Raw genomic sequence first — 56,489 nt, 5'->3', positions numbered from 1 at the left:
GGCAAGGCGTGAGCGTTAATTCACTGCGGGTGTTATTGATAGTTGACATCACTCTGTCCCGGAGAGATTCCCTGGTGACGCGCAGCAGGCTCCTCTGAGCGCCTGATAAAAAGCATAAATGCCCTCGAAGGGCATTTATGCTTTAGCGGTAATGTGCGAGGGTCAGTATTTACTTAACCATTATTCCTGCGGGGCCGGAAAATAGTCAGTGCACAAATAGCGCGATTAAAATAATGATAGGAATTGGCACACCCAGAAAGAAAAGCAATATTGAACGCATAGGTTCCTCCCGTATAATGAGTATTAGACGTTATAAATCACGCTGACGGCCGCCATAGGTGGCACAGAGACTGGCAACAAAAGCGCCAATTAACAGAGAAATAAATGACCACAGAGTGACGTAGCTGGTGGTTTTTCTGGCGGCGTCTGCGGCCTGCTGCGCTTTATCTTTTGCCTCTTTCAAATTAGCCTGGGCTTTATCATAAACCGCCTGCACCCGCTGCTCGGCCTCTTGCTGACTGATGCCGGTATTCTGAGAAACCAGCTGCGCCACATAGGTCAGATCATCCTTGGGAAGCGCGCCAGAATAAATACTGTTAGCAAAAATGCCCGTCACCTCGGCTAATTGAGCGGGTGACTCCGCCTTTGGCGGCACCGGTTGATTCATGGCCATGCCATCATTGCCTGATGCGTTGCTGTTACCTGCCGGAGTGGAGCCGCTAGCCCTGAACAGCGAGCGGGTAAAATATTCCATCGATGACTTCGATAACATCGATGATCCCTCCCCCGCGTTATTCACGGCGGTTGCCGTCGCGCCCCCGGCAACGGAACCAACGACTTTTGCGCTGCCGCCGATGAGTGAACTGATGGTAGTGGTTAAAAGAACGGCTGATACCAGCAGCGCCACCGCCCATGTCAGAAAGCCATGCGCCGTATCGCGGAAATAGATTTCATTGGTATGCGTATCAACCCATTTCGTCCGAAGCCGTCCGGCCAGATATCCCCCCATTCCTGACGCCACAATTTGGGTAAACGTCAGCCAGGCGATGGCGGCAATACCTACGGTACCCGCCGCAAGGCCTTGATTTTCCCAGGGAGAGATTGAGGTGAGGCCTAATCCGGCGCCAAGCATGAGCAGCATAAGCGCCAGCGAGGCGGCAGCGGCGGCGCCTGCAAATATCGCCCTCCATGAAACCGCGCTCGCGCTGTTTACAGCAGCCGCAGGCAAGTGCCTGGCCGCTTCCTGACTGCTTATATTGGTAGAGTCGTAGATATTCGTCATTTACGTTGTCCTTTGAAATAACTCAATTAGCCCGGTGTCGTTTTACACAAACGTCCAGAGCAGGAATTTACCTGCCAGACCTAGGGCAATATCGAGCGGGATAATTATCGTCAGCAGCTATCACCCGCTGCTTAAATTTTGGGCATTCGACACAAAGCCAATTATCTAAATTAATACGAACGAGCAGTGTATGAATTTAATCAACAATTTGATTTTAGTAGATGATTTTATTTTAACCATTTTTTATCGCCAAAAATATTGCCGCACAGCTGTAACTACTTGTTAGCAATGAATTTCCAGGTGCAGGGGGTTGTGTGGCGGAAATATGTACTACGGATACAGATTGGCCAGCTCAGATAGAATTATCTTATTTTTGTAGTGGTAATTAACTGAATAGCCTTGTTTATTAAAAGTGGCGTTAGTTTTTTATTTGCATTATCTGCTATTTCATATACCCGCCGGCAACGTAAATAATCACCCGCTGCTGATGTCGCAGCAGATGAACAGATTGAGAGGGGCACGGGGAAGCGGTCACTCCCACCTCATGGCGATCGCGATGGCTCCCCCGGCATCCCTGCTTCGTGCCCGTTCCGCCCCGGACTCATTGGCCCCTTTGATTAATTAGCGGGCAGACAACGCAAAACGCTGCTCAAGTACATGCGCAATTTCATCGTCTTCCAGCCGCTGCTTTTCTACCCGATCCGCGGTAATGCTCTTGAGCGTATTGCCCAGCAGAATAAAGCGCCCCTCGGGCTGATGCTGTATAACCAGCAGCTTTTGTACAAAGACCGCGTCGGGGTGCGTGGAGTTAAGGAAATTGGCCGGAGCAAAATCAATCCATTCCTGAGGTGACAGGTCAAAACCATATTGATTGGCCCAGCTTCCCTCAACTTTTGCCTGCAGCAGATAGTCGCCGTGCGCATCGCGGCTAAGCCGGAACGTATCGAAATCCTGGATAATGTCCGTATCAAGTTCATCCAGGGCCAGCGGCGCGCGAATACCGTAGCTCCCAAAGCCAAGGTCGCAAAGCCACTGACGGCCCTCGACTTCCGCGACGACCGCCATATGGGTTTTAGGCCGGCGCGCGGGATAGAACATGGGCCGCGCCGCGACAAACCGCCAGGCAATGCCCAGCGCTTCCAGCGCCATGGTAAACAGCCCGTTGAGTTCATAACAGTAGCCGCCCCGTCTCTGCCGTAAGAGCTTGTTGGCAATATCATCGGGCTCCATCGACACGATTTTACCTGCCTGTACGTCCAGATTTTCGAAGGGGATGGCAAAGAGCTGGTGACGCATGAGCGCGTGTAGCGTTGCGGTATCCGCTGCCGCAGTCCCGCTATAGCCTATGCGGCGGAAGTAAAGTGAAAGGTCAAAACTGTCGCTGTGCATATGATTTCCCCGGCTGGTTGGTGTGGAACACACTATAGATGGCGCCCCGCTTCGCCTGTATAGTCAGATTTATCAAAAAGCAGACTATACAGATGACGATGTCCGAAATATCCCCGCCGACGCCCCGCTACCGCCGTATAGCCGATATGCTGCGGCTGACGCTTGCTTCAGGCGCTTTACGGGCTGGCGATCGCATTATCTCCGCGCGTAAACTGGCCGAACGCGAACAGGTCAGCCTCCCCACGGCCCTGGAAGCGCTGCGTTATCTTGAGGCGGAGGGCCTGATTATCGCGCGACCGCGTTCAGGCTATTTTGTCCGCCAGCCAGCCGCCTCCGGAAACGAACAGCGCGCTGCCTCTTTGCCCGGGCCGGTGCCGGTGACAATGTCCGCCATTGCCCGGTCGCTGTTCGGTAGCGCTGAAGCGCGTCTGGTGCCGCTTGGCGCCGCGCTACCCGATCCCGCCTGGCTTCCCGTGGATGCACTACAGCGGGCGCTGCACACCGCCGGTCGTCGGCTTGATGCGCGCGGGCAGAGCTACAGCCTGCCCCCGGGAAGAGCGGACCTGCGCAGAAAGATTGCCGCACGCGCTGCGCAGTGGGGCGCTCTTTTTGGCGCGGATGACCTTATCATTACGGCAGGCGCAACCCAGGCGCTACGTCTGGCGCTCCGCGCGGTATGCCAGCCGGGTGATGCTGTCGCGATTGAGCAGCCCGCCTACTTCGGCACGCTTCTGCTGCTGGAAGATCTGGGTCTGAAGGCGTTACAGATCCCCACAGACCCGATTGAAGGCTTATTGTTGGCGCCCCTTGAAGAGGCTGTCCAGCGCCACCGCCCTGCGGCCGTGCTCGCCTCACCCACGGTGCAAAATCCGCTGGGTGCCAGCATGCCCGTGGCGCGCAAACAGGCGCTGGTGGCGCTGCTAGCCGATAAGGGCATCCCGCTCATTGAGGACGATGTGTATGGCGATCTTGCCGGTGGCGCGCAGCGTCCGCCCGCGTGTAAAGCCTTCGACAGGGACGGAAATGTGATTTATTGCAGTTCGCTGTCGAAAACCCTGGCGCCGGGCTGGCGAATTGGCTGGATTGCTGCCGGACGCTATCACTCCGCGGTATTGCAGGCCCGCATGGCCGGAGAATGGGCAGGCGCGCCGCTGATTGAAGCCGCGGCAAACGAGATCCTCGCCAGCGGCGATTACGACAGGCACCTGCGGCATCTGAAGCTGCGGATTGCGGAAGGTATGCGCGCTATCATCACCCGAGTTGAAGCCTGCTTCCCACCGGGCACGCGCGTCGCGGCTCCGGAAGCCGGCTTTTTGATTTGGGTTCAACTCCCCTCCAGGATAGATGCGCTGGAGGTACATCGTCGCGCACTCGCCCTGGGCATTGGCGTCAGTCCGGGGCCGCTGTTTTCCCCGGGCGCGGCGGAACTGCAAAACTACCTGCGCCTGAACGGTGCGAATGAACCCACCCCCGCGCTTTTGCATGCCGTTGAACAGCTCGGTATCGTATGCTACGAATTGGCCAGGGAACATTGACAGCGGCTATTGCCCGGGGCCGGTCAATTGGAGATAAAACCAGGATAGGGTAACCAATCGGGACGGGCAACGTGTCGGCCGCCTCCTCGGGGTGAACCGCGCGCTTTTTTCAAGCGCGCGGACACAGGCAGTCTGAACCAGCTCTTCGACAACCAGAACCAGCCCATAGCGCCACAGGCGTGTCAGATATGCAGCAAGATGCTGACGGACGCCGCTGGTCGTAATTTTTTTATCCTCATACTCTTATTCAGGACTCAGGATGACCGTCGATCGCTGCCTGAAGATCCCGGTACTCCTCGCAGCTATGGCCGCACAGCGTGGCGATAGTTTTCAATTGCTCTTTTGCCAGGTCAGGACGGCCTTTCGCCAGCCATGCTTCACCAAGGTATTCACGTACTTTGGCATAGGTCGGATCGAGCGCGATTGAACGCTGATAGTAGCCGATGCCCTCATCGGTACGGCCCAGCTTACGCGTGGCATAGCCCCGGTAATTCCAGGCTTCCGCGGTATCGCCATTTTTCAGGGTGTTGAGCAGGTCCAGGGCCGCCTGGTACTCCCCTTTTTTGGCCAGATGATAGGCATAACGCGTTTTGTCTTCATCGCTGAGCTGGCTTGTTTTTTCAGGGACGCACTGTTTTTTCGTGCTGTCATACACCTGTCCGCTGGGGCAGTCCGGCGTTTTGCTATTGGTACTATTGTCACCTGCGGCCAAAACCGGCGTGGTCAGCAGAGCAAACACCACGGGCAGCAGCAGACGTTGATTAATGGCGGAATGTAAAAACGACAACGTGTTCATAGTGAACTCCGGGTTAACGAAAAGAACGGCAAGGCAGCATACGACGCGGTATGCTGTCCCGTAGCAGATAGTGAGGGAAAAGCGCGCAGCAAATATGACCGGCCCGCCGCTTTTTTTCAGGGGCGTTCCCCGCTCCAGCGGCTCCCGGATATGTGCGCTTGCAAACAGGAAAATGACATTGGCTGCGGTGACCCAATGCCGTGCCAGGGTAAAACTATCGCGGCACTGTTGTGTTAGCGGTTGCGTTGTTGCAGTCATAAATGATGACTCCATCAGTACGTTGATGATGAGTTAACGCCACAACCTTTTAATCTATTCGATAAAAAATACGTTTTTTCGTTTTTTATCGCCGGGCTCAGGTACGATCCTTCTTCGCGCCCTCGTATGAGTATATATCCCCGTTTATTCCTTCACATTTCTGGCGACGCAGCGAAGAGGAGTATCTTGTCGCCAAATATCAGTGATAGCCAGCGCCGGGCTGACGCTGACGGAACGGCCCGGCATGCCCCTGGCCTCTGACGCGGTAAAACGGAGGCTTAAAAACCTAACGGGAATGTCACTCAGCTAAAAAACCACCATCAATGGGATAAACGCCTCCGGTACAGAACGCTGATTTATCTGACAACAAAAACAATATGAAGTCTGCGATTTCCTGCATTTTTGCCATCCTTTTCATAGGGTGGCTATTTGCGAAACTGCGTACGATATTTTCAGGGAATTCGCTTATTCGTGGGGTTTGGACATAGCCCGGAGCGACGGCATTGATGCGAATGCCTTGACATGCAAACTCCAGCGCTGCGGTTTGGGTTAAACCAATTATACCATGCTTAGCGGCGGTGTAAGGCGCCAGCCCAGGAATGCCAACCAGACCATTTACTGCAGATAAATTAACGATAGCGCCCCCCATCTTCATCATCTGAGGTATCTCGTATTTTAGGCAGTAAAAAACGCTGCTCAATGAGGTGGCAATGACCTTATCCCAGTTTTCAACTGTCTGCTCTGTTATCTTTTTACCATGCTCACCTGTTATGCCTGCATTATTGACAGCATAATCAAGCCTGCCAAAATAGTTGATAACGTCATCTATCATTTGCCGTACTTGTTCGGGCTGTGACACATCGCATCCGATCCCCATTGCTGGTTGTCCCTGTGAAGACAATTGTTTCGCTTTTTGTTTCGCCTCCTCTGACGAGCGGGATACAATGACGACCTTCGCGCCATGTTTGTGTAACTGCTCTGCGACTGCCTCGCCTATACCTGCAGTGCTGCCGGTGATAACAGCCACTTTATTTTGAAAATTCATAATCCCCCCTATGACGTAGCATTGAGTCTTACATCTGAGGAAGTATACAAATTCGCAGTGACAGTTTTTGTCAGTACTCTTTCTCCGGGCCGATCCCCTCTTTCATTCTCCATTTATTCAATAAAACTAACCTGCTTTCACTATACCTGGAATCCAGCGGCACAATGCCTTGTATTTTGTCCGTTCTAAAATGACGGAAATCCTTTCTCATTTCACACCATGCAACCAAAAGCCAGCATGACTCCATATATACCAATGCGATGGGCCATATGACTCGAGAAGAGTTAACATTGCTCTTATCACAATACTTTATTTTGATCCTCTTTCGTTTTTTAATCGCATTACGCAAGTCTTCAAAAAACACCTCATTCTTTTCTGTGGGACCGGTCAGATAGGATTGACTCTCAATAAGATTTTTTAATTCGCCGGGAATAACGGCATGTATTTTGGCAAGCGCATTCCTTGCGTTTTTTTTGAAATCATTATCCGTATTATGAGAAACCCAATTAAGCCCAAGTATAATAGCATTGATTTCTTCATGAGAAAGATTTAAGGGCGGTAAATGAAAGTCAGACTTAACGATATAACCAATTCCAGCCCCCCCTTCAATGCACACGCCTTGCTGCTGTAGCGTTTTTATATCTCTGTAAAGGGAACGCACGCTTATTTCTAATCTTTCTGAGAGAGCGGATGCCGTGATCGGATATCTTTGCGCCCTTAATATCTGTAGTAATTCGAGAAGCCTTTCTGTTCTGGTCATGCTGATAAATCCATCTTGATCCTGAGACGATATCTTAACGCCTCTGTTGGATAAATATCTTAGTATAAAGCAAACGTACATGCTTAAGCTGAGTGGTTCCCCGTTGTTTAATACACCGCGACAGGACATAGGGTGAGTTTGGTAGGCAGTGCTTTGTGCCAGAAGCGGACATTATCGCTGGATAATATCCAGAAACCGGCTTCAAACGTTCACTATGCTACACTTTCGCCCTGAATCAGATAAACAAACGGGTAGTCACGTTGGATAACGGATCTCAAATACGATGAAAGTGATATGGGTGAGGCACGCAGAAACCGAGTGGAATCATAGAGGGATTATTCAGGGGCATCGCGACAGCTTCGTAACCCACCGCGGTATGCAAGAAACAGCGGCGTTACTGACAGCGCTGACGAAAGAGGCATATCCGATAGAATGTGTTTACAGCTCCCCGCTTGGGCGCGCCTTGCACATGGGGCTGAAGCTGTCTGAAGGTCTTGGCTGCCCGTTAAAAGTTGAAGAATCTCTTAAGGAACAGTCGTTTGGTTGCTTTGAAGGGATATCTTTTGAGCACTTCAGGCGAGACAATCCGCGTGATGCAGATGCGTTGCTCGCCCTTGATGCAGCCTATTGTCCCCCGGAGGGAGAGTCGTTAGCCCAGGCGACTCGACGCGTGATAAATTTCTTACAACACCTGCAAAATACCAATGCACATCAGATCGTCGGTGTTGTTTCTCACGGGCATGTCAGTCAGGGCGTGCTGGCGTTACTTAAAGAGGGGACTCTCGATAACTTCTCTCGCTATGCGCACCCCAATGCGAGTTACTCTGTTTTCGATTTTACGGACCGCAAATGCGCCGCGCTCAGATGGGGGATGGCTACCCATCTCATTCAACTTCAACGATAAACGCCCATTAAGACCCCGGGGGTTCTGTGCGCCCGAGCGGGTATTAAATGCTGATACCTTTTTCATCAGTGCCTCACGCCATGGCGTGAGGCATCGGCTGGCCCCGCTCTCACTCACGCTTTTTTACCTGGCGGGAAAAGCGCAGATTGCTTCAAAAAAATTACCGTATTTGGTATATTGTTGTTTATTGCTTACTCACCTCTGCGGTGCCAAAAAGAACAAGATTCACCGCTACCCAGGATAAGAAAATGTTAGATTACCGCTTCCCGACAGCTTTGCAGATGGTTCTCAGCGTAGCAATGGCGGAGCAGTTGGGTGAACGTTCGACGAGCGCGATTCTGGCCTACGGCCTGGAAGCGAACCCGAGCTTTATCCGCAAACTCATGGTTCCTCTCACCCGTGACGGCATTATTGTCTCAACGCTTGGCCGCAACGGCTCTATTCATCTCGGCCGCCCGGCGGAAGAGATCACCCTGCGCGATATCTACGTCTCCGTTATCGAAGATAAAAAACTGTGGGCGTCGCGCCCTGACGTCCCCGCCCGCTGCGTGGTCAGCGCGAACGCGTGCTGGTACTTCAAATCTATCGCCGATGAAGCGGAGCAGGCTTCGCTACAGGTACTGGCACGCCACACCGTGGCAAGCGCGCTGGAAGAAGTGAAAAAAGCCGATACCAGCGGGTGCGATCCGGTGCCTGAACTTATCGCCAAATATAAAGAAGCCCATTAATTTTCCTTGAGCGCCAAAAAACCGCCTTCACAGTGAAGGCGGTTTTTTGTTATCTGCCGCACCCTACGCCGGCGAAACGTCCTCAGCAGGTTTACCGCGCGTCACGAATTTACGCAGCGTCACGTAAAACACCGGGGTCAGGAACAGACCAAACAGCGTCACCCCCAGCATCCCGGAGAACACCGTGATCCCGGTAACGCCGCGCACTTCCGCGCCCGCGCCGTGACCGAGGATCAGCGGGATGGTCCCGGCAATAAAGGCGATAGAGGTCATCACAATCGGGCGTAAACGCAGGCGACACGCCTCCAGCGCCGCTTCCATGATCCCTTTCCCCTGGATTTCCAGCTCGCGGGCAAACTCCACGATCAGAATCGCGTTTTTACAAGCCAGCCCCATCAGCACCACCAGCCCCACCTGTACGAACACGTTGTTATCGCCGCCGGTCAGCCAGACGCCAAACAGCGCGGAGAGCATCGTCATCGGCACGATAAGAATCACCGCCAGCGGCAGCGTCCAGCTTTCATACAGCGCCGCCAGCACCAGGAACGCCAGCAGCACCGCCACCGGGAAGACGATCAGCGCCGTATTGCCCTGCGTGGCCTGCTGGAAGCTCAGATCCGTCCATTCGATATTCATCCCGTTCGGCAATATCTGGCCGGACATCTTCTCCAGCTGCGTCATCGCCTGCGAGGAAGAGAGTACGCGCGGATCGGCATCGCCAATCAAATCCGCCGCCGGATAGCCATTGTAGCGAATCACCGGGTCCGGCCCGTAGGTGGTGCTGATATTCACCATACTGCCGATTGGCACCATTTCGCCCTGATTATTCCGCGTGCGCAAATTGGCAATATCCTCCACGCTTTCGCGGAACGGGCCGTCAGCCTGCGCCATCACGCGCCAGGTCCGCCCGAACTGGTTAAAATCATTGACGTAAGACGATCCCAGATAGGTTTGCAGCGTACCAAACAGATCGGTGAGCGACACGCCCTGCGCTTTCGCCTTATCACGATCGACCTGGACATCCAGCTGCGGCACGTTCGCCTGGTAGGTGGAGATCGGGAAGTGCATCCCCGGCGTCTGCATAATGGTACCGGACATCGCGTTTACCGCGCTTTGCAGCGCACCATAGCCAAGACCTGCCCGGTCCTGAATATAGAGCGAATAGCCGGAACCCTGGCCGAGCCCTAAAATCGGCGGAGGCAAAATAGAGAAGCCAAAGCCCTGCTGGATTTGCGCGATTTTCGCGTTGATCTCAGCGTTAATTTCCGCCGCCGAATGTTTACGCTGGTCGAACGGCTTCAGGCCAAAGAAGACCGTTCCGGTATTCGGCGTATTGGTGAACTGCAGCGCGTTAAGCCCCGGAAACGCGACCGCGTAATCCACGCCTTCGGTATTCATCCCGATTTCGCTCATTTTGCGGATCACCGCATCGGTGCGCGCCAGCGAAGAACCTTCCGGCATTTTCACGCCGCCGATTAAATACAGTTTATCCTGCGTCGGTATAAATCCGCCGGGTACCGCTTTAAACATGACGCCCGCCGCGCAGAGCAGCAGCACATAGACCACAAACACCGCCCCGCGTCGTCCGAGCGTTTTTCCCACCAGCCCCTGATAGCCGTTCGAGCTGCGGTGGAAAAAGCGGTTAAACGGACGGAAAATCCAGCCGAAAAGACGGTCGATAAGCCGGGTCGGGAAGTCTTTCGGCGCGCCGTGCGGTTTTAGCAGCAGCGCGGCCAGCGCCGGAGAGAGCGTCAGCGAGTTGATGGCGGAGATCACCGTGGAGATGGCGATCGTCACCGCAAACTGCTTGTAGAACTGGCCGGTTACGCCCGAGAGAAACGCCATCGGCACAAACACCGCGCACAGCACCAGCGCAATGGCGATAATCGGGCCGGACACCTCACGCATCGCCTGATGCGCCGCGGCGAGCGGAGCCAGCCCTTCCTCGATATTTCGCTCGACGTTTTCCACCACCACGATGGCGTCATCCACCACGATGCCGATGGCCAGCACCAGCCCGAACAAGCTCAGGGTATTCAGCGAGAAGCCCAGCAGGTAGAGAATGCTGAAGGTACCCACAACCGAAACCGGCACCGCGATCAGCGGAATAATCGACGCGCGCCAGGTTTGCAGGAACAGGATCACCACCAGCACAACCAGCACCACCGCTTCCAGCAGCGTTTGCACTACCGCGCGAATGGAATCGCGAACAAATACCGTCGGATCGTAAGGCGCCGCCCATTTCATATCCTGCGGGAAACGCTTCGACAGCTCGTCCATTTTGGCGCGCACCGCGTTAGACAAATCGATGGCGTTCGCCCCCGGCGACTGGAAGATACCAATCCCGACCGCGTCTTTATTGTTCAGCTGGGAACGCAGCGCATAGCTGCCGGAGCCCATTTCGATACGCGCCACGTCGCGCAGGCGGACGACCGTACCGTCCTGCGTTGTTTTCAGGACAATATTGCCAAACTCTTCTTCGGTATGCAGGCGCCCCTGGGCGTTAATGGAGATCAGGAAGTCGCTCTCTTTCGGCAGCGGCTCGGCGCCAAGCTGCCCGGCGGAAACCTGGACGTTCTGCTCCTGCATCGCCGTGACCACATCCGACGCGGTCAACCCGCGCGCCGCCACCTTGTTGGGATCGAGCCAGACGCGCATCGCGTATTCGCCCGAGCCGAAGATCTGAATTTGGCCGACGCCGGGCAGGCGCGCCAGTTCATCCTTCACCTTCAGCGTGGCGTAGTTACGCATGTACAGGGAGTCGTATTTACCGTTTGGCGAAAACAGATGCACCACCAGCGTCAGCGTCGGCGACTGCTTCTGGGTGGTGATCCCCAAACGCCGCACATCTTCCGGCAGACGCGCTTCGGCCTGCGATACCCGGTTTTGCACCTGAACCTGCGCCTGATCGGGATCGGTACCCGGACGGAAGGTTACGGTGGTCACCAGTACGCCGTCAGAACCGGCGACGGATTTCATGTACATCATATTTTCAACGCCGTTGATCGCCTCTTCCAGCGGCGTCGCCACGGTCTCGGCAATCACTTTCGGGTTGGCGCCCGGATACTCCGCGCGCACCTGCACGCTGGGCGGTACGACGTCAGGATATTCGCTCACCGGCAGCAGCGGGATGGCGATTAATCCGGTGATAAAAATCAGAATCGACAGAACGGCGGCAAAAATCGGCCTGTCGATGAAAAAACGGGAAAAGTCCATGGGTTGGATTCTCAGGTCAAGGGATCAGTTGAGGGCGGTGCTGGCGGTCATGGCCACGGTTTTCGCGTTAACCGGCATGCCCGGCATAAACACTTTCTGTAGACCATCGACGATGACTCTGTCGCCCGGCTTCAGCCCCTGCTGCACGATGCGCAAACCGTCCGCCAGACGCCCCGGCGTAATATCACGGCGCTGCGCTTTACCCTCTTTATCAACGACATAAACATATTTGCGATCCTGATCGGTCAACACCGCTTTATCATCGATAAGCGTGGCGTTGAATTCCGCGCTGCCCGGCAGGCGGACGCGGGCAAAGAGACCCGGCGTGAACTGACGCTGCGCGTTATCCAGCAGCGCGCGCATCCGGATCGTGCCGGTGCTCGGCGTTAACTGATTATCCAGAAAATCCACTTTGCCCTGATGGGGGTAGCCCTCTTCGCCAACCAGGCCAATCTCCACCGGCAGCGCCAGGTGATTGCTGGACGCGCCCTGCCCGCTGCGGGCGAGATTTTGATAATGGAGGTAGGTCGACTCGTCCACGTCAAAGTAGACGTAAACCGTCTTCTGCGACACCAGCGTGGTGAGCACGCTGGCGCTGTCGCCGGCGGTGACGAGGTTACCGCTGGTGATCAACGCCCGGCTGGCGCGGCCATCGATAGGCGCTGTCACTTTGGTGAAGTCCAGGTTAAGCTGCGCGGCGTCGACTGCCGCCTGGGCGGCGCGAATGTCGGCCTGCGCCTGGGTGGCCGCGGCGCGACGCTGCTCCCACTCTTCGCGGGAGACCAGGTTGGTATTGACTAATTTATCGGTACGGTTAGCCTCGCTTCGCGCCAGGCTGGCCTGCGTTTTGGCTCGCGCCAGCGTCGCCTGCGCCTGTTCCAGCGCGGCGCGATAGGTTCTGTCATCGATAGTGAACAGCACCTCCCCCTTTCTCACCTCCTGGCCGTCGGTGTAATTCACTTTATCAATGTAGCCGGAGACGCGGGGTCGCAGCTGGACGCTTTCCACCGCTTCAATCCGACCGTTAAAGCTGTCCCACTGACTAATGGATTTGACGACCACATCAGCGGCGCTGACGGCGGGCGCCTGCGGCGCGGCGTTTTGCGCGACGCCCTCATCGCATCCAACGAGGAGCGCGGAGAGCAGCATCACGCCCGGCACAGTCAGATGAAAGTTACCCCAGTATTTTTGCAGGCTCATTATTTTTATTCCGGTATTGGTAGCCGCCGGGCAAGACGCTGCGGGAGACGCCGCGCCACTTCCTTTGTCCGGTAGCTGGCTTAAGGCCATTTGTGTCGTTCATCGCCACAAAACTGTAACAGTTGCGAATACACTATCGCGGCGATTGTAGGAAGGCGCTTAATTAAGTGCAAGAATAATTGTTGCACTTAATGTGCTATTCCTGGCGCCTAAAAATGGCGCGTTTCCGGCATGGATTTAAATGCAACAATAAAACTTGCAATTAGTGCAAAAACGGGCCACCTTTAAATGCAACAGATAAAGATGCTTTTTTAGACGCTGCGTAGAGGTACATCAGATGAACACTGGCGCATTCATTCACGATTTACTCGACTGGATCGACAACAATCTTGATAGCCGTCTGGATATTGGCACCGTCGCCAGGCGAGCAGGCTATTCGAAATGGCATCTGCAGCGGCTATTTAAGGAGCATACCGGTTATCCTCTTGCCGAGTATATTCGCGCGCAAAAGCTACAAAAATCGGTCGAGCGCTTAGCCCACAGCGACGAACCGATTTTGAACGTGGCGATCGCCCTGGGCTTTGACTCCCAGCAGTCCTTCAACCGCAGCTTCAAGCGTCAGTTCGGCCAGGCCCCCGGCGCATGGCGCCGCAGCATCGGCAACCCGGATACGACGGGATTACGCCAGCCGACCCCGCCCTTCTCTGACTAAATTTTGCGCTCGCCGCGGCGCTGTGGCCGCGGCGGATATTAAGCGCCTCACTCCGCATCCAGCCTGCGCGCCGCTCAGGGATCTGCCGTTCTTCGACCGGCAAAATAGTGCGCGGGGGTGCTCCCCATCGTTTTTCTGAACATGGTGATAAACGCGTTGACCGACTCATACCCCAGATTAGCCGCCACGTTTTGCACCGATACCCCGCTTGCCAGCTCCCGCAGGGCAATAATCAAATGCAGCTGCTGACGCCATCGCCCGAAGGTCAGGCCGGTTTCGCGCAGCATCAGGCGTGCTAATGAGCGCTCGCTGAGCGCCAGCCGTTTCGCCCAAACTTTAAAGGTGCTGCGATCCTCCGGGTGGCTGACCAGCGCATCCGCCATGGCGCGGATCTTAGGATGCGCCGAAACCGGCAGACTCAGCTTCTGCTGCGGCATGGTGGCCAGCTCATCGAGCGTCACTCTGGTCAGCCTGCCGACATGGCTCTCCGCGGCGTAATCGACGTCCGCATTCGTTAAGCGGTCAACTAACGCTTTAATCAGCGGCGAAATCGCCAGCGTGCAGCATTTCTCCGGCAGCGCGGCGGCGCCGGGTTCAATAAACAAATAGTTGAGATGCGCATTCCAGGTCGCTTTGGCGCTGTGCGGGATCCCGCCGGGGATCCACACCGCGCAGTCTGGCGGCACTATCCAGATATCGTTTTCCGCACGACAAATCACCGCCCCATAGAGGGCAACGATCAGTTGTCCCTTGCGGTGGGTATGAACCGGCACTTCTGCCGCGTAATCAACGAAATCAATATGCCGCGCGACGGCAGGGCTCGGCGTGCTATCGGGATCAAACAGGGTATGGGCAAGTCTGGATGGCATCTCATTGGCAACATTTAGGTATTTTTTGACAGAATAGAGTATTTAAGGAGACGCGCAAAGCGGGAATAATTCCCGGCATGAGCACATTAACTTCCCATCACAGCCGTTTTTTACACGCGATAAGCCGTTGGTCAGGCCGCATAGCCTCTCCCTCGCTGCTGAGCGACGCCCATGCCCTGCTCTATTCCGTCAGGAGTTTTGCCGCCGCGATGCTCGCCTATTACGTTGCCCTGGCGATTGGCCTTGAACGGCCCTCATGGGCCATCATCACCGTCTACATCGTGTCGCAAACCTCGGTGGGCGCGTCCCTGAGCAGAAGCCTTTATCGCCTGGCCGGTACCGTGGCCGGCGCGGGGGCCACGGTATTGATTGTGCCGACGTTTGTGAATACGCCAATTCTATGTAGCGTGATTCTGGCAGGCTGGATCACCTTCTGCCTCTATTTATCCCTGCTTGAACGCACGCCCCGCGCCTATGCCTTTGTGCTGGCCGGTTATACCGCAAGCCTGATTGGTTTTCCCGCCGTCGCCGATCCCGGCACGGTGTTTAACATCGCCCTCATCCGGGTACAGGAAATCGCGATCGGTATCGTCTGCGCCGCGCTGATTCACCGCTACATTTTACCTGCCCGGATATCAGGGCTGTTCAACAGCAAATTAGCCCAGACGCTGCACGCCGCGCGCCAGCGGATTGCCGACACCCTGGCAGGCAAGGCCGACGCGCAGTCAGAGCCGCTGCATCTGGCGCTGGCGCTACAGTTTCTGCAGGGTATCAGCCACCATATCCCGTATGATTTTGCCCTTTCGGTTCCGGCCCGCCAGGCCAGGAAAGCGCTCCATGACAGGCTGGCGCGGTTAGTGATTGTCAACGGCGAAGTGCGCGATCGTTTGCAGATCATCGCCGAGATGCCCGCCGCGATGCAGGCTCTACTCAATGACGTGCAGGTCTGGCTGACCTGCGACGATACCGGCCAACGCAAAAACGCCGCAGAAGCGCTGCACCAGCGCAGCGCGCAGTTAGCGCAGCGGCTCGCGGCGCAGGCGCTGACCTATGAAGATGCGCTGCGGGTAAATTTCTTACGCTACATCGCTGAGTTGATTACCCTACTGCAACAGTGTGAGCGGCTTTCGGAGGCCATTCATCACGCCAGGCCTGCGCCAGCGCAGGCGGAAGATCGTGCGGCGACAGGATACGTTTTCCATCGCGATCCCCTCAGCGCCGCCCGCACGGCGTTGGGCGCTTTTGTCATCATTCTGAGCGGCTGTCTGCTATGGATTTACTCTGCCTGGCCCGATGGCGGCACGGCGGTGTCAATTCTTGGTGTTTGCTGCACGCTGTTTGGCAGTTTCGACACGCCGGCCCCGCATATTGTGAAATATATTATCGGCTCTGTCTGGGGCGTAGTGATAAGCCTTATCTATAGCTTCGCCCTGCTTCCTCCGCTCAGCGATTTCCCCGTGCTGGTGGCGGTGCTTGCCCCGGTCTATCTGCTTGCCGGATCGCTGCAGGCGCGGCCCCCCACGACCTTTATGGCCATGGGGATCACCCTGACGCTGCCGGTACTGTGCGAGCTGGGCGCGCGCTACAGCGGCGACTTCGCCGACGCGGCCAACACCGCGATCGCCCTGTTTTTCGCGACCGGCTTTGCGGTTATCGGCATGAGTCTGCTGCAAACCGTACAGGCGGACGCGGCGATAAAGCGTCTGCTGAAACTGTGCCAACGCGATATTCGCCGCAGCGTGAGCGGCGTATTTAAAGGCGATGAAACGCACTGGACCAATCTGATGATCGACCGGGCCGCCCTGCTGCTACCACGCTTGCCGCGCAGCGGGCAGTCCTCCGCCCGGGCGCTCGATCGCCTGGTGCACTTTCTGCGCATAGGCCTCTGCGTGATGCGCCTGCGCCGTTGCGAAACGCCTGCCGGCAGCGATATCCACGAGGTGCTTTCTCGTCTTACCCACACAACGGAGGCCGAAGCCTTACGCGAGCGCATTGCCGCCATGGCGAACCGCTGCTTGCCCGCGAGGGAGGAACAATCATGCCAGTTTGTCGACCGACTGGTCGATCTGCACTGCGCGTTACGGACGCAGAACGAGGAACCCACCCATGATAAATGACATCAATATCGGGGGCGTTTTTATCCCCGGACTGCTGCTGACCGCGCTCATTGCCCTGGTCTGTACGCTGCTACTCGTACCGCTTTTCTCCTGCAGCAGGCTTTACCGCCGCTTGCCCTTACGCCCGCTGCTTGATGTTTCAACCTATATCGTGACCTTTTTCCTGCTTTTGCAGGGCCTGACCACACTGGGGTTATTCGCATGAAATCTTTTTTCTCTTTGCTGGGCCGTTACGCGCTGACGTTAATCGCAGTAGCGGTAGCGGCCTGCGTGGCGTTTATTTTCTGGAAACAGTATGCGCAGACGCCCTGGACGCGCGATGGCCGGGTTCGGGCAGATGTGGTGCAGATTGCGCCGGATGTTTCCGGGCCGGTGAGCAGCGTGGCAGTGCGGGATAATCAGTGGGTTAACCGCGGCGATGTGCTTTATGCCATCGACCCGCGCTGGCTGAAGCTGGCGGTGCTCAGCGCGCAGGCCGACGTCGAAGCAAAACGTCATGAAATGCTGATGCGCCAGGATGCCGCCCGGCGACGCGCGCTCATCAAAGGGGTCATTTCCGGCGAGGATATCCAGCAAACAGGCAGCGCAGCGCGCGTCGCGGCGGCCAATTATCAGGGGGCGCTGGCTGCGCTGGAACTGGCGCAGCTGAATTTATCCCATGCAACGGTGCGCGCCCCGGTTACCGGCTACGTGACGCATCTTCGGCTCCGCCCCGGCGACTACGCCGCGGCGGGAGAGACAAAGATCGCCGTGATCGATGCGCACAGTTTCTGGGTGGTGGGCTATTTTGAAGAGACTAAGCTGCGTCATATTCGCGTCGGAAGCGCCGCACACATTTCTCTGATGGGGTTTGACCCGCTCATCACCGGGCACGTGGAGAGTATCGGCCGGGGGATCGATGATAGCAATGACGAGACGGGCGGACTGGGGCTGCCGGATGTCAATCCCACCTTCAGCTGGGTGCGACTTGCGCAGCGAGTCCCCGTTCGTATTCAGTTAGATAAGATACCGGAAGGGATTGAACTGGTGGCGGGACTATCCGCCAGCGTTTCCATCCTGCCTGAAAACCCTGACGGCGGGCGTAGCGGAGGATCGGGCTACGTGGCTCAGGCTATCCACCCATAGTGGACCCGAGACTCAATGAGGAAACGACGCTTCCTGCAAAAATATCTGGCCCGAATATACCGAACTCGATATTCTGTAATGCTTTGTATTTTTTGTGAACAGGAAAAAGTATGCTTAGTACGTTACCCGATTTACACAGAAGTTTTGCAGAGCAACTCAAGCTTAACGTTCAGTCTGACGCCCGGATTCACTCCCTGCTCGGGGGCGGATCGCTTATTCATGGCGGATTTGATCAATACTCCGATTTGGATTTTGTCGTTGTGGTAGACCCTCTCTACTACGATGAAATCATGGCGCAGCGTGTGGCGTTCGCCGGAACAGCAGGCAACCTGCTGCATGCGTTCACCGGGGAACATGTCGGAGAGCCTCGCCTGCTGATATGCCTGTATGGCCCTGAACTCCTCCATGTCGATCTGAAATTTGTCACCCTGGACATGCTCACTCAACGCGTTGAGGAGCCGGTAGTGTTATTTTCTCGCGATCGCCATGCCCTGGAGCGACATCTGGCACAATTTCGGGCCCAGTGGCCTGACATGACGCCGGAGTGGTTTGAGTCCCGAGCCTGGATCTGGCTTCATTATGCGGTAGTTAAACTGGGAAGGGGCGAACTTTTCGAAGCGATGGGTATGCTGTCATTCTTCCGGGAGCAAGTGCTGGGACCGATGCTGTACCGCCGCGCCAATCTACCGCAGCGTGGGGTTCGCCGCATTGAATGCCACAATATCGATCCTGAGGGCCTGCTGACCTCCACGCTGGCCACGCACGATCGTGACTCCGTCAGCATCGCCATCAGCAAGGCGGTTGACGCTTATATCAATCTGCGCGCTGATGCGCTGCCTGAAAATATCGCGGACGATGCGGCACGACGGGCGCTCCTTGCCATGCTAAAAGCGTATTCTGAACGGGTTTAAACGATACTTCCGGCCGCTTAAGTGGCCGGAATGTAAAAGAGAGTCTGATACACATCATTGAAGGCCCGCTCCTCCTCATTGCAAACCCTGGCTTTGTTGAGTCTGGCAGCTATATGCCAGAAGCGGATGTCTTAAGCCTGTTCTTTCCTTTAAACGCGAATACCGCAGGATATCGACCTGAATATTATTGATTTCATATCAAATACTTGCAATGGATTTTTAGCTATGGAAGAGATAAAAATCGCTGATGCTATATGAAACATTTTAATAATGACGGAATCGGATGTTGTTCGTAATGACCTTTAATTTGGAATGAGATATAACGTGCCTCGAAGAAAATTAACATTCTCATAACGTAATTAGGGTTAAGCAAATGAAGCAGGTTGGCATTGTTGGTTGGCGAGGAATGGTCGGTTCTGTTTTGCTACAGCGAATGATCGAAGAGAACGACTTCGACAATATATCAGCGCATTTTTTCAGTACCTCCAGTGCAGGAGCCGCCGGTCCTGTCATTGATGGTGTCGGCTACACACTTAAAGATGCTAATTCCGTAAGTGCGCTGGCCGAAATGGACATCATCATAACCTGCCAGGGCGGGGATTATACCAAAGCAATATATCCTGCTTTGCTTAACCATGGCTGGGAAGGCTACTGGATTGACGCGGCCTCAGCGCTACGGATGGATGAGAAAGCCTGCATTATTCTCGACCCCGTCAACCGCAACAATATCGATCGTGCAATTAAAGAAGGTATTAAACTTTTTGTCGGCGGCAACTGTTCCATTACGCTGAGTCTTATGGGGCTGGCTGGGTTGATAAAGGCTGATTTGATCGAATGGATGAGTGTGATGACCTACCAGTCCGCATCGGGTGCTGGTGCACAGTATGTACGAGAACTCATTGCGCAAAGTGCTTACATAAGCCGCCATTTATCTCCGGATGAGCTGGCATCCTCAGGTTCAGTGCTTCCGTTAGTTAATAAGGTCAGTGAATTGATTAACAGCGCTGATATGCCGACCCAGAACTTCGGTGCACCTTTGATGGGCAGCATCATTCCCTGGATTGACAGCGATTTAGGCGATGGCAATAGCCGTGAAGAATGGAAAGGTGAGGCGGAAACCAACAAAATTTTAGGCCTTTCTCCCGGTACGATCCCGGTAAACGGCTTATGCATACGCGTCGGCGTGATCCGCTGCCACAGCGCTGCTATAACCCTTAAGCTCAAGCGTGAAGTCAACGAAGAGGAATTTGCCGAATTAGTGATGAATTCCCACCCCTGGGTTAACTATGTGCCCAATAACAAGGAAGAGAGTGTCAGTACCCTGACACCGGCCTGTATCAGCGGTTCGCTTAAGGTGGGTATTGGTCGTTACAAGAAAATGTCGCTAAACAATGAACCGATCTACTCGGTCCTGACGGTCGGCGATCAGCTATTGTGGGGAGCAGCGGAACCATTGCGCCGCATGTTGAATATTTTGGCTGGAAAAGCTTGAATCATATTATGTGGACAAAACACCTCCCCCTAAACTCAACGGCATAAATATAAGCTGTATACGGAGCACTTGATGGTCACCACACATGTTTTTATCGCGGTCAGTCTTGATGGTTATATCGCCCGACAGGATGGCGATATCGACTGGCTGTTGCAGCGCGATGACCCAACAGAAGATCATGGCTATGCCGCATTCATCGCGGACAAAGATTGGATCGTTATGGGCCGGGGGAGCTATGAGAAAGCGCTGACTTTTGACCAATGGCCTTACGATCGACCCGTGCTGGTTCTCTCCCGACAGCTAACCGATACCGCCATTCCCGAGGCGCTGAAGGGCAAAGTGCAGCTCTCGAGCCGCACGCCGGGCGAAGTGCTTGCTGACCTGGCGGCGCAAAACGCGCATCGCGTCTATCTGGATGGCGGGCAGGTAATACAGTCGTTCCTGCGCGAAGGTCTGGTCGCCGATATCGTTATCACGACCGTTCCTGTCCTGCTCGGTTCGGGAAAACCATTGTTCGGATCCCTGACCAGGGATATCGATTTGACGCTGTTATCAAGCCGCAGCTTCCCTTCGGGACTGGTGCAGTCGCACTATCGGCTGACGTCATAAACGGCCTATAAACCTGACGGCGGCCTACGCTAAAGCAACAGTACCGCCCTGCCAGCGGTACTGAATGTTACTGATATAATGACAAAATAGATAAAAGAGGTGACGCATGGGTACTGACAAAATAGCTACGCTGTTTAGATACAAACGCTGGATAGATATTGAAACGCTACAAGCGATTAAAAGAATTGATGCGTCTGCGAATGCAGAAAAACGCCATCTGACGCTCAGATTAATGAATCACATACATGTGGTTGATATGATCTTCCGCGCTAACATTACCGGCCAGAAGCACTCCTACACCGCACTGAACACGCCAGAGACGCCCTCTGCCGATGAACTTCTGAGAACGATGACTGAATGTACAGACTGGTATATTCAATACGTCAATGCTATGTCCCCCGTTGACCTTGCTGAAACCATTAAATTCCAGTTTGTCGATGGCGGACCTGGTGAGATGAAGGCGGTCGATATGCTCAATCATGTGCTGTTTCACGGAACATATCATCGCGGCGCTGTAGGTTGGCTACTTTCAGAAAGTGGTGTAACCCCACCCAAGGACGTACTGACCGTCTTTCTAAGAGATCATAACCACGAGTAACCGAGTCATATCAATTTCCTCCCTTAGCCCTTAAAGCAAAAAATTAAGGAGCTTCAATCCCCTCAGTCAGTGAGTGAAAACCTTTCGCTGCAAGATGGGCGGGGCCTCGCCCGCCCTGCCGCCGCTACCGCGGCCAGACCTGCGGAAACTCATCGGCGACAAGCTGTTCTCCGTCGCAAAGCTTAAGCCCCGGAAACGGCGGCGACGTCACGCCGCCGCGGTCGGCGAATGTCGCATCATCCCCTACCCAACGGGCGGAAAATACCCGCCGCGCGCGGGCGGTTGAATTGCCCTTTGCCCCATGCAGCGTGCGGAAATGAAAAGCGACCGCATCGCCCGGCTCCAGCGCCCAGCTGACGATATCGTAATCCTCCTGATGGGCATCAATGTCCGGCAGCTCTTTAAAGCGCGAATGGGAATAGAGCTTTGAACCGTTAAACCGCGTTGGGCTGAACTCATCGTCCCAGCGATGGGAACCGCGAATACAGCGCAGCGAAATCGCCTCCGCTACCGGATCGAGCGGGATCCACAGACTGACATTCTGCCGCCCCTCCACGCAGTAATAGGGCTGATCGTGGTGCCATGGCGTTACCGTACTGCCGCCGGGCTGTTTCACCAGCGTGTGCTCGTGGAAAAACTTCGCCGTCTGCGACCCCATCAGCGCCGCGGCGATCTCCGCCGCTGGCGACTGAAAAACAAAATCGCGAAATTCCGGGATTCGTTGCCAGTTGCAATAGTCCTGAAAAAACGGCGCCGAGCCGTCCTCGGGGATCACCGTTCGCGCGTGACCGTACTCGCTGGGGTTCGCCATCAGCGCGGCGACGCCGCGCGACAGGCTCTCGATCCACGGCGTGAACACGCCTTTAAGTAGCACGACGCCGTCGGCCTGCCAGCGGTCGATAGTCTGTTGATCAATAAGCGGGGAGTTCGGGTTTTGCATAGTCGCCATCCTGTGTTGATAAATCAGCGAAGAGAATCGGAGGGATCGGCGCGCATCCAGGCGCAAAGGTTTTCCAGCATCGCCATACAGCGTTCGGTCTGGGGGATACTGATATATTCGTCCGCCTTGTGGCCCTGAGCCATGCTGCCCGGCCCGCAGATCAGCGTCGCGACGCCCGCCTCGTCAAACAGGCCGCCTTCGGTGCCGTAGGCGACGGTGGTGAAATCGTCGCTGCCGCACCACTGCGCCAGCCAGCGGGCGAACTCTGACTGCGGGTCGCTCAGCAGCCCCGGATAGTGGCTCAGCGTCTGGAAATGAATATCGCTGCGCTGCGCCACCTTGCGCATCGCCGGAAGCAGCTGCTCGCGGGCATAATCGCCCAGGGCGTCGGTCACGGCCTGCGGGCGCGTGCCGGGTAAATAGCGAATTTCAAAGTCGAACCAGCAGGATTGCGGAACGATATTCAGCGCCGCGCCACCGTGAATCGTCCCCACCTGCAGCGTGCCCGAGGGCGGCGAAAACCGGCTATCCTGCTGCTGCGCAACGCTTTCACCCAGCGCGTCCAGCCGGGAAATCAGCCTGGCCGCGTAGCTGATCGCGTTAACCCCTTCCGGGGCGTAGGCCGAGTGGCAGGCGTGCCCTTCCACGCGGCAGCGCACCGCGAGCTTGCCTTTATGGCCGTAGACCGGGCGCATGTCGGTCGGCTCGCCGATAATGCACAGCGCCGGTTTCCCGGCGGAGGCGCGGAGAAAATCCACCAGGCTGCGCACGCCCAGGCAGCCAACCTCCTCATCATAAGAGAACCCCAGGTGCAGCGGCATCCGCAGCGGCGCGGCAAGAAACGCCTCCAGCGACGCCAGCACGCAGGCGATAAACCCTTTCATATCCGCGCTGCCGCGACCGTAGTAGCGCCCGTCGCGTTCGGTAAGGGCAAACGGCGGCACCGTCCACGCCTGACCATCCACCGGCACCACGTCGGTATGGCCGGAGAGCATCACCCCGCCGGGGCCGGTTGGCCCAAGGCGGGCATAGAGGTTTGCCTTGCGCCCTTCGTCGTCATAAAACAGCTGCGACGTCACGCCGCGCGCGCGCAGAAAGTCGCCGATCCAGGCAATCAGCGCCAGATTCGACTCGCGGCTGGTGGTATCAAACGCCAGCAGCGCGCCGAGGATCTCACGCACGCGGTTATTCATCGCCCGGCACCCCGTAGGTCGGCGCTTCGCGCGGGTCAAGCGCGCGGGTGATATACGCTTCCATCTGCGGCTCGTAGGCCAGCCACAGCGCTTCCAGCGCCGCTACCGGGCGTTCTTCCGCCCAGTCGACGCGTAAATCCACCACTGGCCAGGCGTAATCCTCCACGACTTTAAGCGCCGCCGAGTGCTCCGGCCCGGCTTCGCCGCCCGCATCGATACCCGCCTGCAGAGCCGCAATCAGGCGGCTGGCCAGTTCGCCGCTGGCGGCTTCGAACGCCGCCGTCATGGCGGTAATCACCTGCGGGTTGGCCAGCATATTCCCCGCCGCCACGCAGTTCTCGCCCTGCGCCAGCTGCCAGATGCCGAGCGTATGTTCGCCGCTGAACACGGCGCTCTCGCCGCTGGCGTCGATGACCGCCACCTGGCGATAATCGCTAAACCGGTCTTCGCCCAGCGCCTGCGTCAGGGCCTGCTGCGGCGTGAGCCCCGCCTCAAGCCCGGCAAGGATCTGCGGTCCGAGTGCGGGCAGCGTGATGTTCTGGCTGGACACCGCGCCAACGCCCGCCAGCAGCCACGGGCAGCGGGCGCCGACGGCAATGCTGGATGAGCTAATCGCAATGCCCAGTTGACCTGACTCCGGGCACAGGGCGGAAATAGAGAGGGTCATGGTGCCTCCTGCGCATGCCAGTCGTCAGGGATCACCGCCGTGACGTCAATTTCCATCAGCCACTGCGGCTGCGCGAGAGCCGATACCACCACGCCGGTCGAAATGGGAAACACGCCTTTGAGCCATTTCCCCACTTCCTGGTACACCGGTTCGCGGTAGCGCGGGTCGATCAGATAGGTCGTCGTTTTCACAATATGCGTCAGATCGCTGCCGGCCTCTTCCAGCAGCTGTTTAACGTTCTTCATCGCCTGTTCCGCCTGGGCGCGCGGGTCGCCCAGCCCAATCAGATTGCCGTCAAAATCGGTACCCACCTGACCGCGAACGTACACGGTGTTTCCCGCGCGCACCGCCTGGCACAGATCGTTATTGAGCGTCTGATTGGGATAGGTTTCTTTGGTGTTAAACATCCGAATACGGGTATGGGTTGGCATAGGTTGCGTCCTCAAATCAGGCATTAGCAGGAAGGTTGATAGCGTTGATACTGGCGCTGAATGGCAATCTGGTCGGCGATATATTTCGCATCGTGCCAGACGCCCCAGATAAAGGTTGAGCCACGGCGGGAGAGCCACGGCAGACCGAGGAAATAGACGCCCGGTTCGCTGGCGACGCCGCGGTGGTGCTGCGGGCGCTGCTGTTCATTAAAGGCGTTGACCTTCAGCCAGCGGTAATCGGTGGTATAGCCGGTAGCCCAGATAATGCAGCTCACCCCCGCGGCTGCCAGGTCGAGCTCGGTGAGGGGCTGGGTCAGGCAATCGGGGTCGGGCAGGAAAAAGCGCGCTTCCGGCTCTTCCGGCAGCGACAGCCCGTTGCGGGCGATATACTCATCCGCGGCGTCGAGCAGCGCCAGATAAGAGGCGTCACCGAGACGAATGTTGTCCGCCAGATCGGCACGGAAAACGGCTTTGCCCTCGGTAAAGCCGTGCGTCTGTCCGACCAGGGTAATTCCCTGGTGCGCCAGCTGGCGAAAATCAACGGTATGACCGCCGCGCGCGCCGCTGACCGCAATCGTCACGTGCTCTTTGCCGGGCTGATTGGCCGCCGCATCCCACAGCCCTAACACCCCCAGCCACCAGCAAAAATCGCGCTGGCGGTAGCGGCGCGGCGGGCGATCGTGCGCGCCGACGGAGAGCCACACCGCGCGCCCCGCCCGGCGGAGCTCATCGGCGATTTGCACGCCGGACGACCCCGCGCCAACCACCAGCACGCCGCCTTCCGGAAGCTGCTGCGGGTTGAAATAGTGCGCGGAATGTATTTGCTCAACTGCGCTATCCTGCGGCGCGATGGCCGGTATCACCGGGCGCTGGAACGGCCCGGTAGCGGCGACGATACGCTGCGCCTCAATCACGCCCAGTGACGTTTCCACGCGAAACCCCGGACGGCCGTTTAAGCGCTCGGCGCTAAAGACCTCAACGCCGGTTTTGATCGGTGCATTAAAGGTTTTGGCATACGCGGCGAAGTAGTCGGCGATCTGCTCTTTGGCGACAAAGCTGTCGGCGTCGCAGTCGGGAAAGGTCATGCCGGGAAACCGATCGTGCCAGGCCGGGCCGTTGGCCACCAGCGAATCCCAGCGGCCGCTGCGCCAGGCCTCAGCGATGCGCTTTTTTTCCAGCACCAGATGCGGAATGCCGTGATGCGTCAGATGCTCGCTCATGGCGACGCCAGCCTGCCCCGCGCCTACCACCAGGGTATCGATCTCTGTAATCTGCTCTGTCATATCTGTGTCCTTCAAGCACGGTTGTCCGGCTTATCCGCCGGGATTGACAGAACTCAGGTTAAGTAAGTGTGATGAAATGGTAAATTATTATAAAACGATCGTCTGAATAGAAATTTACGAGGCTGAATGACGCGACAAAAAAATAACGCTTGCGGCCGCGTTAATTAAATTACGCGTGCTGATGCGGCGTTAATTCTATGCTGCGGCAATAATCCATAAATAGCTGCGTCGGACGCGTGGGTTCATTATTGGCAAGATGCGCCATAATTAATGTCGATGCGGGCATTTCGTCGGCAATATCCAGCTGCACCAGCTTTTCGCCGTCATAGGTCATATCGCACAGCGGACGGGTAACCAGTACCGAAAAGCCTAATCCCTGCCCGACCATACAGCGCACCATTTCTATGGACGGCGAACTGTAGGCCACTTCCGGGTGATAACCTTTCTCTTTAAATATCGAGACAAAATAGTTTTTGCTGGGGACCGCATCGAGCAAAATCATCGGTTCCCGGCTTAATTCCTGGAGCGTGACGCATTTTTTCTGCGCCAGCGGATGAGAAGCGGGCAGCAAAGCATAGGGTTTATGCGGGGCGTTCAGCAGCTCTTTATGAATGGAGTGACCCAGTTCCAGGTCGTAGACCAGCGCCAGATCGAAGCGCCCGCGGTGCAGACCGTGCATCAGTTCATGCTGTTCGCCGTCGTAGAGCTGGAGAGTAATTTCGGGATACATTTTTTTAAATCCCGCTACCAGTTTTGGCATATACAGCGGCGCGACGGATTCAAAGCAGCCGACGGAAATCGTCCCGGATACCAGCTCTTTATCCGCCCGCGAGTTCTGCTCAAACTCATAGGACAGCCGCAGCAGCTCTTTGGCTTTATCGTAGAAGCGCCGCCCGCTTGAGGTCAGGGATACGCCCTGCGCATGGTGACGAATAAACAGCTGCTGGTCGAAGGTACTTTCGAGGTTTTTAATCGCAATAGAGATCGACGGCTGGGCAATGTGCAGCTGACGGGAAGCCTCAGCGATACTCTCCGTTTCCACCACCGTCACGAAATATTTAAGCTGTTTGAGGGTAAATCGGTTCATCGCTTCACCATTGATAAAATATTGTCTTATTACGAACGGGCTTAGTTTTACGATAATCAGCCTGCAAGCATCGTGCCATGCCGTTTGCGCTTTACCTCGTCGGCAAATAGCCGCCGTTTCTATTTAATAACCCGCCCTCTTTTTTTGCCTGATTTCGCGTATTGCACCATAAAGCATCGCCCTGCACCTTATTCGCCCGCGGCGCGCCCCAATATTGCACAAATTGTCATTTTACGAAAAATCAGGTTTAAAAATAAGGGTGATTGTTTTTAAGTTGTTTCAATGCTGTTTCTCATTAATTGCGTTAAATTCCCTGAGGTTAATATAGCTGTATAGTTTTTTTAAACTTAAAGGCCAAAAATTTACTAATTGCCACCGGTCGAAGAGTGCCAGCATAGTGTCATGGCAAGATGAACGCCGGCGGCTCCCCATTTTAGAACAGGGGAATCGCCTTAATTTCCGTTAATTATGGCGAGTGAAATAGCCCATGACGTTTAACTGGAACTATATGTTAAGCCTGCTCAGCGATATCGATTTCTGGCAGGCCACCTGGACCGTCATCAAATTAAGTTTGCTGACCTGGGCTTTCAGTATTGTGCTGGGGTTTATTCTGGCGCTGGCCAAACAGTCGCCGCGCAAGCTGTTTAACGCGCCTGCCCGCCTCTATATCTGGCTGTTTCGCAGCATGCCGCTGCTGGTGCTGCTGATTTTTGTCTACAACATGCCGCAGGCGCTACCCTCCTTCGCCCCGGTGCTGAACGACCCGTTCTGGGCCGGACTGCTGGCGATGGTGCTGAGCGAAGCCGCCTATATTGCTGAAATTCATCGCGGCGGACTGCTGTCTATTCCGAAAGGACAGAGCGAAGCCGCCCGCGCGCTCGGGCTGCGCTATGCCGGCACCCAGTGGCGTGTGGTGATCCCGCAGGCGCTGCGCGTCGCCCTGCCGGCGCTGGCTAATGAGTATATCGCCATCGTCAAGCTCAGCTCGCTGGTGTCGGTTATCTCCCTGACCGAGATCTTAATGGTCGGCCAGCGCCTCTATTCGCAGAATTTCCTCGTCATGGAGACCATGGCGGCGGTGGCGTTTTACTACATCCTGATCGTCACGGTGTTTGATTTCCTGCTTAAGCGCCTCGAGACCTGGCTCGACGTCACCCAGCGTAAGACCACGCGACCGGTGGATGAAGAAATGCAGCAGTTGGCCACCGCGCGGCGTCCGGCAATGGCCCGCAGCGTTAGCGTCGCGCAGGAACCGGCGCTACAGGCGTCAAAGCTGCATAAAGCCTATAACAATGTCGAAGTGCTGGGCGCCGTCAGCCTGCAAATTCAGCCCGGCGAAGTGGTCTCCGTCATCGGCCCGTCCGGCTCCGGTAAAACCACGCTGATCCGCCTGCTGAACGGCCTTGAGCAGATTGATAACGGCGAGATCAAAATCAACGGCCAGCCTTTTATTCACCTTGACCGCCAGGGGCAGCAGAAGCCGCGTTTTATGGAGAACAGCGAGCATCGCCAGAATATCGGCATGGTTTTCCAGAGCTTCAACCTGTTCCCCCACCTGACCGTACTCGGCAACCTGCTGCTGGCGCCGCGCTATCACCATCTGGCCAGCGAAGGCGAGCTGAAGCAGCACGCCTGCGAACTGCTGCATAAAGTCGGCATGCTGGAACACGCGTGGAAATATCCGCATCAGCTTTCCGGCGGCCAGCAGCAGCGGGTAGCGATTGCCCGCGCCCTGATGATGCGCCCACAAATTATGCTGTTCGATGAGCCCACCTCGGCGCTGGATCCGGAAAAAGTTAACGAGGTTCTGCAGGTTATCGAATCGCTGGCCCATGAAGGCATCACCATGGTGATCGTCACCCATGAAATGAACTTCGCCTTTAAGGTTTCCGATCGAATTGTGTTTATGGAAAAAGGACGCGTGGTCTGCGACGACACGCCTCAGGCAATGCGCGACGGCCAGCATCCGCGCGTGGATGCCTTCCTGAAAGATGTCTCTTTGGCTTAACGCCTCCGTTCCCGAAAGGAGAAAAATATGATCGCGCAGTGGCAAATCGAACAGTTTCATCAGCAGGGTTTTCTGGTTGTCGAAGAAGTGCTTTCCGCCGAGGAAGTCGCGCTGCTGCAGGCCGATTTCGACGCCTGGGTCGAAGAGAGCCGACAGCATAGCGAGGTGTGGGGCGAAACCCTGGACGGTCGGCCGCGTTTCGACCTCGAAAGCGACCACGCGCCCCATCATCCCTCGCTGCGCCGGGTTAGTTCCCCCACGGAGATTTCCGCCGCCTACCGCCACGCCGCGCTTGATTCGAGAATGGCGGCGATTGCCGGCCAGCTGATCGGCGGCAGCGGGACCCGCTTCCATCACAGCAAAATCAACTCCAAGCTGCCGCACACCGCCACGCAGGTGAAGTGGCACCAGGATTTTCTGTTTACCCCCCACAGCAACGACGACATCATCACCGCCCTGCTGATGGTCAGCGAAGTGACGCCGGAGAACGGTCCGCTCAACGTGGTGCCGGGAAGCCATCGGGGGCCGCTGTGGTCCCACTGGCAAAACGATCGTTTTACCGGCGCCGTGGATCGGGAGGTTGAAGCGACCTACTGCCAGCAGCCGCAGGCCTGTTTCGGCCCGGCGGGATCGGTGTGCTTTATGCATACTCGTCTGCTCCACGCCTCCAGCCCCAATGAAACCGACCTGCCGCGGACGCTGTTTATCAGCGTCTACGCGGCGGAAGATGCCCTGCCGTACGGCGAAAATCCGCTGCCCAGCGCGCACGCCGGGCAGATGGTTGCCGGGGAAGAGAGCGGCCTGGTGCGCAGTACCGTGAATCATTTACGCCTGCCGCAAAAACCGCGCGGCGCATCCTTTTTCGTCCAGCAGGCCGGTACCGATCGCGCCAGCATGTAATTTGCCCACTCTCTGGAGGTTGTATGAAACGTTTTAAAGCTTTCCGCCCTGCTGCCCTGCTCCTTTGCACCGCTGGCGCCCTGTCGTCCTTTAGCGCCCAGGCCTTCCAGCAGCCGGGGAAAATCACCGCCGGTTCGGATATGACCTTTTTCCCGTATGAATATATGGAAAACAACAAGCCCGCCGGGTTCGATATCGAGTTTCTTGCCGGGCTGGCGAAAACCATGGGCCGCGAGGCGGTGAATATTGATACCCGGTTTCCGAATTTGATTCCGGGCTTGCAGGGCGGACGCTTCGATATCACCAACTCGTCAATGTACATCACCGCCGAGCGTCTGAAGGTTATCGATATGGTGCCCTATCTGAAAAGCGGCGAAGCGATCCTCGCGCTGAAAGGCAGCGACTATCAGCCGAAAACGCCGGAAGAGTTTTGCGGTCATAAAATTGGCTCTATGGGCGCGACCTCTTGGCTGGCGCAGCTGCAAAAGCTCTCCACCGACTACTGCGTGAAAAAGGGCCTGAAGCCGATAGCGCTCAGTGAATACACCACCGACCCGCAAACCACCCAGGCGCTGCTCTCGCGGGCGGTTGAGGCGCAAATCACCGATGCGGCGGTGGCGCGCGGCGTGATCGACAAGCTTGGCGATCGGGTGACCATCTCTTCCGAAACCTTGATCTATCCGGTGCTCAACGGCTTTGGGGTGAAAAAAGGCAATAGCGAAGTGAAAACCGCGCTGGAGGAAGGACTGAAGAAATACAGCGCGACGCCGGAATACGCCGCGCTGCTGAAGAAATATAACTTCCAGGCGCCGACGCCAGAGGATCTGCAGACCCTGATGCCGAAAGCGGAGTAATCATATGGCCCGCTCTTATGAAGAACAGACGCGTATCGACCTGGCGGCGACCTTTCGCATTATCGCCCATCTCGGGATGCACGAAGCGGTGGCCAACCACTTTAGCGCGGCCATCTCGGCGGACGGCAAAAAATTCCTGCTGAATCCAAAGTGGAAACACTTTTCGCGCATCCGCGCCAGCGACCTGCTGCTGCTGGACGCCGATGATGAAGCCTGCGCCCGGCGAGCGGACGTGGACGCCACGGCGTGGGCGATTCACGGGCAGATCCACCAGCGCCTGCCGGAGGTGCGGGTGGTACTGCACCTGCATCCAGTGTATACCACCAGCGTTGCTTGCCTCGAGACGCCGCATATCCCGCCGATCGATCAGAACACGGCGCGCTATTTCAATCGGGTAGCCGTCGATAGGTTATACGGCGGCATGGCGGACACCACGGCGGAAGGCGCGCGTCTGGCGGCGCTGCTGGCCGACAAGCGCCGGCTGCTGATGGGCAACCACGGCGTACTGGTGACCGCGCCGTCGATTGGCGAGGCTTTCGATGATATCTGGACCCTGGAGCGCGCCTGCCAGATTCTGGTGACCGCCTGGTCAACGGGGCAGCCGCTGAAAGTGCTCTCCGATGCGGTGGCGGAGAAAACCGCGCAGGACTGGGAGGGGATCGCCGACTTTTCACGCCAGCATTTTGCAGAGATGAAGCAGATGATGATCGACGCCGACCCGTCCTTGCTGGAGTGACGGTTTACTCCCGGAGAAAGGCGCCACCGGGCATACGGAGATGAGCCGGATTTGAGGTATCGAGGCGCGGATTTTGCCGCAGGACTGGCGACAGAATCCGCAAGTTACTCGCTTGTAGCCCCGGTAAGGCGCCAGCCGCCACCGGGGAACAGGCGGCTAGTAGCGTACGCAGACCGACTTTGTTTCGCACCAGTCGTCCAGCCAGTCGGGGCCGAAATCGCGGCCGGTACCGGACTGCTTCATGCCGCCGAACGGCAGGTTGGCGTCGATCAGCGTATGGCTGTTGACCCACACCGTCCCCGCCTGCAGGCGATCGGTATAGCTCAGCGCCTGGCTCAGGTCGCGGGTCCAGACGCTGGCGGTCAGGCCAAAATCGCTGTCGTTGGCCAGGCGCAGCGCCTCTTCCCCGTCGGCCACGCGTACCAGGTTCACCACCGGACCGAAAACCTCTTCCCGGCTAAGGCGCAGCCCGGCGTCGGGATTAATCACCAGCGTTGGCGCAATATAGTAGCCCTGCGCATTCGGCCCCACGTTACCGCTAATCAGCTCAGCCTTCTGCTGACGGGCTTCATCAAGATAGGCCGCCACTTTTGCGCAGTGTGCCTGCGACACTACCGGGTTAATCTGGCTGCTCTCGAGCATACCGGGCCCGACCTGTAGCGACTTCACCGCCTGCTCAAAGCCGCTCACCAGCGTATCGAACAGCGGCGCTTCGATATAAATTCGCGAACTGGCGGCGCACACCTGCCCCTGATTCAGAAAGCTACCGGTCATTAATCCCTCAATAACCCACTGCGGATCGGCATCTTTCAGCACGATGGCCGGGTTCTTGCCGCCCAGCTCCAGCGTGACCCGGGTAAGGCGCTCAGCGGCCACGCGGGCAATCTGTTTACCGGTAGCGGTCGATCCGGTAAAGCTCACCTTGGCGACCTGAGGATGCGAGGTCAGCGCCGCGCCGCACCCGGCGCCGCTGCCGGTCACCACGTTAAAAACGCCGTCCGGTACGCCGGCCTCGGTTGCCAGTTCCGCTACCCGCAGCAGGGTCAGCGGCGTGGTTTCCGACGGCTTAATGACGATCGAGCAGCCAGCCGCCAGCGCGGGCATCACTTTCCACATGCCGATCATCAACGGGAAATTCCACGGCACGATCCCGGCCACCACGCCCACCGGCTCTTTTTTGGTCCACGCCTGATAGCGTGCGCCCTGCGGGAAGGGGATCGATACGTCGAGGGTGCGGCCGCTGATTTTAGTGGTCAGTCCGGCGGTATAGCGCATCCAGTTCAGCGTGCAGCCCACTTCAAAGGCGCGGGAAATGTTAATCGATTTCCCCTGTTCAAGGGTCTCCAGCTGCGCCAGCTCCTCGCCGTGCTGCTCCACCAGATCGGCGAAACGCAGCAGGATCCGTTCGCGGTCGGCGGGCGTACGCCCTGCCCAACTGCGGGAAACGAAAGCGCGCCAGGCGGACATCACCGCCCGATCGACATCCGCGGCGTTAGCATCCGCGGTGCTGGCGATAGCCTGACCGGTGGCCGGATCCCAGACGGTTAAGCGCTTTTCGCTCTCTGCCGCCTGCTGCGCACCGTCAAGATACAACCCATGCTGTCTGTCTAAAAACTGCTGCACGCTGGCGAGTAGCGCGACCTGTGATGTGGACATACCCCTTCCTTATTGTTCACGGATAGTGGTTTCAGTTTATGCCGGGGTCGCGATTCACGCTTTTTTCTCTGTGACATTCGCTGTTGCCGCTGTGACAGGCGCCGCAATTAAGTTGATGAGGCGGACAGAAAATGTGCAGCAGGTAATAGTTCTTTCATATACTCCGCCGTTGACCCTTGCCTCCGGCATCATAAGTGCAACAATGCAAAAACATTATTATTACAAGGGATGCGCGATGAGTACGGCAAATCGTGGGCAGAACTACCAGCATTGGTTAGCAAAAATCAATCAGGTCTGCGGGCAGTTTGCCGCCCGTCCGCTGGCTGATAATTTCCACGGTGAGATCGACGCCAGCTATGCCGGCGACCTGAAAGTCAGCACGGTGACCGCCTGCGGCATTAATCTTTACCGCACCCGACAAGAGATCCAGCGCGATAACGACGCCTGGTTTTATACCGTCTTCCAGCTCGCGGGCCAGGCAACGATCGAGCAGGATGGCCGCCAGGCGATGCTGGAAAGCGGCGATATCACCCTGATTGACGCGTCTCGTCCCTGTTCAATTATCTGGCAGCAAACCTCGCGTCAGGCCTCCCTGCTGCTGCCAAGATCGCTGCTGGAGCAACAGCTGCGCGGCAGTGAAATCAGCATCGCTACCCGGCTGGCGAAAAGCCTGCCGATGGTCCAGCTCAGCCAGCGCCTGCTGCATGAAAGCATGAACAGCCCTGAACTCTCGGCCAGCGAAAGCAAAGCGGCGCTGGAGGCCATCGTCTGCCTGCTGCGCCCGATGCTGCATCATCAGGAGGCCCAGCCGTCCCGGCGCGATAAGCAGTTTCAGAAAATCATGGCGTTAATCGATGAGTCGATTCAGGCGGAACATCTGCGCCCGGAGTGGCTGGCCAGCGAAACCGGCATGTCGGTGCGCAGCCTCTATCGGCTGTTTGCGGAAAAGGGGCTGGTGGTGGCGCAATATATCAAAAATCGTCGGCTCGATTTGTGCGCCCGCGCGCTGCAAAGCGCCCATGATGACGAAAAGCTGGCGGGGATCGGCTACAGCTGGGGCTTCAGCGATCATAGCCATTTTTCCACCGCCTTTAAGCAGCGCTTCGGCGTCTCGCCGGGGGAGTATCGCAAGCGCTGCCGATAGCTATTTTTTCAGCCATTTGCCGTTAAGGCCCTTCACGTACTCGCCCGGCTGCGCCCTGGCGACCAGCTTCTGACCGGCCATTTTCGCCACCTGATCCACCGGTAGATTATTGTCATCCGCCAGCTGCTGATAGCTGTCGCTGCGGGCGGCGTTGATCTGCTTCACCAGCTCAAGGGTTTCTTTATCCTGACGCAGCGGTTCAAGATAGCCGTTGAGGGTTTCGCCGACCCGCCCCTGCTGGCGAGCCTCATTCAGGGTCAGGGCCTGCGCCTGAGCGCTGAACAGCACCAGCGCCAGCGCGGCGGTTATCAGTCGTATTCTCATCATCGCCTCAGAACAGATCGCTACGCGATTTGAGCAGATTCTCAACGTCTTTATCCAGCTTGATATGAATTTCATGCTCAATTTTGACGTTCATATTGATGGTGATCGGCTCTTTCGATGCCGCGATTTCAATACGCGGCGTACAGCCCGCCAGCAGCGCGGTGGCCAGAAAGGCGGCGAATAGTTTGATCATTATTGTTGTTCCTTACAGGTATGACTGTCCTGACAGCGCGGCGCGGGCAGCCTGGCGTTCTGCTCCAGCCACGCCTGCAGATTGTCGCCGAAACGCAAGCTGCGCCACAGGTCAAAAATATTCTCTTCATGGGAGTAGTTTAAGTGCACCGTATTGCTTTTGCCTTCTACCCGGCTGGTGCCGCTAATCGTCGCCTTCAGCGTCAGTACGCCGAGGTTATCGAGGTTGATCCGCGTCCACGAGGTGGCCACTTCCATATAGCGCAGCCAGTTAATGGCCGCCCCAGCGGAGACGTTGTCGGCCACCAGCGCGTCAGCGGTGTCTTTATCAAGACGCATCGTCATCGGCCCCGGATTGCTGAACCAGCCGTCCTTGATAATCCATTTATCGTTATCCAGCCACAGCGGCAGCGCGCCGTTAAACGGGCCGGACACGGCGAACTGCTTCACTTTAATCGCGCTAATTAACTCGCTGCTGGAGATATTTTGCAGACGCAGCAGCGCCGGATCGTGCTGCGGCATCCGCAGTTGCTGCATGGTCAGCTTGCCGCCGAGAATATCGACGCTGACGTTGCTTAACTGTAAAGGCGCGTCTTCACTCCAGGGCCAGGCGCCCTGGAGATCCGCCGTCAGATTACGCGCGGTGAACTGGTTGACGACTTCGCCGATGCGCAGCGATACCGGATGGCGGGTGCCAAGCTGCCAGGTGGCGTCGCTAAAGCGGAACGGCAGCACAAAATCGACGCCGTTGATCTGGTTATCCGGCATCCAGGCGCTGCCGTCTTTGAGCACACCGTGACCGCCCGCCTCGAAGCCCTGTTCGGCGGCGGCGGAGAAAGCCACCTGCGCGTAGAGCGTTCCCTCACGCAGGTTCATCTTCCACTCCGGCGGCACCAACGGCTGGAAAACGGTCAGCGACTGTTTTGGCCACCACGCCTCGCCGCGCAGACGTTCGCCGTCCCAGCGCCCGGTCACGCGCACGGGGCCAATTTTTTGCGCATGCAGGGAGCCGCTGAACCGGAACCAGGTCGGATCGCGACCATCAATGTTGAACTTAAGCGTTGACGGCGGCAGTTCGCTGCCGCCGCTGAAGGTGGTTTTCCCGGCATCCAGCGACAGCGCGCCGGTCAGTTTAGGATGCTGCTCATCGCGCAGCCAGTGGATCGGTTTTTCCAGCGTCAGGCGCGGGGTACTCACCAGCATGGATCCATACTGCAGCTTATCGAAACCGGTCGACAGGCTGTTGAGCACAATGGCGCTATCAACCCATTCGCCCGCGCCTTTAACATCCCAGCGCGCCTGCATCGGGGTAAAATGGCCATCGCCCCAGTAGCGCCACTGCCAGCGGCCGCGGTCGGGCATAAAGTTGTCGGCCTGGCCATCAAGATGCAGGATAAAATCCCCCATCTCCTGCTCATGGGCGCGCAGAATAGCCTGCAGGCGGCCATCAACGCCCTGTTGCGTCACTTTAACGCCCGCCAGCGGCCAGCGGATTTCATCGATATTCAACGAATCGATGACCCGCCCGCGCGAACGCAGCAGCGCGCCGGGGTGAAAATTGAGCACCGGCGCGGTAAGCGGCCCGCTCAGCTGCGCGGGGAGTCGGGCATAAAAAATCAGATCGCCGAGCTTGGCCTCGCCGGTCAGCTGTAGCGGCATGTCGCTGCTGTCCATGCTCAGCTTACCGGGGCCGATATTCAGCACGGCGTTGCCCTTCCCGGCCTGGCCCTGAGTGAGCACGTTAAGACGCCCGCTGACCTGCATCTGCTCGGTGCCCTGCTGCCAGTTGCCCAGCGAAAGCGCAACCCGGCCGCTCAACGCGTTGCCCGCGTATTCGGTGTGCCAGCGGCCATCGCTGATGACGATACGATCCGGGGTGATTTCCCACGGCAGGTCAAGCATCGGCTCCACTTCACCGCGCGGCGTGACCAGCAGCTGCCCGCGGTTCTTCTGCCACTCCAGCTCGGCATCGACAAGACCGGGGGTTTGTGGAAATTCAAAGGTGCTGAACAGGTGGCCGTCGACCGGCAAACCGTCCGGCACCAGCGGCATCTGAAACTCGCCCACCAGCTTCACCGGCGCCTGGTCTTCCACCAGACGCGCGGAAAAATCACTGACCGTCAGCGCCTGGCCGCGCAGCCGCGCCTGGAGGGTAACCTCTTTACCGGCATAGCCGATATCCTGCTGCTGTGGCGTTAGCGACATCACCAGCTGCCCCTGCCATTTCTCCCACGGCGACAGGCGCAGATTGTCAATCGTCAGCCAGCTGTAAGGGAGCATTGATTGCCATTCGGCGAGGGTTTTCGGCGCCCCCGGCGCGGCTTCGCTTTCCGGGAGCTTGTTCAGGCAGGCGCTGTTTATATCCAGCTCGCTGATATGTAAACGCCAGCGGCTGGGACGCGAGAGCGAGGCATTGGCGACGCGCGCGATTTCGCAGTCGCCGACCAGGTAGCGCAGATCCGGAATACGCAGCGCGGAGCGCGTCAGTCGCGGGCTTTCATTAAGTGAGATTCGGGTTCCCGCCGGTAGCCAGATACCTGCCAGCGTGGGCACCCAGTGGGTGAGCGTTAATAGCAAAGCCAGCGGTAGCAGCACGAGGGCTAATAATAGCGCGATGGCGGCTTTATATTTACCCTTCATGGGCAGCTAATATCCTGATTCGAAATAAGTAAAAGCCGAGAGGCCGCTATTGTGGCACGTTCGACCTGTGAGTTAAAGTTTCCATCCCGTTTAAGCGTAGTCGCCGCTATGTGATTCACCAGCCGGCTATTTAACCGGGGTTTAGTTTTCGCCTGCGACACTGGTTCACACCTGCGAACGTAAACGGATGGTGCTGTGGACTTAATTATCTCGCTGATGGAATACGCTCAGAGCCGCTATTCATTGGTATTGCTGATGGTTTTCCTGATGACGTTCGCTAAATCCTGCGCCGTTATCTCGCTGCTGATCCCCGGTACCTCCGGACTGCTGCTGTTCGGCACCCTGGCATCGGCCAGCGTCGGCCATTTTTTGTTAATGTGGATGAGCGCCAGCCTCGGCGCCATCGGCGGATTCTGGCTCTCGTGGCTGACGGGCTACCGCTACCGGCACCATCTGCATCGTATCCGCTGGCTTAATGCCGAACGCCTCGCTCGCGGCCAGCTGTTCCTGCGCCGCCACGGCGCGTGGGCGGTCTTTTTTAGCCGCTTTCTCTCTCCGCTGCGCGCCACCGTGCCGCTGGTAACCGGCGCCAGCGGGACCTCTCTCTGGCAGTTTCAGCTCGCTAACGTCAGTTCAGGTTTACTCTGGCCGCTGGTCCTGCTGGCGCCAGGGGCGCTGAGCCTCAACTTTTAATGAAACGTATTGTCTTTTAAAGAGATTTCTTAACTCTACGATATGCTCTAGAATTAATACTATAACCTGCTGATTAAACTAGTTTTTAACATTTGTAAGATTATTTTAATTATGCTACCGTGACGGTATTATTACTGGAGAAAAGTCTTATGAAAATCGCTGTATACAGTACGAAACAGTACGACAAGAAGTATCTGCAGCACGTCAATGATGCATACGGCTTTGAACTGGAATTTTTTGACTTCCTGCTAACCGAAAAGACCGCCAAAACCGCCAACGGCTGTGAAGCGGTGTGCATCTTCGTAAACGATGACGGTAGCCGCCCGGTACTTGAAGAACTGAAAGCCCACGGCGTGAAGTACATCGCGCTGCGCTGCGCGGGGTTCAACAACGTTGATCTCGATGCCGCGAAAGAGCTGGGCCTGCGCGTGGTGCGCGTCCCGGCCTACTCGCCGGAAGCGGTCGCAGAGCACGCGATCGGCATGATGATGTCGCTGAACCGCCGTATTCATCGCGCCTATCAGCGCACCCGCGATGCAAACTTCTCCCTTGAAGGACTAACCGGTTTCACCATGCACGGTAAAACCGCCGGCGTTATCGGCACCGGTAAAATCGGCGTCGCCGCGCTGCGCATTCTGAAAGGCTTCGGTATGCGTCTGCTGGCATTTGATCCCTACCCAAGCGCCGCCGCGCTGGATATGGGCGTGGAGTATGTCGATCTTGAAACCCTGTACCGGGAGTCTGACGTTATCTCCCTGCACTGCCCGCTGACTGATGAAAACTACCATTTGCTGAACCATGCCGCGTTCGATCGCATGAAAGACGGGGTGATGATCATCAACACCAGCCGCGGCGCGCTCATCGATTCGCAGGCAGCAATCGACGCCCTTAAGCATCAGAAAATTGGCGCGCTGGGGATGGACGTGTATGAGAACGAACGCGATCTGTTCTTTGAAGATAAGTCTAATGACGTGATTCAGGATGATGTGTTCCGCCGTCTCTCCGCCTGCCATAACGTCCTTTTTACCGGTCACCAGGCGTTTCTGACCGCGGAAGCGCTGATCAGCATTTCACAAACCACCCTCGACAACCTGCGTCAGGTGGATGCTAGAGAAACCTGCCCTAACGCGCTGGTCTGATATTCCTTTCCCTTTTGTGCTCCTCCTCTGCGGGGGGCACATTCAGATAATCCCCACAGTAATCGCCTGCGATAAAGTTACAATTCCCTTCATTTATTAATACGATAAATATTTATGGAGACTAAATGAACAAGTTTGCTGCGCTGCTGGCGGCTGGAATGTTGCTATCGGGCTGCGTTTATAACAGCAAGGTGTCAACCAGAGCGGAACAGCTTCAGCATCACCGTTTTGTGCTGACCAGCGTTAACGGGCAGCCGCTGAATGCCGCGGATAAGCCGCAGGAGCTGAGCTTCGGCGAAAAAATGCCCATTACGGGCAAGATGTCTGTTTCAGGTAATATGTGCAACCGCTTCAGCGGCACGGGCAAAGTCTCGGACGGCGAGCTGAAGGTTGAAGAGCTGGCGATGACCCGCATGCTCTGCACGGACTCGCAGCTGAACGCGCTGGACGCCACGCTAAGCAAAATGCTGCGCGAAGGCGCGCAGGTCGACCTGACGGAAACGCAGCTAACGCTGGCGACCGCCGACCAGACGCTGGTGTATAAGCTCGCCGACCTGATGAATTAATAGTTACCGCAGCTTCCGCCTGCCAGCGCCTGCTCGCTGCAGCGCTTGCCGTTCGGCAATGCGCACATGCCGATAGCGGAGCCATCAAGCTGGCGGGCGACCGATAACGAGCCGCCAACCATGGCGCAGTTTGCCTGGCCGGAGCTGCTCATCGCGGCACGCATTCCCGGCGACACGTGCGCCGCCGTTGCCTGCTGAACAGGTTCATCATTGCTACTACACGCCGACAGTAACAGCGCAGCACATCCCACTAAAAACGCAGCTCGCATCTTCTCTCCCCTCAGATACATCTTAAAATGGACAAGCCTAAGGATAATAGGCAGCTCAGCGCGCCGCGTCGAGAGGCGAAGTACGTATTTATGCGCTGTATTAACATTTATTAGCAAATTTTTTGGCGTCAGAAGCCTCTCAGCATGAGCACATTAATCTCTGTACGACTGAGACTCATCATAATGAGGCGATAGTTTCCCGACAGTTAAATATGTAGTTCTTTGTTCTGCAAGATTATTTCCTGTGCGTTCAATCTTAGCTTCTTTGACTCACTGGTGAGCATCCAAATCACTTTCATTCCTATCAGCGACAATCGTCAGAGTTGAATGGCTCTACTCGGCAGGGACTCGTCACAGTCAAACATAAAAAAAGCCAGCAGGGGATGTGCTGGCAATTTTTCAAATATGAAAGTTATTGAATACCGTATTTCTTTTCAGTGACGAATTTTGGCTCTTGCCAATTGGGACCTTTTTTGACAAGCATTTTTTCGCCCCATACGACCACGCCTTTTTGACGCATCTGTTCAAAGGTCCTCATAAACTCCCCACTTTCTATTACTGAAAACTTATAACGACTGAAAAAACGATCCATTTGAGGATAACCAAAGCCATTCTCATTCCTTGTTAAGTAGAGAATAATATCCTCGAGCGTCTGCTCTGCTACTATACGTTCAAAATCAATCACTTTAACCCCCTTAACTCTTGTTCTTCTGCTGCTTTCAGCGCTTCTGGTGTATATAAAAGAGTTTCGCTATTACCTAATTTATAGTCCTCCAGAGTGGCTGTATGAGTATTATTCCATACCTCAGCTTCATTCGCTGGGAGAGCGCTATCTTTAACGCCAAGCTGTCTGTAGCGCTCCAGTTCTCTGACCTCATGAGTGTAGTATCTCTTATCGGTATCAGTAGCCTGTAGCTCACCTTTTAGAATTTTTTCTAGCCTGTCAATCATCACTTTATTGGCATCTGATTCAGCAAAACGACCTGTATGTAGTTTCACCTTATCAATGCCTGCACGGTCAATGATTGCCGCCTTCCAGTCCAGATTCTGAACCGGACCGCCTGCCTTTTCGGTGTTGTACGGACGATTACTGTATTTCCCTTTAGCATTGGTCTCGCCATAAGGCCCGTTCAGCATAACATAGATCGGCTCAACGCCCGTCCCCGTTACATCAGGCTGCCAGTAAATGAAATCCTGCAGTGGCGGGAGGTCTGCGGCCGGGAACGTGGTCGTGACGATACTGTCGGCCTGCTTAACCTCCGTGCCAGTATGTACAGGGGTCACCGGTGCCGGCGTACTGTTACCGGTGTGAGGCGGGGCAGCGGGCCCGACCGGCACAGGATTTACCAGAATGGTCCGCGACGGGGCGCCCGCCACGGCTGGTACAGTGATTTTATCAAGCCCTGTGGTCTTGTCACGCACGCCATTCAGTACAGGTACCGTGGCTGACACGCTGCCGAAACCGGTTTTCACCAGCATCACTGACTGTCTTCCGTTATCCTCCGTGGTAATAAATCCGCGTACCGGCAGGTCAACCATATTCATCCCTGGTTCGATATTCACCTTACCGGCCGTAAACAAGCGGGCCTGGGCAGCCATCATATCAATATCACGTCCAGGAACTTTACTATCATTACCGCCTCCTGCGGGTGGTGAGAAAAATATTGTCGATGCCGCAGCTACCATGGGACCAGCGGTACTGGCAGTGGCGATTTCAGCCACCGCGACAGCTCCCCGCCATAGTGCGCCTGCTATCGAACCCGCCCACTCGCTGAGCGCAGTAACAACTCCCTTACCTACACCGGACAACTGTATCCCGGACGGCGCTCTGTTAAGGACCGTTGCTACGGCTGCCGCCAGTTGAGCATTTGCATATTTCACCATTTCCGGTGTGTAAACAGGCGTGTCCTGAATTCCAACTTTGTCAAAAAGGGCCTTACGAGCTTCCTCTGCTTTATGAGCCTCCTCTGCTTTACGGGCCTCGTCTGCAATCTCGTCTTTGATTCTCTTCCATGTTTTAAATGCTTCAGTCAGAGACTTAACTTCTACTTTTTCCTTTCTGGAACCCGTACGGTCGTTTCCTTTTCCTCCACCATTAATTTCGAATATCACAATAACTTCAGTCATGATTTTTTCATTATCAACCCAGAATCCTGTGGGGATCTCCCCCTGCATGACAGAGGCGTAAGCTTCAAGTGACGTCTTGTTTTCAGCCAGATTTTCTGCACTGCCATTATTGCCGCTCGGCCTGCTATCGAAATCCCCGATTTTATGTCCGGTGTCAAAACTGCCAAAGGAATGAGGGCCATCAGTGCCAGTGATGGTGATAATTCCGCGCAGACCAAGTGCGAAAGTTTGATCAACTGTTAAACCATCGATTCCGATAGTCAGCATACCGCTTTGCGAAAGCTCACTGGTAAAAAGGTGCGCGTTCGGATTAATTGCTTTTGCCCCTTTAATTAAATCCGCCAGTCTCTGGCGTACTTTTGGGTCGCTTTTTACGGCAGCAATCTGTTTATCTGCAGCGGATAATGGGGCCGTATTCGGGTCATGATTACCGGAATTGCCGTTATTGCTGCCCCCCGGAGTCGAATTGTCACTCTGTTCATTAAGATTATCGCTACTACCACCTTTATATTCCCCGGCAATAGGCCCCGGACCATTCAATTCAGTTGTCATAGTGTTCAGCCTTAATCGGTTTTTTCACCGAGGAGGTAACCCGAAGGCCCGTCCCGTTTTCTTCAGCAGACAGACGGAAACTCTTTGTCACCGGCGGCGCATCATTATTATCATATTCATCCATGAATCAGCCCTCCCGGCCTACACGTTCTTCAAGCGCTGCCAGACGTCGTTCAAATGACTGTCTGGCTTCCTGCTCCTGAATCAACGCCTGACGTTCTTCTTTAAGCGCTTCAACAAGCAGGGCCACTACACCATTGATATTTATGCTGAGGGCATCCTTCAGCACACGGCCATCGTTTAAAATCACTTCAGTCCGAGAGACGGTTTGAGGTAGAACAGCCTCCACTTCTTGTGCGATAACGCCAGCTTCGCTAACTCCCTGCTTCAGGTAGGTGTAACCACTGATGCGATTCAGTTTTTCAAATGCATTATCGATTTTTTCAACCTGGGTTTTCATGCGTGCGTCAGAACTGCTGTGCCAGGCGCCATTAGTATAGGCATGACCATCATTACGGAACTCATACCAGCCCTGCGCGCCACCGTTGGCCACATGTAGGCCGAAGAAATGATGCTGGCCAATACGTTCAGAGTGATAGAGGTCTGCGGATAAATCTCCTGCCCCCTGAATGCATAAACCGTTCGTTATTCTGGCTGCGTTGTTATCTGCCTGGCGATAACCTTTCGCGACAAACCATCCGTCTGGATTGCGTTTAACATACTGACCTGCATCAAGTTCATTGTTAGGACGGACACGAAGCTCATTCCACTTTCCATGCCAGTCACGGTATGAAAGTAAGCCGTAATCATCATGACCGGCGTTAACCCGAGCCCCCATAAGCATTCTTGTAACGACGCTGCCAGTCTTGAAATCGGTATACATAGGGGCAGAGTCATAGGTTTGACCGTTAATAAGCGCATCTGGCCCGGTCAATGTGGTAAAAACTCCCGCATTGTGAGAAACCATGGCCCCGCCTGAAATATCCACACCATTACGAAGAGCAACGCGGCCAGTTTTGAGGTTAAAGGATAATGGGCGAAGGGTATTCCATTGCCCGTCTTGCGCCTGCCCCTCAGAGGTTACCAGGGCGTGAAAATCATTCCCGTCATTGCGCAGTATGACTCCCGTTTTGCTACCAGCCAGGCGGAACGCGTTCTGAGATTTAGAAACGACTTCACCATCTGTCACCACACGTTTACGCAATGTGGCCAATGATTTCATTTCTGAAATATCGTCGTTAACGCCATTTAAAATTTGCGCATTACTTTTTTGTTCAACCATTTAAATATTCCTTACCGAGGATTTAATTACTTACCGTATAAATATTCGAATATATGCATCCGGCACTTGCATCTGGATTTCCCAATAAATACCTGATTGCAACTCACTTAACTTAATTGCCCTTTACTCTCTCCGCGAGAACATTGAGAGGGTTAAATCATTAGATGTATACATATTCACTTCCTCCAGATTTCAGTTACTGAACGAATTAGATTAATAAAACAGAAAATTACATAGCTATCCGAGCCCTTAACCAACCATATATAAATGATTTATTAGCCTCACTTTTTTCTGCTAACTCCAGATAATACTGCCCCTGGCTACAGTTTAATGCCCGTAGCAGTACAAGCTCCCCTTCACTGCCTCTTCGAATAACATAATGGCTCAAGGCATTTAAGGTCCTGGGGCCAATAACACCATCAGTTATAAGATCCGGATAAAGTACCCCACGATGATTAAAAGCGTTTAACCAGCGTTGAAGCCACTTACCCGGCAGAACAGGCCCCATATTGACCCCGGCGTCACACAGTTTTTCAGCGATCGCGGTAGATATTTCAGCAACATGATCGAACCGGGGCGCAATCCAGTAGTCAGCGTTGAGAATATCCAGCGCCTGTTGGCGCGTCAGTTTTTGCATATCGCCATCATAACCATGAGCCCGTGCGGTGACTTGAGTAATCCCCCAGTTTGTCGGACCTCCTTTATCATCAGGATGATTTACATAACCGCCCTCCTTTTCCAGAATGGCATTAAAAATCTCATCTTTATTCATTTATTCCTCATTTATCGATTAAATGCGCAATATTCCCCCTCACCAGGAACACGGCAATAAAGACAAAAAAATTCACGGTAACAACCAACCAGTGGGTCGACGTATACAAGCCGAAGAGATAACGAAACGGTATGCTGGCATAGGTGATTACCAGTAAATAAGCCGTATACGATATCCATGGTCGATACCTTCTGTACCGGGCGCGCCGATAAAACATTAAGGTTAGGGTGATCAAAGCGCAGAGAACGGCATTAAGCAGCGCGGGAAGTTCATTTCCCATTCGGGCGCCCACTATTGTTGCGGGTTAGTATTTTGTAGAGGTCGGTTAGTTCTTGATTATTCAGGAACGTAAGTATCTTAATAATCAGCGCGGATATCAGCACGGCGCCTAACGCGTCTAAAGGTCGTTCATTGTATCCGGTCCAGATAGCCAGCTTCGTACCAATTAACCCGGAACCCAAAACGCCGACAATAAAAGAAGTCATAAAATAGGCGACGAGTCTAAAACGCGTGATATTAACCGCCGTCGCAACATAAAATACCGCGCCGGCAAAAGCCCCAAAAACAACGCCATAATCAATACCTGTCACCAGGCCAAACATACCAGCGCCCATTAATCCACCAGCAACAATTATCGACGTACCTGAAACAGGATCGGACATATACCCTCCCTTCTTTCACTATGAGTTATGATGGTAAATAACGAAGCGCAGGGTCATTTTTCCTGGCACTAAGGCGTTACCTCGCCGTTACTTTCTTTCTTTTTTGCAAACCAAGCGCATAAATTGCCCTCTGGAAGAGCCAGGTTCCTGGCTGCGCATACTGGTGTGCAAATTCTTGCTGATAAATGATGGTCGCTCGCTCAATTTGCCGTTTATATTCCTCGCGCTGCCAAAAAATATCCTGTGCCACAAATTTAATCGGCAATGCGTCCTCAATACGTTCAGGCGTATGGTGCTTCCCTTTTGCCTGAATCTGAGCGCGGGACGGAGTGGGCCGATGGATAAGATCTGAACTGAGCGTTTGCGGATTTTGTAAGTGGGAGCGCTGCGCGCGACGTCGGCCCGCAGCGGAGCCATTAAACGCGGTTTTACGGGACATTGCGGTCTCCTTTAATGGGCTTTGGCGGAATGCCTTCGGCAATCGGATCCTTGCCAATGGCTTCACCCCAAAGCGCACTGCGCCATGGCGCTGGCTTTTCAGCCACGTAGATTCAGTTATGAATCGTTGTATTTCATCATCCGGATAGTGCTGCCTATCAAGCTGATGACAAAAGAATACCTCAGGGTTATTTAAAAATAAATACCCATAGGTATACTTTATAAAAAAAAACAAATTAACCAGTTGAAAATATTGAAAATATTTTTGAAAAATAGTGGCCTGACGCGTAAAAACAGCTGAAAAGGTCCGAGGCGGGTAGTGTTGAACAGCGTGTCACTGGATTGGGGTGCGAAGCCGCAGGTATGCCCGGCGTACAGGAGGCATACCCGGGTAATGCTTATGGCTGAGATCAGGGTTTATGACAGAAACAGGATGGCGAAGCTGCGCGGCAATGAACGCCTTTAAACAAAGCGTTTAACGCTGTGGCTATAAATCACGCGACCAATGATCTTCAGATACTGTTCATGGCTTTCGCCAATCGTCCAGTCCGCATATTTGCTGTTATCCGAGTGAACGAGCAGCCCATCCGCCGTGAACTGAAGACGTTTCACCAGCACCGCGCCTTTAAAAGAAAAGACATAAATGCCGTCACCTTCAAAGTAGTCTTTCGAGACATCGACAAAAATGTAGTCACCGGTCTCAATGGTGCCGGACATGCTATCGCCGGAGACCGTGATCACCTTGATATGCTCTGCGGGCCGGTTACCAAAAAGCCGCAGCGCGCCGGCAGAGTCATAGGTGATGCTATTCACCGTTTCATCAACCTCACTGGAGACAATGCAGCCCGGCCCTGCGCTGGCCTGGGCATCCAGAACCTCAATGACATATGGCATCTGCGGCGAATCCTCTACCGGTTCTCGCTCGATATCAATATTCCCGGTGATACCGTCCATCCATCCGCGGGGCAGATTGAACGAAGATTCAATAAGTTCGACCATCTCGTCAGCTATCCTTTTCTTTTGCTTTTTGCCTTCGGGGTAGAGCATCCTTGAGACGTAAGAAGGCTCCCGTCCAAGGGTTCGGGCCACATCAACAGCCTTACCGCCGCATAAATTATCACGGATATAGAGCAAGCGCTGTCGTCTGATTTCGTATTTATCCATCGCAATGATTCTAACGCCATTTACCATCAGGTATCTAAAATATAGCAAAGCTCGAATAAATTACCTACAGGTAATTAAGGTAGTGTTGTCGGTCAGGAGGCTTTGACTGGCGAAATTCGCCACACTGCTACTTATGGAAAAATGACGCCACTGATTTTGGTGTAGGGTGTCGTTCATACGTAGGCACCTATGTAATACCTTGAATTAATTTATCTGAACTATGGATTTTGTCGCTACTGGAGATCAAAAAATCATGTTCCTCTGGGGTCTATACTTAAACAGTGATTCACAAACCCGGTCACCCTGCCCGTAGCGATGCAGGTAACGCAACCCCGTTACCAGGCAGGTGAGATACGAACTTATCCGCTACCGGTGGAATCGCGCCGATAGCGGTTTCGCAGAAGAGCTCAGCGAGTGCTCAGCGTGTATCAATGGGCATAAAAACTTTTTTATCAAAAATTTAGCAATGTGAGTATTGATATGATCACTATCGACGGTAATGGCGCGGTTGCTTCAGTCGCGTTTCGCACCAGTGAAGTTATCGCCATCTACCCGATCACGCCCAGCTCCACGATGGCGGAGCAGGCGGACGCCTGGGCGGGCAACGGGCTGAAAAACGTCTGGGGCGATGTTCCCCGCGTCGTCGAAATGCAGTCGGAAGCCGGGGCAATCGGCGCCGTACACGGCGCGCTGCAAACTGGCGCCCTCTCGACCTCTTTTACTTCATCGCAGGGTTTACTGCTGATGATCCCGACGCTGTACAAACTGGCCGGCCAGCTGATGCCGTTTGTTCTGCACGTCGCCGCCCGCACCGTGGCAACCCACGCGCTCTCCATATTCGGCGATCACTCGGACGTCATGGCCGTGCGTCAGACCGGCTGCGCGATGCTCTGCGCCAGCAGCGTCCAGGAAGCCCAGGACTTTGCGCTGATTTCGCATATCGCCACGCTGCAAAGCCGGGTGCCATTTATTCATTTCTTTGATGGTTTCCGCACCTCGCACGAAATCAACAAAATCGCCCCGCTGGCGGACGATACCCTTCTCAGCCTGCTGCCGCAGGATAAAATCGATGAACATCGCCAGCGCGCCCTGAACCCCGAACATCCGGTAATCCGCGGCACCTCAGCGAATCCGGATACCTACTTCCAGTCACGTGAAGCAACTAACCCGTGGTACGACGCGGTTTACGCGCACGTTGAAACGGCGATGAACGATTTTGCCGCCGCCACCGGGCGTCAGTACAAACCGTTTGAGTTCTACGGCCATCCACAAGCCGAGCGCGTTATCGTGATTATGGGCTCCGCAATCGGCACCTGTGAGGAAGTGGTTGATGAACTGCTGAGCCGCGGTGAAAAAGTCGGTGTACTGAAAGTTCGTCTTTACCGCCCCTTCTCCGCAGCCCACCTGCTGGAAGCGCTGCCGGTAAGCGCCCGCGCCGTAGCGGTGCTTGACCGCACCAAGGAACCGGGCGCCCAGGCTGAGCCGCTGTATCTCGACGTGATGACCGCGCTGGCGGAAGCCTTCAACCGCGGCGAGCGAGAAACCCTGCCGCGTACCATTGGCGGCCGCTACGGTCTCTCTTCAAAAGAGTTCGGGCCGGAGTGCGTCCTGGCGATATTCAACGAACTGAGCGCCGCTAAACCCAAGCCGCGCTTTACCGTCGGCATCTACGATGACGTCACCAATCTTTCGCTGCCGCTGGTAGAAAACACGCTGCCGTCGGAGGCGAAGCTGGAAGCCCTGTTTTACGGGCTCGGCAGCGACGGTAGCGTCTCGGCCACCAAAAACAATATCAAGATTATCGGTAACTCGACGCCGTGGTTCTCGCAGGGCTATTTCGTCTATGATTCGAAAAAGGCCGGCGGCCTGACGGTTTCCCATCTGCGCGTTAGCGAGAAGCCGATTCGTTCTTCCTATCTGATTTCGCAGGCGGATTTCGTCGGCTGCCACCAGCTGCAGTTTATCGACAAGTATCAGATGGTTGAACGCCTGAAGCCCGGCGGTATTTTCCTGCTCAACACGCCTTACGGCGCCGAAGAGGTCTGGTCGCGTCTGCCGCAGGAAGTCCAGGCCACGCTGAATCAGAAAAAAGCGCGGTTTTATATCGTTAACGCGGCAAAAATCGCCCGCGAGTGTAGCCTGGGGGCGCGTATCAACACCGTCATGCAGATGGCCTTTTTCCATCTGACGCAGATCCTGCCGGGCGATAGCGCGCTGGCGGAGCTGCAGGGGGCGATTGCTAAAAGCTACAGCAGCAAAGGTCAGGAGCTGGTCGAACGCAACTGGCAGGCGCTGGCCCTGGCCCGCGAATCGCTGGCGGAAGTGCCGCTGCAGCAGGTCGATGCCAACAGCCCGAACCGCCCGCCGGTCGTCTCCGACGCCGCGCCGGATTTCGTCAAAACCGTAACCGCCGCCATGCTGGCCGGGCTCGGCGATGCGCTTCCGGTCTCCGCCCTGCCGCCGGACGGTACCTGGCCGATGGGCACCACCCGCTGGGAAAAACGCAATATCGCCGAAGAGATCCCTATCTGGAAAGAAGAACTTTGCACCCAGTGTAACCACTGCGTGGCCGCCTGCCCGCACTCGGCAATCCGCGCGAAAGTGGTCTCCCCGGACGCGATGGAAAATGCCCCGGCCAGCCTGCATTCTCTGGACGTTAAATCCCGCGATATGCGCGGCCAGAAGTACGTTCTGCAGGTCGCGCCTGAAGATTGCACCGGCTGTAATCTCTGCGTCGAGGTTTGTCCGGCCAAAGACAGGCAGAACCCGGAAATCAAGGCCATCAATATGATGTCGCGCCTTGAACATGTTGAAGAAGAGAAAGTGAATTATGACTACTTCCTCAATCTGCCGGAAATGGACCGCAGCAAGCTGGAGCGTATCGATATCCGCACCTCGCAGCTGATCAGCCCGCTGTTCGAATACTCCGGCGCCTGCTCCGGCTGCGGCGAAACGCCGTATATCAAGCTGCTGACTCAGCTCTACGGCGACCGGATGCTGATTGCCAACGCCACCGGTTGTTCATCGATTTACGGCGGCAACCTGCCTTCCACGCCCTACACCACCGATGCCAACGGCCGCGGGCCGGCGTGGGCTAACTCGCTGTTCGAGGATAACGCCGAGTTTGGTCTCGGTTTCCGCCTCACCGTCGATCAGCACCGTCAGCGCGTAATGCGTCTGCTGTCGCAGTTCGCCGATAAACTTCCGCCCGCGCTTAACGACGCGCTGCACGCGGAAGCAACGCCTGAAGTACGCCGCGAACAGGTGGCCGAGCTGCGTAAGGTTCTGGCAAATGAAGCCGACGCGAAAGAGCTGCTAACCGACGCCGACGCGCTGGTCGAGAAATCGATCTGGCTAATCGGTGGCGATGGCTGGGCCTACGATATCGGCTTCGGCGGTCTTGACCACGTGCTGAGCCTGACCGAAAACGTCAATATTCTGGTGCTCGATACCCAATGCTATTCCAACACCGGCGGCCAGGCATCAAAAGCCACCCCGCTGGGGGCGGTCACCAAGTTTGGCGAACACGGTAAGCGCAAGGCGCGCAAAGACCTCGGCGTCAGCATGATGATGTACGGCCACGTTTACGTCGCGCAGATTTCCCTTGGCGCGCAGCTGAACCAGACGGTAAAAGCGATTCAGGAAGCGGAAGCGTATCCGGGCCCGTCGCTGATTATTGCCTACAGCCCTTGCGAAGAACACGGTTACGATCTGGCGCTGAGCCACGATCAGATGCGTCAGCTGACCGCGACCGGATTCTGGCCGCTGTATCGCTTTGACCCACGTCGCGCCGATGAAGGTAAACTTCCGCTGGCGCTGGACTCCCGTCCGCCGTCAGACGCGCTGGCAGAAACGCTCCTGAACGAGCAGCGCTTCCGCCGCCTTAACGCGCAGCAGCCGGAAGTCGCGGAACAGCTGTGGAAGGATGCGACGGCGGATTTACAAAAACGCTATGACTTCCTTGCCCAGCTGGCCGGTAAGGTGGAAAAACCGGCAACCGAAAGCTAATTTACTGACGTTTTTTAGCCACCCATAAAAAAAGCCCGAATATTCATTCGGGCTTGTCATTTTACCGCTCAATAAAAACCATTCTCAGGAACGGAGGGCAACATAAATTCTTAGATGACAATAAAAGGCATATAACGGGCGGATAATACGATATTAAAATCACCGTGTATAATTTTTATTTTGTATGTATTTCACAAAATCATTCATTCTAACTATCACCATTTCAGTTGAATTATTTATTTTAGATTTTACTCATATCGTAACAATTGATATTTACCATATCTTAATTTGCTCATTTAGCATGAGTTCACTTCCCAGGAGGAAGCTAAAACAAAAACCGTTAAAGGATTGTCTAAATGAAAAGAAAAGTACTGGCCCTCGTTATCCCGGCATTGTTAGCTGCTGGCGCTGCTCACTCTGCTGAGATTTATAATAAAGACGGAAATAAACTGGACCTCTATGGCAAGGTAGATGGTCTGCATTATTTCTCCGATGATTCATCTAAAGATGGCGATCAATCCTACGTCCGTCTTGGCTTCAAAGGCGAAACTCAGATTAACGATCAGCTGACCGGCTACGGTCAGTGGGAATATAACGTTCAGGCGAACAACACCGAAGGCGCCGACAACCAGTCCTGGACCCGTCTGGCGTTTGCGGGTCTGAAATTCGCTAACTACGGTTCATTCGACTATGGCCGTAACTACGGCGTACTGTACGACGTAGAAGGCTGGACCGATATGCTGCCAGAGTTCGGCGGCGACTCCTACACCCAGGCCGATAACTTTATGACCGGCCGCGCTAACGGCGTAGCGACCTACCGTAACAATGACTTCTTCGGTCTGGTTAACGGCCTGAACTTCGCCCTGCAGTATCAGGGTAAAAATGAAAACGCCGGCAGCGGCGAAGGCACCAACAACGGCGATCGCAGCGTACGTAACGCCAACGGCGACGGTTTTGGTCTGTCAACTTCTTATGATTTCGGTATGGGTATCAGCGCTGCCGCCGCCTACACCTCTTCTGACCGTACCAACGATCAGATGACCCAAACTACCGCACAGGGCGATAAAGCGGAAGCCTGGACTACCGGCCTGAAATACGATGCCAACAATATTTACCTGGCAACCATGTATTCCGAAACCCGCAACATGACGCCATACGGTAACGGCAACGGCGTCGCCAATAAAACCCAGAACTTTGAAGTAACTGCGCAGTATCAGTTCGACTTTGGTCTGCGTCCGGCGGTCTCTTTCCTGATGTCTAAAGGTAAAGATTTGAGCAAAACCGATGGTGACAAAGATCTGGTTAAATATGCTGACATTGGTGCGACTTATTACTTCAACCGTAATATGTCCACCTACGTTGATTACAAAATCAACCTGCTGGACGAAGACGATAGCTTCTATTCCAACAACGGCATCTCTACCGATGACGTGGTTGCTTTAGGCCTGGTTTACCAGTTCTAATCTGCGGGCCCGCTGGCAACGGCGGGCTTTCACTTCCCCTCCCGGCCATCGACTGCATTCAAAGCAAAACAATATATCAATTGCTTTAAAATAATCGACCGATGAATGTTATATTGCTACCAGGAACCGCCGTAGCCGTAGAGGACGCCCGCCATGTACCATCATCCCGTGAAATCATCCCGTATCCATTCCATCGCCTACGATGAGTCCTCCGGTATTCTTGAAATTCGTTTTCGCGATAACAAAACCCTACAGTATCTCGGCGTCCCGCCGCGCATTTTCCGCGACTTTCTCCAGGTGGTTTCTAAAGGCCGTTTTTACGACGGCGTGATCAAAGGAAAATTTACTGAACGCCGCCGTGCCTGATGGCGAAAGTGTGATTGCGCTCAATGTACAATAATCAACTGGATGGCCTACACTTTAAGTGGTTACTTAAACAGGAGGTTTTATGAACAGAATGATTCTTGTGCCCATCGATATTTCCGATACAGAATTAACCGATCGCGTTATCAAGCATGTTGAAGCTGAAGCCAGAATCGATGATGCCGAGGTGCATTTCCTGACCGTCATTCCCTCCCTTCCCTATTACGCTTCGCTGGGAATGGCTTACACCGCAGAGCTGCCGGCGATGGATGACCTCAAAGCCGAATCGGAATCGCGGCTGAAAGAGATTGTGAAAAAGTTTACTATTCCGGAAGACCGTGTCCATTTACACGTTTCCGAGGGTTCGCCAAAAGATAAAATCCTTGCTATGGCGAAGTCTCTCCCCGCGGATCTGGTGATCATTTCTTCGCACCGTCCCGATATCACCACCTATCTGCTGGGCTCTAACGCCGCCGCCGTTGTCCGCCATGCGGAATGTTCGGTGCTGGTCGTGCGGTAAACCTACTCTGCCCGCCGCTGTGCGGGCTTTTTTTCCGCAATCTGAGCACTGGACCGTACCCGGAGCATCGCAGATAGGGGAATCATTTACCTGGTACTATAAAAATTAGTACGTTGTGTCTTTTTCATTTTGCTGTATAAAACCTTTGCCCGAACATGGGTATGTTTTACAACAATTATAGGGATGAAATGAAAAAGTTAATTATGGTAGTTTTCGCCGCAGCCGCTATTTCTGGTTGCGCCCAGCAGAGCTTCTCGGTAAATCCTGGCGTCACCGTTCAACCTCAGCAGGTCACCACTCACCACTTCTTTGTCAGCGGCATTGGCCAGTCGAAGCAAATTGATGCTGCCAAAGTCTGCGGCGGCGCCGACAAAGTTGTCCGTACTGAAGTGCAGCAGACTTTTGTTAACGGCCTGCTGGGTTTTGTCACCCTGGGTATTTATACTCCGCGTGAAGCGCGCGTCTATTGCGCTAAATAATTGCCGGCGGCAGGCATCATCATTGCCTGCCCTTTTCCCTTTCGGTTCAATCGCCTTCTCTTCGCCCGGACAAACTCATCTTTTCGCGCCCCTACCTGAAGGTTACCTGATGCATTCGTGAATCGTATCTTTGTTCGTGGCGGATTTTGCGCCACAGGTAGAGCATACGAGGAGATAAATGAAATGCCGGCACACGAGGATAAGCGCCTTGCATTTACCTCCGGTTTTTAGCAATTCCTGGGCGATCCCTTTGCGCTTGCCACAATCCATCCTCTGAAGCATTCGGGTGATATGTCCGTGGATAATGGCGTGCCCCCAGAGCGGGAGACACTCCATACTGATTAAGCGCGCTCCGGGATTAGCGAGTTTTGCTGGCTATATCCACGAGCGGTAATGATTTAGAATCGATATTGAAGACCGGCTGTGATGGTATAGTTTTTATTCGCAATGCCGGCAGCATCTCCTCCAATTGAAGCTGATTCACCGCTATAGGTGTCAATAATCTGAGTGCCTCCCTTGCCCTCTTCATATTTGCTATAGGTGAATTCAGCAAAAACTTTGGCATGAGGCGTGACGTAATACCCGGCATCAATCGATGTACCATAATAACGCGAATTAGTTGATTTCTCGCGAAAGGTCAGCTCACGCATATAGTGTTCGTCGTTATCATGAGCTCTGACCCAATCACTGAATTTAAACAAGGCATTAAACTCAAAGTCATTGATACGATATTGACCCGCGAGACCGATATAGGGCATGGAGAATCTCTGGCTGTATCCTATCCCACGCTCACCGGTCGGAAAATTGCCAGTCGTCGCACCGTTATCATAATTGTAAGAACCTCCGGTAGCCGTCCAGCTGAAACGCGTTTCCTGATAACCCGCAATTACGCCCGCTTTATAATTGTCGTCCTGGAAAAGCCAGCCCTGCACGCTGAGATCGTATTCATTGGCATAATTGACATTGGTGCTGGGATGAGATGAATGATCTGTCCAACCGGACTGGTTATCGTTCATCCAGTCATAGTCATCCATATGTCCTGAGCCTGAAGCCAACGACGTCCAGCCTCGGGCGGTCAGCGTCAAAAAGGAGTAGGCATCCCATGAGATATCACCTTTCACAATGGCGACATTCTTTATTTTCCAGTCAAGTTGACTGACCTTTCGCCCCGTATCCGCGTCATAAACTCTCTCCTGTGATTTCCCACTCAGCATCCCTGCAGACGTCGATACAGTAAAACTTTCCGCAGAAAAGTTTGGACTTAGCTGCATTGACTCGGCATAAGCTGATCCTGAAAAAATCGCTATCATCATTACTGCAACGGTACTTTTTTTCATTTTTATTCCCATAATCAAAGTTAATCCATAAGTTGCAGTGAAAGTTTAAATCTCATAAAAATATCAGGCAACTGTCAATTTTTGTAATTGCCTTATTCATAATCCGAGAAATTCGAATGTGGACTGGATAAGCGCTTCGTTTTGCAAGGAAAAACCCCATTGAGTAGGCACATATTCAGATTATTATCAGGAAAAAACCCAACTGCTCTGGCGTTGTAGGGAATCAGTCTGTAGCAGGTTATTTTTACTCAAACTTTACCGCTGTTATTCACCTGCGCCAAATACCTTCGCTGTGTAATTATCAGGATGCAAATAATTATATCGCGATCCTGGCGGATTATAGCAAAAGCAGGAACAAGGCCCCTGCTTTAAAAAAACCGAGGTACCTTGCCAACGCTTTTTGATTATCGCGAACAATAAATTCTCGCACCCTTTTACCAGATACCGTCCATCACCGGGCATGTGACGCTGGCGTGCCTATAAACGACGTTTTTTCTGCCCGGAAGGGGGATTGAGGCCAAAACTTCGCCGCACTATCGTTAGCAGATGGAAAGCCGCCGTAAAACGCGCTGGCATTCGTCGTCGGAATCCGTACCATACGCGACATACTTTTGCCTGCTGGCTGCTGTAAGCCGGTGCTAACCATTGTTAACCAGATGGGGCATGAAAACGCAATAAATGGTGTTCAAAGTCGACAGTACAGGGATGGATGAAATGAACGGCGATCGGCTATCAATGCCTGACGCCAGGCTTGCACCGTGATGTTAACTTTGCCCCTTACATGCCTTTTCGTTTCAGAGAACGTTTATAATGCTTGATAATCAGCAAGTTACAAAGAAAGAAAAATACAATATCGACAAATTGCAGAAGCGCCTGCGCCGTAACGTCGGCGAGGCGATCGCTGATTTTAATATGATTGAAGAAGGCGACCGAATCATGGTTTGCCTCTCCGGCGGTAAAGACAGCTACACCATGCTGGAGATTTTGCGCAACTTGCAGAAAAGCGCGCCAATTTCCTTCTCCCTGGTGGCGGTCAACCTCGATCAAAAACAGC

At 54.9% G+C, this 56,489-nt stretch carries 55 protein-coding genes and 3 pseudogenes (2 of these 58 cut by a window edge); 27 read left to right on the top strand and 31 right to left on the bottom strand.

From position 1 onward, the window contains the following. Window positions 1-19: the end of a type I glyceraldehyde-3-phosphate dehydrogenase gene (gap, locus tag ACESQ2_RS09565; RefSeq protein ID WP_049078942.1), read on the top strand. The gene continues 992 nt to the left of window position 1, outside the view; the window shows 19 of its 1,011 coding nt (coding positions 993-1,011); the start codon falls outside the window, past its left edge; it ends in the stop codon at window positions 17-19. Window positions 20-310: 291 nt separating this feature from the next. On the opposite strand, the gene ACESQ2_RS09560 is transcribed toward gap, so the two are convergent. Continuing rightward, on the bottom strand, window positions 311-1,282 hold the full coding sequence (locus ACESQ2_RS09560; protein ID WP_373170328.1) for a hypothetical protein: 972 nt from the start codon (window positions 1,280-1,282) through the stop codon (window positions 311-313). A gap of 621 nt (window positions 1,283-1,903) precedes the next feature. After that, window positions 1,904-2,671 carry an arylamine N-acetyltransferase gene (locus tag ACESQ2_RS09555; protein WP_046877256.1) on the bottom strand — a complete coding sequence of 256 codons (768 nt, stop codon included), beginning with the start codon at window positions 2,669-2,671 and terminating at the stop codon, window positions 1,904-1,906. Between the two features lie 38 nt (window positions 2,672-2,709). Between ACESQ2_RS09555 and ACESQ2_RS09550 the strand changes: the two genes are divergently transcribed. Further along, window positions 2,710-4,206 (top strand): PLP-dependent aminotransferase family protein, encoded by a 1,497-nt coding sequence (locus ACESQ2_RS09550; RefSeq protein WP_373170327.1) that lies wholly within the window; start codon window positions 2,710-2,712, stop codon window positions 4,204-4,206. Between the two features lie 69 nt (window positions 4,207-4,275). On the opposite strand, the pseudogene ACESQ2_RS09545 reads toward ACESQ2_RS09550, so the two are convergent. From ACESQ2_RS09545 to ACESQ2_RS09525, 5 genes and pseudogenes are all read right to left on the bottom strand, one after another. Beyond that, window positions 4,276-4,431: pseudogene (locus tag ACESQ2_RS09545) on the bottom strand (RNA polymerase sigma factor); the annotation flags it as partial. Window positions 4,432-4,453: 22 nt separating this feature from the next. Next, window positions 4,454-5,002 (bottom strand): tetratricopeptide repeat protein, encoded by a 549-nt coding sequence (locus ACESQ2_RS09540; RefSeq protein WP_014838337.1) that lies wholly within the window; start codon window positions 5,000-5,002, stop codon window positions 4,454-4,456. A gap of 111 nt (window positions 5,003-5,113) precedes the next feature. Continuing rightward, window positions 5,114-5,260, bottom strand: a pseudogene (locus ACESQ2_RS09535) (cytochrome b); the annotation flags it as partial. Between the two features lie 298 nt (window positions 5,261-5,558). After that, window positions 5,559-6,305: an SDR family NAD(P)-dependent oxidoreductase gene (locus ACESQ2_RS09530; protein ID WP_025107943.1), complete on the bottom strand. Its 747-nt coding sequence runs from the start codon at window positions 6,303-6,305 to the stop codon at window positions 5,559-5,561. 70 nt (window positions 6,306-6,375) lie between these two features. Beyond that, window positions 6,376-7,065, bottom strand: coding sequence for a YafY family protein (locus ACESQ2_RS09525; RefSeq protein ID WP_025107944.1), 690 nt, complete (start codon window positions 7,063-7,065; stop codon window positions 6,376-6,378). A gap of 283 nt (window positions 7,066-7,348) precedes the next feature. Between ACESQ2_RS09525 and ACESQ2_RS09520 the strand changes: the two genes are divergently transcribed. Both ACESQ2_RS09520 and ACESQ2_RS09515 read left to right on the top strand, forming a co-directional pair. After that, window positions 7,349-7,969, top strand: coding sequence for a histidine phosphatase family protein (locus tag ACESQ2_RS09520; RefSeq protein ID WP_046877253.1), 621 nt, complete (start codon window positions 7,349-7,351; stop codon window positions 7,967-7,969). 248 nt (window positions 7,970-8,217) lie between these two features. Further along, a complete protein-coding gene (locus ACESQ2_RS09515) occupies window positions 8,218-8,697 on the top strand; it encodes an Rrf2 family transcriptional regulator (protein ID WP_004121015.1) in 480 nt (159 codons plus the stop codon). 63 nt (window positions 8,698-8,760) lie between these two features. Here ACESQ2_RS09515 and oqxB read toward each other — a convergent pair whose 3' ends face one another. Together oqxB and ACESQ2_RS09505 are read right to left on the bottom strand one after the other, a co-directional pair. Then, window positions 8,761-11,913, bottom strand: a complete 3,153-nt coding sequence (gene oqxB, locus ACESQ2_RS09510) for a multidrug efflux RND transporter permease subunit OqxB (RefSeq protein WP_038424435.1) — start codon at window positions 11,911-11,913, stop codon at window positions 8,761-8,763. Between the two features lie 24 nt (window positions 11,914-11,937). After that, window positions 11,938-13,113 carry an efflux RND transporter periplasmic adaptor subunit gene (locus tag ACESQ2_RS09505; RefSeq protein WP_046877252.1) on the bottom strand — a complete coding sequence of 392 codons (1,176 nt, stop codon included), beginning with the start codon at window positions 13,111-13,113 and terminating at the stop codon, window positions 11,938-11,940. A 337-nt stretch (window positions 13,114-13,450) separates the two neighbouring features. Here ACESQ2_RS09505 and ACESQ2_RS09500 point away from each other — a divergent pair, with 337 nt between their 5' ends. After that, window positions 13,451-13,825, top strand: coding sequence for a helix-turn-helix domain-containing protein (locus ACESQ2_RS09500; RefSeq protein ID WP_004850429.1), 375 nt, complete (start codon window positions 13,451-13,453; stop codon window positions 13,823-13,825). A 74-nt stretch (window positions 13,826-13,899) separates the two neighbouring features. Here the strand turns inward: ACESQ2_RS09500 and ACESQ2_RS09495 are convergent, their stop codons facing one another. Then, window positions 13,900-14,694 (bottom strand): helix-turn-helix domain-containing protein, encoded by a 795-nt coding sequence (locus ACESQ2_RS09495; RefSeq protein WP_009653008.1) that lies wholly within the window; start codon window positions 14,692-14,694, stop codon window positions 13,900-13,902. Window positions 14,695-14,771: 77 nt separating this feature from the next. Here ACESQ2_RS09495 and ACESQ2_RS09490 point away from each other — a divergent pair, with 77 nt between their 5' ends. The 7 genes from ACESQ2_RS09490 (at window position 14,772) to ACESQ2_RS09460 (ending at window position 21,546) form a co-directional block, all read left to right on the top strand. Next, complete coding sequence (locus ACESQ2_RS09490; RefSeq protein WP_373170326.1) at window positions 14,772-16,811, top strand: FUSC family protein; 2,040 nt, start codon at window positions 14,772-14,774, stop codon at window positions 16,809-16,811. Beyond that, entirely contained in the window at window positions 16,801-17,016 is a 216-nt protein-coding gene (locus tag ACESQ2_RS09485) for a DUF1656 domain-containing protein (protein WP_014229155.1), read from the top strand. Before ACESQ2_RS09490 ends, ACESQ2_RS09485 begins: the two co-directional genes overlap by 11 nt. Beyond that, a complete protein-coding gene (locus ACESQ2_RS09480; protein WP_046877249.1) occupies window positions 17,013-17,936 on the top strand; it encodes an HlyD family secretion protein in 924 nt (307 codons plus the stop codon). Before ACESQ2_RS09485 ends, ACESQ2_RS09480 begins: the two co-directional genes overlap by 4 nt. Before the next feature lie 110 nt (window positions 17,937-18,046). Continuing rightward, window positions 18,047-18,847 (top strand): hypothetical protein, encoded by an 801-nt coding sequence (locus ACESQ2_RS09475; RefSeq protein WP_049069654.1) that lies wholly within the window; start codon window positions 18,047-18,049, stop codon window positions 18,845-18,847. A 373-nt stretch (window positions 18,848-19,220) separates the two neighbouring features. Continuing rightward, window positions 19,221-20,339, top strand: a complete 1,119-nt coding sequence (gene asd, locus ACESQ2_RS09470; protein ID WP_201993937.1) for an aspartate-semialdehyde dehydrogenase — start codon at window positions 19,221-19,223, stop codon at window positions 20,337-20,339. A gap of 72 nt (window positions 20,340-20,411) precedes the next feature. After that, the gene (locus ACESQ2_RS09465) at window positions 20,412-20,948 is read left to right on the top strand and encodes a dihydrofolate reductase family protein (RefSeq protein WP_009652973.1); all 537 of its coding nucleotides are present in this window, start codon (window positions 20,412-20,414) and stop codon (window positions 20,946-20,948) included. A gap of 106 nt (window positions 20,949-21,054) precedes the next feature. Next, on the top strand, window positions 21,055-21,546 hold the full coding sequence (locus ACESQ2_RS09460; RefSeq protein ID WP_042945062.1) for a DinB family protein: 492 nt from the start codon (window positions 21,055-21,057) through the stop codon (window positions 21,544-21,546). Window positions 21,547-21,670: 124 nt separating this feature from the next. Here ACESQ2_RS09460 and ACESQ2_RS09455 read toward each other — a convergent pair whose 3' ends face one another. The 6 genes from ACESQ2_RS09455 to ACESQ2_RS09430 form a co-directional block, all read right to left on the bottom strand. Then, window positions 21,671-22,486: a phytanoyl-CoA dioxygenase family protein gene (locus ACESQ2_RS09455; protein ID WP_224260712.1), complete on the bottom strand. Its 816-nt coding sequence runs from the start codon at window positions 22,484-22,486 to the stop codon at window positions 21,671-21,673. 23 nt (window positions 22,487-22,509) lie between these two features. Then, window positions 22,510-23,679, bottom strand: coding sequence for an acetylornithine deacetylase (gene argE / locus ACESQ2_RS09450; protein ID WP_032693421.1), 1,170 nt, complete (start codon window positions 23,677-23,679; stop codon window positions 22,510-22,512). After that, a complete protein-coding gene (locus tag ACESQ2_RS09445) occupies window positions 23,672-24,346 on the bottom strand; it encodes a DUF1028 domain-containing protein (protein ID WP_014229145.1) in 675 nt (224 codons plus the stop codon). The genes argE and ACESQ2_RS09445 overlap by 8 nt, the downstream gene beginning before the upstream one ends. Continuing rightward, on the bottom strand, window positions 24,343-24,777 hold the full coding sequence (locus tag ACESQ2_RS09440) for a RidA family protein (protein ID WP_004139129.1): 435 nt from the start codon (window positions 24,775-24,777) through the stop codon (window positions 24,343-24,345). Before ACESQ2_RS09440 ends, ACESQ2_RS09445 begins: the two co-directional genes overlap by 4 nt. A 23-nt stretch (window positions 24,778-24,800) precedes the next feature. Next, window positions 24,801-26,060, bottom strand: coding sequence for an NAD(P)/FAD-dependent oxidoreductase (locus ACESQ2_RS09435; protein ID WP_046877243.1), 1,260 nt, complete (start codon window positions 26,058-26,060; stop codon window positions 24,801-24,803). A gap of 169 nt (window positions 26,061-26,229) precedes the next feature. After that, the gene (locus ACESQ2_RS09430; RefSeq protein ID WP_009653045.1) at window positions 26,230-27,147 is read right to left on the bottom strand and encodes a LysR substrate-binding domain-containing protein; all 918 of its coding nucleotides are present in this window, start codon (window positions 27,145-27,147) and stop codon (window positions 26,230-26,232) included. A gap of 487 nt (window positions 27,148-27,634) precedes the next feature. Here ACESQ2_RS09430 and ACESQ2_RS09425 point away from each other — a divergent pair, with 487 nt between their 5' ends. From ACESQ2_RS09425 to ACESQ2_RS09410, 4 genes are read left to right on the top strand one after another with little or no spacing between them, the layout of a single operon-like run. Continuing rightward, complete coding sequence (locus ACESQ2_RS09425; RefSeq protein WP_046877242.1) at window positions 27,635-29,155, top strand: amino acid ABC transporter permease/ATP-binding protein; 1,521 nt, start codon at window positions 27,635-27,637, stop codon at window positions 29,153-29,155. Between the two features lie 27 nt (window positions 29,156-29,182). Continuing rightward, window positions 29,183-30,055, top strand: coding sequence for a phytanoyl-CoA dioxygenase family protein (locus ACESQ2_RS09420; RefSeq protein ID WP_046877241.1), 873 nt, complete (start codon window positions 29,183-29,185; stop codon window positions 30,053-30,055). Between the two features lie 23 nt (window positions 30,056-30,078). Further along, window positions 30,079-30,909 (top strand): ABC transporter substrate-binding protein, encoded by an 831-nt coding sequence (locus ACESQ2_RS09415; protein WP_046877240.1) that lies wholly within the window; start codon window positions 30,079-30,081, stop codon window positions 30,907-30,909. Window positions 30,910-30,913: 4 nt separating this feature from the next. Then, the gene (locus ACESQ2_RS09410) at window positions 30,914-31,645 is read left to right on the top strand and encodes a class II aldolase and adducin N-terminal domain-containing protein (protein WP_046877239.1); all 732 of its coding nucleotides are present in this window, start codon (window positions 30,914-30,916) and stop codon (window positions 31,643-31,645) included. A 156-nt stretch (window positions 31,646-31,801) separates the two neighbouring features. Here ACESQ2_RS09410 and ACESQ2_RS09405 read toward each other — a convergent pair whose 3' ends face one another. Then, window positions 31,802-33,301 (bottom strand): aldehyde dehydrogenase family protein, encoded by a 1,500-nt coding sequence (locus ACESQ2_RS09405; RefSeq protein ID WP_046877238.1) that lies wholly within the window; start codon window positions 33,299-33,301, stop codon window positions 31,802-31,804. Between the two features lie 235 nt (window positions 33,302-33,536). Here ACESQ2_RS09405 and feaR point away from each other — a divergent pair, with 235 nt between their 5' ends. After that, a complete protein-coding gene (gene feaR / locus ACESQ2_RS09400) occupies window positions 33,537-34,445 on the top strand; it encodes a transcriptional regulator FeaR (protein ID WP_025107961.1) in 909 nt (302 codons plus the stop codon). On the opposite strand, the gene ACESQ2_RS09395 is transcribed toward feaR, so the two are convergent. The 3 genes from ACESQ2_RS09395 to ACESQ2_RS09385 are packed head-to-tail and all read right to left on the bottom strand — an operon-like array spanning window position 34,446 to window position 37,601. Next, complete coding sequence (locus tag ACESQ2_RS09395; RefSeq protein WP_014838317.1) at window positions 34,446-34,769, bottom strand: YdbL family protein; 324 nt, start codon at window positions 34,767-34,769, stop codon at window positions 34,446-34,448. It lies immediately after the preceding gene. A 7-nt stretch (window positions 34,770-34,776) separates the two neighbouring features. Next, a complete protein-coding gene (locus ACESQ2_RS09390; RefSeq protein ID WP_004121063.1) occupies window positions 34,777-34,962 on the bottom strand; it encodes a YnbE family lipoprotein in 186 nt (61 codons plus the stop codon). Beyond that, the gene (locus ACESQ2_RS09385; RefSeq protein WP_209419974.1) at window positions 34,962-37,601 is read right to left on the bottom strand and encodes a YdbH family protein; all 2,640 of its coding nucleotides are present in this window, start codon (window positions 37,599-37,601) and stop codon (window positions 34,962-34,964) included. Before ACESQ2_RS09385 ends, ACESQ2_RS09390 begins: the two co-directional genes overlap by 1 nt. Before the next feature lie 195 nt (window positions 37,602-37,796). Between ACESQ2_RS09385 and ACESQ2_RS09380 the strand changes: the two genes are divergently transcribed. The 3 genes from ACESQ2_RS09380 to hslJ all read left to right on the top strand — a co-directional run bounded on the left by ACESQ2_RS09380 (window position 37,797) and on the right by hslJ (window position 39,999). Then, the gene (locus ACESQ2_RS09380; RefSeq protein WP_182095013.1) at window positions 37,797-38,294 is read left to right on the top strand and encodes a DedA family protein; all 498 of its coding nucleotides are present in this window, start codon (window positions 37,797-37,799) and stop codon (window positions 38,292-38,294) included. Window positions 38,295-38,443: 149 nt separating this feature from the next. After that, complete coding sequence (locus tag ACESQ2_RS09375; protein ID WP_373170325.1) at window positions 38,444-39,433, top strand: 2-hydroxyacid dehydrogenase; 990 nt, start codon at window positions 38,444-38,446, stop codon at window positions 39,431-39,433. A gap of 125 nt (window positions 39,434-39,558) precedes the next feature. Then, window positions 39,559-39,999, top strand: a complete 441-nt coding sequence (gene hslJ / locus ACESQ2_RS09370; RefSeq protein WP_014229134.1) for a heat shock protein HslJ — start codon at window positions 39,559-39,561, stop codon at window positions 39,997-39,999. On the opposite strand, the gene ACESQ2_RS09365 is transcribed toward hslJ, so the two are convergent. From ACESQ2_RS09365 to ACESQ2_RS09320, 10 genes are all read right to left on the bottom strand, one after another. After that, window positions 39,996-40,268: a DUF333 domain-containing protein gene (locus tag ACESQ2_RS09365; RefSeq protein ID WP_004101621.1), complete on the bottom strand. Its 273-nt coding sequence runs from the start codon at window positions 40,266-40,268 to the stop codon at window positions 39,996-39,998. The genes hslJ and ACESQ2_RS09365 overlap by 4 nt on opposite strands. Window positions 40,269-40,680: 412 nt before the next feature. Then, window positions 40,681-40,953 (bottom strand): hypothetical protein, encoded by a 273-nt coding sequence (locus ACESQ2_RS09360; protein WP_032720805.1) that lies wholly within the window; start codon window positions 40,951-40,953, stop codon window positions 40,681-40,683. Beyond that, complete coding sequence (locus ACESQ2_RS09355) at window positions 40,950-42,947, bottom strand: S-type pyocin domain-containing protein (RefSeq protein WP_224260716.1); 1,998 nt, start codon at window positions 42,945-42,947, stop codon at window positions 40,950-40,952. Before ACESQ2_RS09355 ends, ACESQ2_RS09360 begins: the two co-directional genes overlap by 4 nt. Then, entirely contained in the window at window positions 42,937-43,071 is a 135-nt protein-coding gene (locus tag ACESQ2_RS09350; protein ID WP_256681588.1) for a hypothetical protein, read from the bottom strand. Before ACESQ2_RS09350 ends, ACESQ2_RS09355 begins: the two co-directional genes overlap by 11 nt. Window positions 43,072-43,074: 3 nt before the next feature. Further along, the gene (locus ACESQ2_RS09345) at window positions 43,075-44,229 is read right to left on the bottom strand and encodes a tail fiber domain-containing protein (protein WP_032720806.1); all 1,155 of its coding nucleotides are present in this window, start codon (window positions 44,227-44,229) and stop codon (window positions 43,075-43,077) included. Window positions 44,230-44,458: 229 nt separating this feature from the next. After that, on the bottom strand, window positions 44,459-45,001 hold the full coding sequence (locus ACESQ2_RS09340; RefSeq protein ID WP_004850338.1) for a glycoside hydrolase family 108 protein: 543 nt from the start codon (window positions 44,999-45,001) through the stop codon (window positions 44,459-44,461). Between the two features lie 7 nt (window positions 45,002-45,008). Next, window positions 45,009-45,281: a phage holin family protein gene (locus tag ACESQ2_RS09335; protein WP_032749344.1), complete on the bottom strand. Its 273-nt coding sequence runs from the start codon at window positions 45,279-45,281 to the stop codon at window positions 45,009-45,011. Continuing rightward, on the bottom strand, window positions 45,271-45,663 hold the full coding sequence (locus tag ACESQ2_RS09330) for a phage holin family protein (protein WP_025107970.1): 393 nt from the start codon (window positions 45,661-45,663) through the stop codon (window positions 45,271-45,273). Before ACESQ2_RS09330 ends, ACESQ2_RS09335 begins: the two co-directional genes overlap by 11 nt. 76 nt (window positions 45,664-45,739) lie before the next feature. Further along, a complete protein-coding gene (locus ACESQ2_RS09325) occupies window positions 45,740-46,102 on the bottom strand; it encodes a hypothetical protein (protein WP_014229124.1) in 363 nt (120 codons plus the stop codon). A 461-nt stretch (window positions 46,103-46,563) separates the two neighbouring features. Beyond that, complete coding sequence (locus ACESQ2_RS09320; RefSeq protein ID WP_046877232.1) at window positions 46,564-47,265, bottom strand: S24 family peptidase; 702 nt, start codon at window positions 47,263-47,265, stop codon at window positions 46,564-46,566. 480 nt (window positions 47,266-47,745) lie between these two features. Between ACESQ2_RS09320 and nifJ the strand changes: the two genes are divergently transcribed. The 5 genes from nifJ (at window position 47,746) to ACESQ2_RS09295 (ending at window position 54,098) form a co-directional block, all read left to right on the top strand. Beyond that, window positions 47,746-51,273 (top strand): pyruvate:ferredoxin (flavodoxin) oxidoreductase, encoded by a 3,528-nt coding sequence (nifJ, locus tag ACESQ2_RS09315; protein ID WP_038424419.1) that lies wholly within the window; start codon window positions 47,746-47,748, stop codon window positions 51,271-51,273. Between the two features lie 356 nt (window positions 51,274-51,629). After that, window positions 51,630-52,736, top strand: a complete 1,107-nt coding sequence (ompC, locus tag ACESQ2_RS09310; protein ID WP_025107973.1) for a porin OmpC — start codon at window positions 51,630-51,632, stop codon at window positions 52,734-52,736. Between the two features lie 153 nt (window positions 52,737-52,889). Next, the gene (locus ACESQ2_RS09305) at window positions 52,890-53,102 is read left to right on the top strand and encodes a KTSC domain-containing protein (protein WP_025107974.1); all 213 of its coding nucleotides are present in this window, start codon (window positions 52,890-52,892) and stop codon (window positions 53,100-53,102) included. Window positions 53,103-53,184: 82 nt separating this feature from the next. Continuing rightward, window positions 53,185-53,619, top strand: a complete 435-nt coding sequence (gene uspF, locus ACESQ2_RS09300; RefSeq protein WP_004101601.1) for a universal stress protein UspF — start codon at window positions 53,185-53,187, stop codon at window positions 53,617-53,619. Window positions 53,620-53,807: 188 nt separating this feature from the next. Next, window positions 53,808-54,098 (top strand): Bor family protein, encoded by a 291-nt coding sequence (locus ACESQ2_RS09295; RefSeq protein ID WP_014229121.1) that lies wholly within the window; start codon window positions 53,808-53,810, stop codon window positions 54,096-54,098. Window positions 54,099-54,496: 398 nt separating this feature from the next. Here the strand turns inward: ACESQ2_RS09295 and ACESQ2_RS09290 are convergent, their stop codons facing one another. Then, complete coding sequence (locus tag ACESQ2_RS09290; RefSeq protein ID WP_046877317.1) at window positions 54,497-55,435, bottom strand: omptin family outer membrane protease; 939 nt, start codon at window positions 55,433-55,435, stop codon at window positions 54,497-54,499. Window positions 55,436-55,976: 541 nt separating this feature from the next. On the opposite strand from ACESQ2_RS09290, the pseudogene ACESQ2_RS09285 reads away from it, so the two are divergent. Both ACESQ2_RS09285 and ttcA read left to right on the top strand, forming a co-directional pair. Beyond that, window positions 55,977-56,197: pseudogene (locus ACESQ2_RS09285) on the top strand (site-specific integrase); the annotation flags it as partial. 48 nt (window positions 56,198-56,245) lie between these two features. Then, on the top strand, window positions 56,246-56,489 hold the start of the coding sequence (gene ttcA / locus ACESQ2_RS09280; RefSeq protein WP_004850317.1) for a tRNA 2-thiocytidine(32) synthetase TtcA. Its footprint extends 692 nt past the window's final position; the window shows 244 of its 936 coding nt (coding positions 1-244); its start codon is at window positions 56,246-56,248; the stop codon falls past the right edge of the window.

This window comes from Klebsiella sp. Q11 (assembly GCF_964241505.1).
GTDB classification, from domain to species: domain Bacteria; phylum Pseudomonadota; class Gammaproteobacteria; order Enterobacterales; family Enterobacteriaceae; genus Klebsiella; species Klebsiella michiganensis.
This window is presented reverse-complemented; position numbering and strand designations above follow the sequence as displayed.

Bases quoted from the DNA above. Each gene is read 5' to 3' on its own strand.
- ACESQ2_RS09560 (WP_373170328.1), bottom strand. From the start codon at position 1,282: ATGACGAATATCTACGACTCTACCAATATAAGCAGTCAGGAAGCGGCC.
- ACESQ2_RS09555 (WP_046877256.1), bottom strand. From the start codon at position 2,671: ATGCACAGCGACAGTTTTGACCTTTCACTTTACTTCCGCCGCATAGGC.
- ACESQ2_RS09550 (WP_373170327.1), top strand. From the start codon at position 2,710: ATGGCGCCCCGCTTCGCCTGTATAGTCAGATTTATCAAAAAGCAGACT.
- ACESQ2_RS09540 (WP_014838337.1), bottom strand. From the start codon at position 5,002: ATGAACACGTTGTCGTTTTTACATTCCGCCATTAATCAACGTCTGCTG.
- ACESQ2_RS09530 (WP_025107943.1), bottom strand. From the start codon at position 6,305: ATGAATTTTCAAAATAAAGTGGCTGTTATCACCGGCAGCACTGCAGGT.
- ACESQ2_RS09525 (WP_025107944.1), bottom strand. From the start codon at position 7,065: ATGACCAGAACAGAAAGGCTTCTCGAATTACTACAGATATTAAGGGCG.
- ACESQ2_RS09520 (WP_046877253.1), top strand. From the start codon at position 7,349: ATGAAAGTGATATGGGTGAGGCACGCAGAAACCGAGTGGAATCATAGA.
- ACESQ2_RS09515 (WP_004121015.1), top strand. From the start codon at position 8,218: ATGTTAGATTACCGCTTCCCGACAGCTTTGCAGATGGTTCTCAGCGTA.
- oqxB (WP_038424435.1), bottom strand. From the start codon at position 11,913: ATGGACTTTTCCCGTTTTTTCATCGACAGGCCGATTTTTGCCGCCGTT.
- ACESQ2_RS09505 (WP_046877252.1), bottom strand. From the start codon at position 13,113: ATGAGCCTGCAAAAATACTGGGGTAACTTTCATCTGACTGTGCCGGGC.
- ACESQ2_RS09500 (WP_004850429.1), top strand. From the start codon at position 13,451: ATGAACACTGGCGCATTCATTCACGATTTACTCGACTGGATCGACAAC.
- ACESQ2_RS09495 (WP_009653008.1), bottom strand. From the start codon at position 14,694: ATGCCATCCAGACTTGCCCATACCCTGTTTGATCCCGATAGCACGCCG.
- ACESQ2_RS09490 (WP_373170326.1), top strand. From the start codon at position 14,772: ATGAGCACATTAACTTCCCATCACAGCCGTTTTTTACACGCGATAAGC.
- ACESQ2_RS09485 (WP_014229155.1), top strand. From the start codon at position 16,801: ATGATAAATGACATCAATATCGGGGGCGTTTTTATCCCCGGACTGCTG.
- ACESQ2_RS09480 (WP_046877249.1), top strand. From the start codon at position 17,013: ATGAAATCTTTTTTCTCTTTGCTGGGCCGTTACGCGCTGACGTTAATC.
- ACESQ2_RS09475 (WP_049069654.1), top strand. From the start codon at position 18,047: ATGCTTAGTACGTTACCCGATTTACACAGAAGTTTTGCAGAGCAACTC.
- asd (WP_201993937.1), top strand. From the start codon at position 19,221: ATGAAGCAGGTTGGCATTGTTGGTTGGCGAGGAATGGTCGGTTCTGTT.
- ACESQ2_RS09465 (WP_009652973.1), top strand. From the start codon at position 20,412: ATGGTCACCACACATGTTTTTATCGCGGTCAGTCTTGATGGTTATATC.
- ACESQ2_RS09460 (WP_042945062.1), top strand. From the start codon at position 21,055: ATGGGTACTGACAAAATAGCTACGCTGTTTAGATACAAACGCTGGATA.
- ACESQ2_RS09455 (WP_224260712.1), bottom strand. From the start codon at position 22,486: ATGCAAAACCCGAACTCCCCGCTTATTGATCAACAGACTATCGACCGC.
- argE (WP_032693421.1), bottom strand. From the start codon at position 23,679: ATGAATAACCGCGTGCGTGAGATCCTCGGCGCGCTGCTGGCGTTTGAT.
- ACESQ2_RS09445 (WP_014229145.1), bottom strand. From the start codon at position 24,346: ATGACCCTCTCTATTTCCGCCCTGTGCCCGGAGTCAGGTCAACTGGGC.
- ACESQ2_RS09440 (WP_004139129.1), bottom strand. From the start codon at position 24,777: ATGCCAACCCATACCCGTATTCGGATGTTTAACACCAAAGAAACCTAT.
- ACESQ2_RS09435 (WP_046877243.1), bottom strand. From the start codon at position 26,060: ATGACAGAGCAGATTACAGAGATCGATACCCTGGTGGTAGGCGCGGGG.
- ACESQ2_RS09430 (WP_009653045.1), bottom strand. From the start codon at position 27,147: ATGAACCGATTTACCCTCAAACAGCTTAAATATTTCGTGACGGTGGTG.
- ACESQ2_RS09425 (WP_046877242.1), top strand. From the start codon at position 27,635: ATGACGTTTAACTGGAACTATATGTTAAGCCTGCTCAGCGATATCGAT.
- ACESQ2_RS09420 (WP_046877241.1), top strand. From the start codon at position 29,183: ATGATCGCGCAGTGGCAAATCGAACAGTTTCATCAGCAGGGTTTTCTG.
- ACESQ2_RS09415 (WP_046877240.1), top strand. From the start codon at position 30,079: ATGAAACGTTTTAAAGCTTTCCGCCCTGCTGCCCTGCTCCTTTGCACC.
- ACESQ2_RS09410 (WP_046877239.1), top strand. From the start codon at position 30,914: ATGGCCCGCTCTTATGAAGAACAGACGCGTATCGACCTGGCGGCGACC.
- ACESQ2_RS09405 (WP_046877238.1), bottom strand. From the start codon at position 33,301: ATGTCCACATCACAGGTCGCGCTACTCGCCAGCGTGCAGCAGTTTTTA.
- feaR (WP_025107961.1), top strand. From the start codon at position 33,537: ATGAGTACGGCAAATCGTGGGCAGAACTACCAGCATTGGTTAGCAAAA.
- ACESQ2_RS09395 (WP_014838317.1), bottom strand. From the start codon at position 34,769: ATGAGAATACGACTGATAACCGCCGCGCTGGCGCTGGTGCTGTTCAGC.
- ACESQ2_RS09390 (WP_004121063.1), bottom strand. From the start codon at position 34,962: ATGATCAAACTATTCGCCGCCTTTCTGGCCACCGCGCTGCTGGCGGGC.
- ACESQ2_RS09385 (WP_209419974.1), bottom strand. From the start codon at position 37,601: ATGAAGGGTAAATATAAAGCCGCCATCGCGCTATTATTAGCCCTCGTG.
- ACESQ2_RS09375 (WP_373170325.1), top strand. From the start codon at position 38,444: ATGAAAATCGCTGTATACAGTACGAAACAGTACGACAAGAAGTATCTG.
- hslJ (WP_014229134.1), top strand. From the start codon at position 39,559: ATGAACAAGTTTGCTGCGCTGCTGGCGGCTGGAATGTTGCTATCGGGC.
- ACESQ2_RS09365 (WP_004101621.1), bottom strand. From the start codon at position 40,268: ATGCGAGCTGCGTTTTTAGTGGGATGTGCTGCGCTGTTACTGTCGGCG.
- ACESQ2_RS09355 (WP_224260716.1), bottom strand. From the start codon at position 42,947: ATGACAACTGAATTGAATGGTCCGGGGCCTATTGCCGGGGAATATAAA.
- ACESQ2_RS09350 (WP_256681588.1), bottom strand. From the start codon at position 43,071: ATGGATGAATATGATAATAATGATGCGCCGCCGGTGACAAAGAGTTTC.
- ACESQ2_RS09345 (WP_032720806.1), bottom strand. From the start codon at position 44,229: ATGGTTGAACAAAAAAGTAATGCGCAAATTTTAAATGGCGTTAACGAC.
- ACESQ2_RS09340 (WP_004850338.1), bottom strand. From the start codon at position 45,001: ATGAATAAAGATGAGATTTTTAATGCCATTCTGGAAAAGGAGGGCGGT.
- ACESQ2_RS09335 (WP_032749344.1), bottom strand. From the start codon at position 45,281: ATGGGAAATGAACTTCCCGCGCTGCTTAATGCCGTTCTCTGCGCTTTG.
- ACESQ2_RS09330 (WP_025107970.1), bottom strand. From the start codon at position 45,663: ATGTCCGATCCTGTTTCAGGTACGTCGATAATTGTTGCTGGTGGATTA.
- ACESQ2_RS09325 (WP_014229124.1), bottom strand. From the start codon at position 46,102: ATGTCCCGTAAAACCGCGTTTAATGGCTCCGCTGCGGGCCGACGTCGC.
- ACESQ2_RS09320 (WP_046877232.1), bottom strand. From the start codon at position 47,265: ATGGATAAATACGAAATCAGACGACAGCGCTTGCTCTATATCCGTGAT.
- nifJ (WP_038424419.1), top strand. From the start codon at position 47,746: ATGATCACTATCGACGGTAATGGCGCGGTTGCTTCAGTCGCGTTTCGC.
- ompC (WP_025107973.1), top strand. From the start codon at position 51,630: ATGAAAAGAAAAGTACTGGCCCTCGTTATCCCGGCATTGTTAGCTGCT.
- ACESQ2_RS09305 (WP_025107974.1), top strand. From the start codon at position 52,890: ATGTACCATCATCCCGTGAAATCATCCCGTATCCATTCCATCGCCTAC.
- uspF (WP_004101601.1), top strand. From the start codon at position 53,185: ATGAACAGAATGATTCTTGTGCCCATCGATATTTCCGATACAGAATTA.
- ACESQ2_RS09295 (WP_014229121.1), top strand. From the start codon at position 53,808: ATGAAAAAGTTAATTATGGTAGTTTTCGCCGCAGCCGCTATTTCTGGT.
- ACESQ2_RS09290 (WP_046877317.1), bottom strand. From the start codon at position 55,435: ATGAAAAAAAGTACCGTTGCAGTAATGATGATAGCGATTTTTTCAGGA.